General features: G+C 62.1%; 52 protein-coding genes and 3 tRNA genes (1 of these 55 only partly in view). 25 read left to right on the forward strand and 30 right to left on the reverse strand.

The window, feature by feature from the left end; genetic code table 11:
* The first annotated feature begins 151 nt into the window (after positions 1-151).
* A complete protein-coding gene (locus tag BSG09_RS11360; RefSeq protein WP_092933186.1) occupies positions 152-487 on the forward strand; it encodes a hypothetical protein in 336 nt (111 codons plus the stop codon).
* 33 nt (positions 488-520) lie between these two features.
* On the opposite strand, the gene BSG09_RS11365 is transcribed toward BSG09_RS11360, so the two are convergent.
* From BSG09_RS11365 to BSG09_RS11385, 5 genes are all read right to left on the reverse strand, one after another.
* Positions 521-2,251 carry an aldehyde ferredoxin oxidoreductase family protein gene (locus BSG09_RS11365; RefSeq protein WP_092933188.1) on the reverse strand — a complete coding sequence of 577 codons (1,731 nt, stop codon included), beginning with the start codon at positions 2,249-2,251 and terminating at the stop codon, positions 521-523.
* Positions 2,252-2,406: 155 nt separating this feature from the next.
* Entirely contained in the window at positions 2,407-4,290 is a 1,884-nt protein-coding gene (locus BSG09_RS11370; protein ID WP_092933190.1) for a cation:proton antiporter domain-containing protein, read from the reverse strand.
* A 170-nt stretch (positions 4,291-4,460) separates the two neighbouring features.
* Entirely contained in the window at positions 4,461-6,509 is a 2,049-nt protein-coding gene (locus BSG09_RS11375; RefSeq protein ID WP_092933192.1) for an AMP-dependent synthetase/ligase, read from the reverse strand.
* 142 nt (positions 6,510-6,651) lie between these two features.
* Positions 6,652-7,572 (reverse strand): MBL fold metallo-hydrolase, encoded by a 921-nt coding sequence (locus tag BSG09_RS11380; protein ID WP_092933194.1) that lies wholly within the window; start codon positions 7,570-7,572, stop codon positions 6,652-6,654.
* A gap of 83 nt (positions 7,573-7,655) precedes the next feature.
* Positions 7,656-8,570 (reverse strand): cation diffusion facilitator family transporter, encoded by a 915-nt coding sequence (locus BSG09_RS11385; RefSeq protein ID WP_092933196.1) that lies wholly within the window; start codon positions 8,568-8,570, stop codon positions 7,656-7,658.
* Positions 8,571-8,807: 237 nt separating this feature from the next.
* Between BSG09_RS11385 and BSG09_RS11390 the strand changes: the two genes are divergently transcribed.
* From BSG09_RS11390 to BSG09_RS11405, 4 genes are all read left to right on the forward strand, one after another.
* Positions 8,808-9,215 carry a CrcB family protein gene (locus BSG09_RS11390; protein ID WP_092933198.1) on the forward strand — a complete coding sequence of 136 codons (408 nt, stop codon included), beginning with the start codon at positions 8,808-8,810 and terminating at the stop codon, positions 9,213-9,215.
* Positions 9,212-9,634, forward strand: coding sequence for a fluoride efflux transporter CrcB (gene crcB / locus BSG09_RS11395; RefSeq protein ID WP_092933200.1), 423 nt, complete (start codon positions 9,212-9,214; stop codon positions 9,632-9,634). The genes BSG09_RS11390 and crcB overlap by 4 nt, the downstream gene beginning before the upstream one ends.
* A gap of 134 nt (positions 9,635-9,768) precedes the next feature.
* On the forward strand, positions 9,769-10,344 hold the full coding sequence (locus BSG09_RS11400) for a magnesium transporter (protein ID WP_092933202.1): 576 nt from the start codon (positions 9,769-9,771) through the stop codon (positions 10,342-10,344).
* Entirely contained in the window at positions 10,344-10,925 is a 582-nt protein-coding gene (locus BSG09_RS11405) for a magnesium transporter (RefSeq protein ID WP_092933204.1), read from the forward strand. The genes BSG09_RS11400 and BSG09_RS11405 overlap by 1 nt, the downstream gene beginning before the upstream one ends.
* A gap of 163 nt (positions 10,926-11,088) precedes the next feature.
* Here the strand turns inward: BSG09_RS11405 and BSG09_RS11410 are convergent, their stop codons facing one another.
* On the reverse strand, positions 11,089-12,297 hold the full coding sequence (locus BSG09_RS11410) for a potassium channel family protein (RefSeq protein WP_092933206.1): 1,209 nt from the start codon (positions 12,295-12,297) through the stop codon (positions 11,089-11,091).
* A 118-nt stretch (positions 12,298-12,415) separates the two neighbouring features.
* On the opposite strand from BSG09_RS11410, the gene serS reads away from it, so the two are divergent.
* A complete protein-coding gene (gene serS, locus BSG09_RS11415) occupies positions 12,416-13,795 on the forward strand; it encodes a serine--tRNA ligase (protein WP_092933208.1) in 1,380 nt (459 codons plus the stop codon).
* Between the two features lie 267 nt (positions 13,796-14,062).
* Here the strand turns inward: serS and BSG09_RS11420 are convergent, their stop codons facing one another.
* Positions 14,063-16,249, reverse strand: a complete 2,187-nt coding sequence (locus BSG09_RS11420; RefSeq protein ID WP_092933210.1) for an elongation factor EF-2 — start codon at positions 16,247-16,249, stop codon at positions 14,063-14,065.
* 265 nt (positions 16,250-16,514) lie between these two features.
* Between BSG09_RS11420 and BSG09_RS11425 the strand changes: the two genes are divergently transcribed.
* Positions 16,515-17,270 carry a DUF5781 family protein gene (locus BSG09_RS11425; RefSeq protein ID WP_092933212.1) on the forward strand — a complete coding sequence of 252 codons (756 nt, stop codon included), beginning with the start codon at positions 16,515-16,517 and terminating at the stop codon, positions 17,268-17,270.
* A 239-nt stretch (positions 17,271-17,509) separates the two neighbouring features.
* On the opposite strand, the gene BSG09_RS11430 is transcribed toward BSG09_RS11425, so the two are convergent.
* The 3 genes from BSG09_RS11430 to BSG09_RS11440 form a co-directional block, all read right to left on the reverse strand.
* Positions 17,510-18,118, reverse strand: coding sequence for a 30S ribosomal protein S7 (locus tag BSG09_RS11430; protein WP_092933214.1), 609 nt, complete (start codon positions 18,116-18,118; stop codon positions 17,510-17,512).
* A gap of 3 nt (positions 18,119-18,121) precedes the next feature.
* Positions 18,122-18,550 carry a 30S ribosomal protein S12 gene (locus tag BSG09_RS11435; RefSeq protein WP_004267302.1) on the reverse strand — a complete coding sequence of 143 codons (429 nt, stop codon included), beginning with the start codon at positions 18,548-18,550 and terminating at the stop codon, positions 18,122-18,124.
* A gap of 135 nt (positions 18,551-18,685) precedes the next feature.
* The gene (locus BSG09_RS11440) at positions 18,686-18,871 is read right to left on the reverse strand and encodes a hypothetical protein (protein WP_092933216.1); all 186 of its coding nucleotides are present in this window, start codon (positions 18,869-18,871) and stop codon (positions 18,686-18,688) included.
* 55 nt (positions 18,872-18,926) lie between these two features.
* Between BSG09_RS11440 and BSG09_RS11445 the strand changes: the two genes are divergently transcribed.
* Positions 18,927-19,547: a Pvc16 family protein gene (locus tag BSG09_RS11445; protein WP_092933218.1), complete on the forward strand. Its 621-nt coding sequence runs from the start codon at positions 18,927-18,929 to the stop codon at positions 19,545-19,547.
* A 35-nt stretch (positions 19,548-19,582) separates the two neighbouring features.
* On the opposite strand, the gene BSG09_RS11450 is transcribed toward BSG09_RS11445, so the two are convergent.
* Genes BSG09_RS11450 through BSG09_RS11475 form a run of 6 tightly spaced genes read right to left on the reverse strand, consistent with a single transcriptional unit; the run spans position 19,583 to position 27,773 of the window.
* Positions 19,583-20,008, reverse strand: a complete 426-nt coding sequence (locus BSG09_RS11450; protein WP_092933220.1) for a NusA-like transcription termination signal-binding factor — start codon at positions 20,006-20,008, stop codon at positions 19,583-19,585.
* A 3-nt stretch (positions 20,009-20,011) separates the two neighbouring features.
* A complete protein-coding gene (gene rpoA2 / locus BSG09_RS11455) occupies positions 20,012-21,208 on the reverse strand; it encodes a DNA-directed RNA polymerase subunit A'' (RefSeq protein WP_092933222.1) in 1,197 nt (398 codons plus the stop codon).
* Entirely contained in the window at positions 21,201-24,128 is a 2,928-nt protein-coding gene (locus BSG09_RS11460) for a DNA-directed RNA polymerase subunit A' (protein ID WP_092933224.1), read from the reverse strand. Before BSG09_RS11460 ends, rpoA2 begins: the two co-directional genes overlap by 8 nt.
* Before the next feature lie 3 nt (positions 24,129-24,131).
* Positions 24,132-25,961, reverse strand: a complete 1,830-nt coding sequence (gene rpoB, locus BSG09_RS11465; RefSeq protein ID WP_092933226.1) for a DNA-directed RNA polymerase subunit B — start codon at positions 25,959-25,961, stop codon at positions 24,132-24,134.
* Between the two features lie 3 nt (positions 25,962-25,964).
* Positions 25,965-27,545 carry a DNA-directed RNA polymerase subunit B'' gene (locus BSG09_RS11470; RefSeq protein ID WP_092933228.1) on the reverse strand — a complete coding sequence of 527 codons (1,581 nt, stop codon included), beginning with the start codon at positions 27,543-27,545 and terminating at the stop codon, positions 25,965-25,967.
* Complete coding sequence (locus BSG09_RS11475; protein WP_008008677.1) at positions 27,546-27,773, reverse strand: DNA-directed RNA polymerase subunit H; 228 nt, start codon at positions 27,771-27,773, stop codon at positions 27,546-27,548.
* A gap of 314 nt (positions 27,774-28,087) precedes the next feature.
* On the opposite strand from BSG09_RS11475, the gene BSG09_RS11480 reads away from it, so the two are divergent.
* Both BSG09_RS11480 and BSG09_RS11485 read left to right on the forward strand, forming a co-directional pair.
* A tRNA-Asp gene (locus BSG09_RS11480) sits at positions 28,088-28,160 on the forward strand.
* A 369-nt stretch (positions 28,161-28,529) separates the two neighbouring features.
* A tRNA-Asp gene (locus BSG09_RS11485) sits at positions 28,530-28,602 on the forward strand.
* A gap of 278 nt (positions 28,603-28,880) precedes the next feature.
* On the opposite strand, the gene BSG09_RS11490 is transcribed toward BSG09_RS11485, so the two are convergent.
* The 3 genes from BSG09_RS11490 to BSG09_RS11500 all read right to left on the reverse strand — a co-directional run bounded on the left by BSG09_RS11490 (position 28,881) and on the right by BSG09_RS11500 (position 31,686).
* Positions 28,881-29,651, reverse strand: a complete 771-nt coding sequence (locus tag BSG09_RS11490; protein WP_092933230.1) for a protein-L-isoaspartate O-methyltransferase family protein — start codon at positions 29,649-29,651, stop codon at positions 28,881-28,883.
* A gap of 271 nt (positions 29,652-29,922) precedes the next feature.
* On the reverse strand, positions 29,923-30,576 hold the full coding sequence (locus tag BSG09_RS11495; protein WP_092933232.1) for an HVO_0476 family zinc finger protein: 654 nt from the start codon (positions 30,574-30,576) through the stop codon (positions 29,923-29,925).
* 153 nt (positions 30,577-30,729) lie between these two features.
* Complete coding sequence (locus tag BSG09_RS11500; protein ID WP_092933234.1) at positions 30,730-31,686, reverse strand: aminopeptidase; 957 nt, start codon at positions 31,684-31,686, stop codon at positions 30,730-30,732.
* Positions 31,687-31,946: 260 nt separating this feature from the next.
* On the opposite strand from BSG09_RS11500, the gene BSG09_RS11505 reads away from it, so the two are divergent.
* A complete protein-coding gene (locus BSG09_RS11505; RefSeq protein WP_092933236.1) occupies positions 31,947-32,960 on the forward strand; it encodes a type II glyceraldehyde-3-phosphate dehydrogenase in 1,014 nt (337 codons plus the stop codon).
* Positions 32,961-33,040: 80 nt separating this feature from the next.
* Positions 33,041-33,442, forward strand: coding sequence for an Hsp20/alpha crystallin family protein (locus tag BSG09_RS11510; RefSeq protein WP_092933238.1), 402 nt, complete (start codon positions 33,041-33,043; stop codon positions 33,440-33,442).
* A 41-nt stretch (positions 33,443-33,483) separates the two neighbouring features.
* On the opposite strand, the gene BSG09_RS11515 is transcribed toward BSG09_RS11510, so the two are convergent.
* Positions 33,484-34,356, reverse strand: coding sequence for an ATP-grasp domain-containing protein (locus BSG09_RS11515; RefSeq protein ID WP_092933240.1), 873 nt, complete (start codon positions 34,354-34,356; stop codon positions 33,484-33,486).
* A 65-nt stretch (positions 34,357-34,421) separates the two neighbouring features.
* Between BSG09_RS11515 and BSG09_RS20830 the strand changes: the two genes are divergently transcribed.
* Entirely contained in the window at positions 34,422-34,565 is a 144-nt protein-coding gene (locus BSG09_RS20830; RefSeq protein ID WP_175542193.1) for a hypothetical protein, read from the forward strand.
* 154 nt (positions 34,566-34,719) lie between these two features.
* On the opposite strand, the gene BSG09_RS11520 is transcribed toward BSG09_RS20830, so the two are convergent.
* Together BSG09_RS11520 and BSG09_RS11530 are read right to left on the reverse strand one after the other, a co-directional pair.
* Positions 34,720-35,250: a 50S ribosomal protein L16 gene (locus tag BSG09_RS11520; protein WP_092933242.1), complete on the reverse strand. Its 531-nt coding sequence runs from the start codon at positions 35,248-35,250 to the stop codon at positions 34,720-34,722.
* A 342-nt stretch (positions 35,251-35,592) separates the two neighbouring features.
* Positions 35,593-35,841 (reverse strand): helix-turn-helix domain-containing protein, encoded by a 249-nt coding sequence (locus tag BSG09_RS11530; protein ID WP_394328121.1) that lies wholly within the window; start codon positions 35,839-35,841, stop codon positions 35,593-35,595.
* A gap of 247 nt (positions 35,842-36,088) precedes the next feature.
* Between BSG09_RS11530 and BSG09_RS11535 the strand changes: the two genes are divergently transcribed.
* The 8 genes from BSG09_RS11535 to BSG09_RS11565 all read left to right on the forward strand — a co-directional run bounded on the left by BSG09_RS11535 (position 36,089) and on the right by BSG09_RS11565 (position 41,809).
* Positions 36,089-37,264 (forward strand): CBS domain-containing protein, encoded by a 1,176-nt coding sequence (locus tag BSG09_RS11535; RefSeq protein WP_092933248.1) that lies wholly within the window; start codon positions 36,089-36,091, stop codon positions 37,262-37,264.
* A gap of 113 nt (positions 37,265-37,377) precedes the next feature.
* Positions 37,378-38,397, forward strand: coding sequence for an ABC transporter ATP-binding protein (locus tag BSG09_RS11540; protein ID WP_092933250.1), 1,020 nt, complete (start codon positions 37,378-37,380; stop codon positions 38,395-38,397).
* A 142-nt stretch (positions 38,398-38,539) separates the two neighbouring features.
* Positions 38,540-39,307, forward strand: coding sequence for an ABC transporter permease (locus BSG09_RS11545; RefSeq protein ID WP_092933252.1), 768 nt, complete (start codon positions 38,540-38,542; stop codon positions 39,305-39,307).
* A 412-nt stretch (positions 39,308-39,719) separates the two neighbouring features.
* Positions 39,720-40,421: a carbonic anhydrase gene (locus tag BSG09_RS11550; RefSeq protein ID WP_092933254.1), complete on the forward strand. Its 702-nt coding sequence runs from the start codon at positions 39,720-39,722 to the stop codon at positions 40,419-40,421.
* A 93-nt stretch (positions 40,422-40,514) separates the two neighbouring features.
* Positions 40,515-40,733 carry a hypothetical protein gene (locus BSG09_RS11555; RefSeq protein WP_092933256.1) on the forward strand — a complete coding sequence of 73 codons (219 nt, stop codon included), beginning with the start codon at positions 40,515-40,517 and terminating at the stop codon, positions 40,731-40,733.
* Positions 40,734-40,925: 192 nt separating this feature from the next.
* A complete protein-coding gene (locus BSG09_RS11560) occupies positions 40,926-41,120 on the forward strand; it encodes a cold-shock protein (RefSeq protein WP_005554588.1) in 195 nt (64 codons plus the stop codon).
* Positions 41,121-41,266: 146 nt separating this feature from the next.
* Complete coding sequence (locus BSG09_RS21585; RefSeq protein WP_262488519.1) at positions 41,267-41,392, forward strand: hypothetical protein; 126 nt, start codon at positions 41,267-41,269, stop codon at positions 41,390-41,392.
* Positions 41,393-41,443: 51 nt separating this feature from the next.
* Positions 41,444-41,809, forward strand: a complete 366-nt coding sequence (locus tag BSG09_RS11565; RefSeq protein ID WP_092933258.1) for a cupin domain-containing protein — start codon at positions 41,444-41,446, stop codon at positions 41,807-41,809.
* Positions 41,810-42,003: 194 nt separating this feature from the next.
* Here the strand turns inward: BSG09_RS11565 and BSG09_RS11570 are convergent, their stop codons facing one another.
* Positions 42,004-44,412, reverse strand: a complete 2,409-nt coding sequence (locus BSG09_RS11570) for a methyl-accepting chemotaxis protein (protein ID WP_092933260.1) — start codon at positions 44,410-44,412, stop codon at positions 42,004-42,006.
* Positions 44,413-44,650: 238 nt separating this feature from the next.
* Here BSG09_RS11570 and BSG09_RS11575 point away from each other — a divergent pair, with 238 nt between their 5' ends.
* A complete protein-coding gene (locus BSG09_RS11575; RefSeq protein WP_092933379.1) occupies positions 44,651-46,717 on the forward strand; it encodes a DEAD/DEAH box helicase in 2,067 nt (688 codons plus the stop codon).
* A 223-nt stretch (positions 46,718-46,940) separates the two neighbouring features.
* Here BSG09_RS11575 and BSG09_RS11580 read toward each other — a convergent pair whose 3' ends face one another.
* Positions 46,941-47,195, reverse strand: coding sequence for a pro-sigmaK processing inhibitor BofA family protein (locus tag BSG09_RS11580; RefSeq protein ID WP_092933262.1), 255 nt, complete (start codon positions 47,193-47,195; stop codon positions 46,941-46,943).
* 246 nt (positions 47,196-47,441) lie between these two features.
* On the opposite strand from BSG09_RS11580, the gene BSG09_RS11585 reads away from it, so the two are divergent.
* Both BSG09_RS11585 and BSG09_RS11590 read left to right on the forward strand, forming a co-directional pair.
* Positions 47,442-47,514 (forward strand) — tRNA-Pro (locus BSG09_RS11585).
* Positions 47,515-48,072: 558 nt separating this feature from the next.
* On the forward strand, positions 48,073-51,591 hold the full coding sequence (locus BSG09_RS11590; protein WP_092933264.1) for an LAGLIDADG family homing endonuclease: 3,519 nt from the start codon (positions 48,073-48,075) through the stop codon (positions 51,589-51,591).
* A 36-nt stretch (positions 51,592-51,627) separates the two neighbouring features.
* Here BSG09_RS11590 and BSG09_RS11595 read toward each other — a convergent pair whose 3' ends face one another.
* The 5 genes from BSG09_RS11595 to BSG09_RS11615 form a co-directional block, all read right to left on the reverse strand.
* Positions 51,628-52,521: a transcription initiation factor IIB gene (locus tag BSG09_RS11595; protein WP_092933266.1), complete on the reverse strand. Its 894-nt coding sequence runs from the start codon at positions 52,519-52,521 to the stop codon at positions 51,628-51,630.
* A gap of 96 nt (positions 52,522-52,617) precedes the next feature.
* Entirely contained in the window at positions 52,618-52,953 is a 336-nt protein-coding gene (locus BSG09_RS11600) for a hypothetical protein (RefSeq protein ID WP_092933268.1), read from the reverse strand.
* Between the two features lie 126 nt (positions 52,954-53,079).
* On the reverse strand, positions 53,080-54,354 hold the full coding sequence (gene thrC / locus BSG09_RS11605) for a threonine synthase (RefSeq protein ID WP_092933270.1): 1,275 nt from the start codon (positions 54,352-54,354) through the stop codon (positions 53,080-53,082).
* Between the two features lie 57 nt (positions 54,355-54,411).
* Positions 54,412-54,795 (reverse strand): helix-turn-helix domain-containing protein, encoded by a 384-nt coding sequence (locus BSG09_RS11610; RefSeq protein WP_092933272.1) that lies wholly within the window; start codon positions 54,793-54,795, stop codon positions 54,412-54,414.
* Between the two features lie 69 nt (positions 54,796-54,864).
* Positions 54,865-55,113, reverse strand: coding sequence for a hypothetical protein (locus BSG09_RS11615; protein ID WP_092933274.1), 249 nt, complete (start codon positions 55,111-55,113; stop codon positions 54,865-54,867).
* A 184-nt stretch (positions 55,114-55,297) separates the two neighbouring features.
* On the opposite strand from BSG09_RS11615, the gene BSG09_RS11620 reads away from it, so the two are divergent.
* Positions 55,298-55,765, forward strand: coding sequence for a histidine kinase (locus BSG09_RS11620; RefSeq protein WP_092933276.1), 468 nt, complete (start codon positions 55,298-55,300; stop codon positions 55,763-55,765).
* Positions 55,766-55,930: 165 nt separating this feature from the next.
* Here BSG09_RS11620 and argF read toward each other — a convergent pair whose 3' ends face one another.
* Positions 55,931-56,751: the 3' portion of an ornithine carbamoyltransferase gene (gene argF / locus BSG09_RS11625; protein ID WP_092933278.1), read on the reverse strand. 109 nt of this gene lie beyond the right edge of the window; the window shows 821 of its 930 coding nt (coding positions 110-930); its start codon lies beyond the right edge, outside the window; it ends in the stop codon at positions 55,931-55,933.

Consider the following 56,751-nt stretch of genomic DNA (forward strand, 5'->3'; position numbering starts at 1 on the left):
GAATTTTGGTCCAGATTTTGCGAGTGAGGAACGGAGTGACGAGCGAGACAAAAGGTGGTTGCGACAGGGTGCGGCGATCGAGTTCGAGGTCAACTGAGATGCGCGATCGGGCAACCGGCGATTTAGGTAGCTCGAGCGCATCAGCACGCGTATGCAACGGCTGTTGCTGGCGATACTCGTGGGGATCCCGCTCGTCTGGCATCTGGGCCTGACCGCCGTCGCCTACTACGACGCCGGGCGGGTTGGCCTCGAGCCACCGAAGAAGTGGGCGGCACTGACCTTTTTCATCCCGGTGATCGGCTTTTTCATCTACATCTTCGAGCGCAGTGAGTTGTCCTACGATCCCGAGAGCGATCCCTACCGGGACAACAATTTCAACATCCACCCCTCGCGGGCCGACGACACCTCGCTGCCGTCTCGCGGTGACAACCGGCTCACGGCAGACGACCTCGAGGACGACAGCGACGACTCCCAAATCGACAGGTGAACCGGGTACCCCAAACGCGCGAACGCGGCGGGATCAGTCGTCGGCCACCACGCCGTGACTCCCCTCGAGTACCGCGTCGGGGACCGTCCCGTCGTCGTTCCAGCCGCGTTCGTCGTAGTACTCCTCGAGGCCCTGCTCGAAGTCCGGAATCTCGTAAGGCACCGTGTCGTCCTCGCGGTCGAAGCCGCGCTGGTTGTTGAAGTGGCGCTCGAGCGAGACGATCTCGCCGCCGATCGCGAGCAACTCGTCGTAGTCGACATCGAGTAACGTCTCGAGGCGGGCCTCGGTGATGAAATTCCGCGAGAACTTACAGAGAACGGCGCTGTCTTTGATCACGTTCAGGTTCTCGAGTTCGACGATTTTCGGCGGTTTGCCCTCGAGTCCGGCTTTGTCGAAGGCGTCGTCGGCGTCGACCAGCGGGTACTCGTAGGGGTAGAACTCGGCGTACATGTGGTCAGCACCGCGATTCGAGGTCGCGAAGGCCAGCCCCTGCCCGTTCAGGGTGCGGCCGTCGTGGGCGGGGAACTCCATGCCCTTGGCGGTCCAGTTCTCGACGCCTAACTCGTCGTGAACCCGATCGATACCCTCCGCGAGCAGGTCGCCGACGCCCTCGCGGTAGGCGATTTTCTCGACGAGGTCGTGGATCAACGCGGCGTTGCCGAACTCGTCAACGCTGTCGAGGTAGGCTGCGACGGTGTCGCCCGCGGAAATCGTGTCGAGCCCGAGTTCGTCACACAGCTTGTTCGATTGCATCACGTCGACGATGTCGTCGACGCCCGAGTTCGGGCCGAAGGCCATCAGCGTCTCGTACTCGGGGCCCTCGGTCTCGAGACCCGACTCCTCGTCTCTGGTCGGCAGTTTGCAGGCAAAGGCACACGACGAGCAGGTGCCTTTCTTGTACTTTTTTTCCTCGACGCGGTCGCCGCTGACGCCCTCGATTCCCTCGAAGGAACGCTCCGAAAAGTATCGGGTCGGCAGGGCTTCGACCATGTTCGCGTACTCCGTGACCGAGGTAGTTCCCTGGGCTTTCATCGGGTTCTCGGACTGGGCGGCCTCGCCGTGGATCTCCATCTGCAGCGGCGGAAGCTCGACCTCGCGGGTCGAGTCGCCGTCGAACGTGATCGCCTTGACGCCTTTCGCGCCCAGCACCGCGCCGAGCCCACCGCGCCCGAACGCGCGCTCTTCGGAGGTCATGATCGAGGCGAACCGCACCTTGTTCTCGCCGGCTGGCCCGATGACGACGGTGTGCTCCGAGCCGAGGCCGTGTTCGTCTTCGATGTACGCACAGGTTTCGGGGACGGTCGCCTCGGCGAGCTCGGGGACCGGTTCGAACTCGACACGCGGGCGAGACGCCGTCTCACTGCCCGACGAGTGTGACTCGTCGACCTCGTCTCTGACGTGGACGATCACGAGCTCATCGCTCGCGCCGGTAATCTCGACGGCGCTGTAGCCCGTCCCGGTGAAGTTCCGCGAGAGGAAGCCACCGGCGTTCGACGAGAGCAGCCCGTCGGTCAGCGGCGAGACGCCGGTCGCCGACATCCGGCCGGTAAAGCTCATCGTCGAGTGCTGGAGTGGCCCCGTTGCGAAGTAGAGCCGATTGTCCGGCCCCAGTGGATCGGCATCGAACGGGATCCGGTCGTGGGCGAGTCGCGTCCCGAGTGCCCGGCCGCCGATCGATGACTCGAGGATGTCGTCGATCGGGACGGACTCAGCCGTGCGTTCGCCCACGTCGATCGAACACAATGGGCCCCGTGAGTGGTTCATACTACCACACTGGTGGATACGGGTGCAAAACGGTGTCGGTTATGCAGGTCGTCAGACTGACTCCGTCGGTGAATACCGACACACCCCCCGTCTGCGAGTGCATCGGGGGCCAGTGACAGCAGCCTGATCACCCCTTCGTTCGCCCTCGAGTGCGATTAGACGGGTTTGCCACACTGCTCGATGGCCTCACGGACCGCGTCGGTCCGGCCGATGAGCGTGATGTGATCGCCTTTCTGCAGTTCGACGTCGGCTGACGGAACCTCGTTGGTCCCGTTCCGGCTCACAAGTGCGATGAGGACGCCGCTGGGGAGTTGGTCCCCGACATCGACGACCCGTTTTCCGACGAGGTTCTCGTCGGTGACTTCGATCTCCTGAACGTCGCCCGACCGACCGAGTTCGGACATCCAGTTCGAGAGCGCGGGACGTTCGATCACGTTGTCGATCGCCCACGCAGTCGACTCGGCAGCCGAGATCGTCTCGACGTCGAGTTCTTCGAAGGCGTCGACGTTCGAGGGGTTGTTCGCCCGGGCGATAACCGTCTCGACGTCGAATTTCGACCGGGCGAGCTGTGCCACGAGGAGGTTGACGTCGTCGTTGCCGGTCGCTGCAATGACGGTGCGTGCGTTCTCCGCACCTGCCCCCTGCAACACGTCGATGTCGGTCCCGTCGCCCTCGCGAGCAGTAAAGCCGTCGTTGCGAAGTTCTTTGAGGGTCGACCGATCGTCTTCGATCAGGACCACGTTTTCACCGCGCGCTTCGAGTCGTTCTGCCAGCGAGCGACCGACACGGCCGCCGCCGATGATGAGTACACGCATTGGTATCACGTCGAGTTGTTCTGCGATCTGTCTGGCAAACCCACCCTCCAAGACGACCGTCACGAGGATGACAAGAAAGACCGTCCCGACGAGCAGATCCGCACCGGCCGGGTTCGTCGGGGCTTCGGGGGTCTGCAGTCGGATCGCAAACAGCGTCGCGACCGAGGCGGGAATGATCCCGCGTGGTCCGACGAAGCTCATAAAGAGCGTCTCACGGAACGTAAACCGATCTCCTCGAGTCGAGAGGAAAACCAGTAGCGGCCGCAGGACGAACATCACGGCGACGACGACAGCCACACCGCCGAGTCCGAGCGCGAACAGCTGCTCGAACTCGAGCAACGCAGCGAGCGTAATAAAGACGAACGAAAGGACGAGGAGGGTGATGTCGCCTTTGAACGCCTCGATGTCCTCCTCGTAGGGGAGGTTGGCGTTGCCGAGCATGAGCCCGGCCGTCGCCGCGGCCGCAACGCCCGCCTCGGAGAAGACGTAGTCAGCCGCACCGAAGGCGACGATCGCCCCCGCGAGCGTGAGCAACCGCGCGTTCTGTGGCGCGTTATCGGGAGAGAGATCGACGTACTGCAGCAGTGCCCAGACGATCGTCGCGATCACGACGCCGACGAGCAGGCCCGTTCCCAATCGCTCGGCGAACAACTGGAGATAGATATCGGGAGTGAGCTCCCGGACGGTCATCGCCTTGAACAGCACAACCGCCAGGATCGCCGCCGTCACGTCGTTGACGATCCCCTCTGTCTCGAGGGTCGCTGCGACCCGATCGCGGACGGGAACGACTTTCAGGATCGGCGTGACGACCGTCGGCCCGGTCGCGACCAGCAGTGCGCCGATCAGCAGTGCGATATCCCACTGGGCCTCGAGGAAAAAGCGAACCGAGGCGGCGGTCCCCACAAGCGCGATCGCCGCGCCGATCGTCGTCAGTCGTAACACGGCTGCTGGTGCTTTCCTGATCTTGCTGATCTTGAGGTGGAACGCACCCTCGAAAACGATGATCGCGACGCTCAGTCCGACGATCGTCGAGAGCCCGCTGCCCCCGCCGAACGACTCGACCGACAGGACGCCGAGCCCCTCTGGACCGATGGCGACGCCAGCGACGATAAGAAAGAGGACACTCGGCACTCGAAACTTCGCTGAGAGGAGCTGTGAAACGACGCCGAGTCCGACGATAACGGCGACGAGAACGAGCAGGTTACCGCCACCAGCCGCACTCATGGCTCTTGTTGCCGGGCCGCGGCCAGTCGGGAGACCGATACGTCAGCGCTATCCATTCGTTTCAACGAAGACACTCGAATAGGATAACTCCTGTGAGACACGGTGGAACACAGATACGGCGAGCCAGTCGCCGAGTGCCGGACGGCAGCCGATCGCGCGACGGCAGCCGGTCACGCACTCGCGTACAGTCGGTCGATTCGGTCCTCGAACCGGTCCATGATGACCCGGCGTTTCTTTTTCATCGTCGGCGTGAGCATATCGTTTTCCTCGGTGAACTCCCGGGGGACGAGTTCGAATTGCTTGATCGTCTCGTGTGCCTGAAAATCCTCGTTGATCCGATCGACCTCCCGTTGGACGTATGCGCGAACGCGCTCGTCGTCACACATCGCCTGAGAATCTGTCGGCAGTTCGATCCCCTCCCGCTCGGCCCACGACCGAATGTGTGCCTCGTTCGGCACCAGTAACGCCCCGACGAACTTCTCGCCGTCGCCGACGACCATCGCCTGGTCGACGACCTCACTGGCGGCGAAGGCGTCCTCGAGCGGCCCAGGAGCGACGTTTTTCCCCGTCGAGAGGACGATGAGCTGTTTGAGTCGATCGCGAAACTCGAGGTAGCCGTCTGGGCGGATGTGGATTACGTCACCGGTTCGGAACCACCGACCGGTGGACGCGTCGGCTGGCTTTCCGGCAGCGTCGTCGTCCCGAGAGGGCTGTCCGCTCGAGCGGTTCGTTGACTCGAGTGCTGTGCCCCGCTCGGGAGCGTCATCGGTAAACGCACGCCGTGTCGCGGCAGGGTCGTTCCAGTAGCCCTGCGTGACGTTTGGCCCGCACACGAGGAGTTCGCCGACTGTGCCGGGATCGTCCGCAAACGCCGCCTGATCGACGACGGTCTCGTCGACGCGCACTTCGACGTTCGACAGCGGCGATCCGATCGTCCCGATTTGTACGGCTTCCGGTGGGTTCGTCGAGACGACCGGCGCGGTCTCGGTCAATCCGTAGCCCTCGTAGATGGGCAGTCCCATCGCGTGATAGAGCCGACAGAGCTCCGCCGAGAGGCTGCCGCCGCCGCTGATCAGCAACTCGAGGTTGCCACCGAGTGCGTCCCGAACCGACGAGAAGACCAGTTTGTCGGCGATCGTCTGTTTGGCACTCAGAAGCGGTCCCGGTGAGTCGGCCTGTTGGTGTGCAACGCCGATGTCGGTCGCCCACTCGAACAGGCGCGCTTTGGCGCTCGAGTCGCTCGCCTCATCGCGAATGGCGTCGTAGATCGTCTCGTAGACGCGGGGAACGCTCGTCGCCATCGACGGTTCGACGGCGCTGAAATCCTCCTGGAGCGTGTCCGGACGCTCCGCGTAGGCGACACAGGCACCGCTTGCAAACGGCACGAAGTGGCCGGCAGTTCGCTCGAAGACGTGTGCCAGCGGGAGGTACGACACGGCTACCGACTCCTCGTCGAGCGTCGGCACGTCGTCGGCTTTGTCCGGTCGTGGCCCGAAGCGTTTCCGAACTCCGTTGACGTTCGCCCGGAAGTTCCCGTGGGTGAGCTGGACGCCTTTGGGCTGGCCCGTCGTCCCGCTGGTGTAGATCAGACTCGCCAGGTCATCGAGGCTTGTCTCCGCGAGCCGTGTCTCGTAGGCCTCGCGGTCGAAGGTCTCCTCGCCGCGGTCGTAGACCTCTCCGAGCGTCAGGATGTCGTCGCGGTCGTCGTAGCCCTCGAGGGCGTCGATCGAGACGAGAAACTCGAGGTCGAGATCGTCCTCGACGGCGAGAACTCGCTCGAGCAGAGTTTCGTTCTCGACGACGACGCCGTCGGCGTCGGGGTCATCGAGCAGGTAGCGAACCTGATCGGACGAGGACCCCGTGTAGACGGTCGTGACGACTGCGCCAGCCGACAGCAGGGCGAAATCCGACTGTGCCCACTCCATGCGCGTTGCCGAGAAGATGGCGATCCGATCGTCGCGCTCGACGCCAAGCGTGCGAAAGCCGGCCGAGAGCCGGCGGACGATCGTACGCATCTCGGCATACGAGATCGGGCGGAACTCGCCGGGTGTCGCAGCGGGCAATGCAGAGCCAGTCAGCGATCGTTCGTAGACACCGCCTTTGTACTGCTGTGCCGGCCGATTCGCGTTGCGCGCGGCGGCGTCTTCGAACAGCTGCCCGAGCGGGGTGTCTCCGATGACCGCGTCCACGTACTCTCGTTCGGCGTCCCGCCAGCCCATACCGCGTGGGAATATCACCCATGGTGATAAAACGTGATGAAACTGGTGACAGGTGTTGACACGTTTATTCACTAACCGGCAGGAATCGATTCGACAGCGTCACTCGAGACGGTGCAACCCACCCCGCCCACTGCGGCGACGATTACTCCCGGTGCTCGAGATAGCCCAGAACACCACGGGTGTTCAGTTTGGCCTCCTCGCTGGCTTTCTCTTCGCCCCAGACATCGGCCATGTCGGTCGTCGCGGCGAAATGCTCGATGACCGCCTCGTCGTCCGCGAGTTCGTCTCGTTTCTGTGCGACCGCGTCGACCCACTCCTCGAGGACGGTCGCGTACTCCTCGAGAGCCGCCTCGACGTCGTCGCCGACGAATCGGGGGCCAAAGTGGGGATAGCAGAGCACGTCGGGATCGAGCGCCTCGAGCGTCTCGAGGTCCGCGAGACACTGCTCGAAGTCGAAGTTCGAGGGTGGCGATGTCACCCGGATTTCCTCGAGTTCGGGCACCCAGATCCCGGCGGCGTCGGCGACGAAGACCGCGTCGTTGTCGGGGTCCTCGAAGACCACCTGATGTGGCGCGTGGCCCGGTGCCGCGTGAACGCGCAGTTCGTGGGTGCCGAGGTCGATGACGTCACCGTCTTCGATTTCGACGATCCGCTCGTCCGGAATGGGTTCTGGTTCGACGTAGTATTGCCACTGCTCGCCGACGGCTGCTTTCGTCCCCGCGACCAGTCGCGAGGGGTCGGCCATATGATCGGTCCCGATGGGGTGGACGTAGACGTCGGCGTTCGGATAGTCGGCGGCGAGAAAGCCCGCGCCACCGGCATGGTCGAGGTGGATGTGGGTGAGTGCGATGACCTCGAGGTCGTCCTGACCGATGCCGACCTCGGCAAGTGCCTCACGGACCAGCTCGTAGTTGGTGCCGATGCCGGTGTCGACGACGGCGGGACGGTCGTCGTCGATGATGTAGACGGCACCGTACTCGTTCGTGTCGTACATCCCCGTATCGAGATAGTAGAGCTCCGAACAGTCTCCAGTCGTGACCTCGCGGACGTCTCCGACTTCCATACCGGGTAGCCTGTCGTCACATAGTATAAAAGCTCGCGTCGCGGCCAATCGGCGATCGACGCGGGGCTCGAGCCAACCGTGTCTCAGTCGTCGTCGATCGACTCCTTCCACTCGCCGATCCCGGAGGGATCGAGGTGAACGTGTGCATCACCGACATCGTCGATCCTGCGCAGCCGGGTGACAAGCTCCGATTCGACATCGTGAGCCTCCCGGAACGGTATGTCGCCGTCGACCTCGGCGTGGACTTCGACCTCGAGGACGGTCCCGTCGTAGAAGACGGTCAGGTCGTGGATGCCCTGGACGGCCGGGTGACACCGCAGCGCACGGGTGATCTCCGCGCGCTTTTCGGGACAGGGGGCAGCACCGATGAGGTACTCGACGTTTTCTTTGCCGATCTCGACGCCCTGATAGACAACCAGCAGACTGACCAGCCCGCCGGCGAGAGGGTCGAGCAGCGGGACACCGACCAACACGCCCAGCACGCCGATGATCGCGGCGATCGACGTATAGATGTCGTTCAGACAGTCCACCGCGAGCGCGGTGAGCGCGGTCGACTCAAGCCGCTCGTTGACCCGGACGGTGTAGCGGTAGACGAGATACATATCCACAATCGAGAGCACGAGCGCCGCGAGCAACAACGGACTGAACTCGACGCTGGTTCCGGAGATGATCCCCTCGAGCGATCGGTAGAGCAGGTTCAGCCCGAGCAGCGCGATGACGGCACCGACGAACAGCGCGGTCAGCGGTTCGATTCGATCGTGACCGTGTGGATGCGTCTCGTCGGGTTCGTCGAACGCGCTTCGTCCCCAAACGAGCACGACGACGCTGGCGACGAGATCGGCCACCGAGTGAGCCGCGTCCGCCAGCAAGGCAACGCTGCCAAAGGCATAGCCCGCCGCCCCCTCGGCGACGATCTTGGCGACGTTCCCGAGGACGTTCACCCACGACGCTCGCGCGAACCCGTTTCGCCCGCCGTCGGTGGTACCGTCTTCGGCCATAGCTCGATTTAGAGGCAGTCTAACCTTGGCCTTTTTCGTTCCGGTTTTCGAACTGGTCGGGAGCCGCCGGCTGGCTTTCGGAATCCTCATTGAGGGGCAACAAAGAGAGACGAGACAACTGGGCGATGGGGCCCGCCTGATCCAACTGCCGGGCGATACGCGCCGGTTCGTGTCTGGCGTCGCTGCCAGCACGCGCCGAGCGGCGGTCGGCTGACGGTCCCTGCCACACACCTCGCTATGGCAGCCGATCATCCCCTCGTTCGACTCGAGACGCTCGCACTGATCGCCGTCGGCGGCTTCGCCGGCTCGAACCTCCGGCTGTTCGCGATGGATCTGTTCGCGGACGTGCCGTCGATCGTCCTCGTCAACGCCGTCGGAAGTGCGGTGCTTGGCTTTCTGGTCTACGAAGCCGAGTATACGGGTCACATCGGCTCGCGGACGCGGACCGTCTTCGCGACTGGCTTTCTTTCCTCACTGACGACCTACAGCACGTTCGCACTCCAGACCGCGTTCGCGGCGGGCCCGCTCGCGATCGGCGGAATCGTCACCGCCAACTACGGGCTCGGATTCGCCGGGGTCCTCGCGGGACGCGCGCTCGCCCGGCGACTCGACACGCCGCGACCGACCGGCGGTGAGACGCCGTGAGCGGAAGTCCGACGATCGTTGCGGACGCACTCGCCGGCAGTCTCGTCACCGTCGATCTCGATCCGGCTCATATCGTCGGCACCGGTGGGGCGATCGGTGCGCTGCTTCGCTACTGGGTCGGCCAGCAGGTCTCGAGTCGCGTCCCGAGCAGCCAGTTCCCGCTGTCGACGTTCGCCGTCAACGTCATCGGCAGTTTCGCCCTCGGACTCGTGGTGCTCGCGGGCGCAGGCGAGTCGACACTGCAACTGGTCGGCACCGGAATCTGTGGCTCGTTTACGACCTTTTCGTCGTTTTCGGTCGAAACCGTCCGACTGTACGAACGCGGTGACCGTGCCCGCGCGATCGCCAACGCCGTCGCCAATCTAGCGTGTTCGCTCGCGGCGATCGGGCTTGCGTGGGCGTTCGTCGCTGTGATGTGAGGACGCGTCGCCGCTCGCTCGCGTCAAAACACATTCGCGTTCGTTCAGGACTGCTAGCAATCCACACGGACTCGAGCGGTTCGCTCACGTTCGACCCGCGGTAGGTTTATGTTCGGACTACGTCATTCGCCGCTATGGAGGGTCGCCAATCCGCGTGGCGCATCTACCGCGAGTCGCTGCCGATCCTCGTGGTCAGTCTTGCTGGCGGCATCTTCGCGGGATCGGTGCTCGGTTCCGAGGGGATGACGGAGGGGTTCGAGCGCTTTCCCGGCATGCTGTTGTTGCTACCCGCGTTCCTCGCGACCCGCGGGAACGTCTACGGCGCACTCGGTGCGCGGATTTCGAGTGGCCTCCATCAGGGGATGATCGACCCCGAATTCTCGTGGGATCGACGGCTGGTCAACGCCGTCGCCGCCTCCTTTATTAACGGAATCGGCGTTTCGGTATTCATTGCCGTCCTTTCATGGGGGATCTTGCAAGTATTGGGGCGAGAATCGGCACGACTCATCGAACTCATTTCGATCATGGTCGTTTCGGGCGTGTTCACGTCGACAACACTGATTTTCGGCTTGCTGACGCTAGTGTTTGCAAGCTACGAGTACGGCCTCGATCCGGACAACCTGATCGGCCCGATCGTCACCACGCTCGGTGATTTCTTCGGCGTGGTCTTTCTCTTTATCGCACTCACGGTCGCCGAGGTGATCTTCTGATGGCGGCCGCCGACGCTGATGACGCGCTCGATACCTGGACGATCAGCCACATCGTCGGGACGATGTTTCCCATTCTGATCGGCCTCTCGATGCTCGAGATGGGATCGGGTTACGTCCTCGAAAAGCTGCAGGCGACCTACCTCGGGAACCCGACCCTGCTGGTGCTCGTCCCCGTGATGATCGGGATGGGCGGGAATCTCGGCGCGATCCTCTCCTCGCGGCTCTCGACGCGGCTTCACCTTGGCGTCCTCGAGTTCGACGTTCGCGACGAGGTGCTGTGGACGAACGTGCTGGCGATTCTGGGGCTGGCGGCGACTGTCTTTTCGGCACTTGGCGTCGCCGCCTGGGTAGTCGGCCAGCTCATCGCCGAGCCGATGGCGCTCAGCGAGTTGCTGCTCATCTCGATCAGCAGTGGCATGTCCCTGGCGGTGATCGCGATCGGGCTGAGCCTCGCTGCGACCTACGTCTCCTACACGCGGGGCCTCGATCCGGACGACACCACGATCCCAGTGGTTACGAACCTCTGTGACATCCTCGGCGTAGTCGTCCTCTCGGGGGTCGCGATCGTCGTCCTGAACTGAATCGTAAATAGCCGAGCGATCACAGCCACGCTCGAGTGTCGAGACCGCAGCGAAGACGGCTGCTGTGCTAAGGAGTGAGAATACGCGAGAACGGACGACCTCCCGTCATAGCTCTACCTTGTGACCAGAGGCACTTAAATGACGAGCGGAACCCGAATCAACGTTACGCGGTCGCGAGTTCGCGGAAGTCGGCTGCGGCCGTTCGGGTCCCCTTCGAGATCAGCACGTCGCCGCCGCGTAACTCGGCGTCGGCGTCGGCGACCAGCAGCCACCCCTCGCCAGGTCGGCGGATGGCGATCACTGACATCATCGAGTCGGCATCGGGCACGCCGGCGGTTACTGCGGTGTCGTCGAGGTCGCTGTCCGGATCGACCACAACGCGGGTGATGATCTCGTCGCTCTCCTGAACGGCCAACTGCACGACTGGGTGGACGTCGATATCGCGCAGGACGCCCTCGCTGATCTCGATCGCGCTATCGCTGATCCGCTCCGTCGAGTTGCCAAGCTGAATCAGCCCCCGCAAGACGACCGGATCGCTCGCGTCGGCGGCCGCCCGAAGCGTCCAGGCCTCGAACCGCGACTGCATCGCGTCGACCTCGACCTCGAGATTGCGGACCTCCTCGGCGAGTTCCTCGCTGTCGAACAGCACGCTGCTGTACGCCAGGTCGACTGCCAGCTCGGAGAAATCTTTCATGTGGATGATCGTATCGACGGCCCGCTCGAGATCGTCGATATCAGGTGCCTCGACGGTCGGTGCCTCGTAGCTCTCGCCGGTCAACGTCTCGTAAACGTCGCCGATCGACGAGTCAGGGCCGCGCAACAACGCCACGTCGTCGGCCTCGACGCGCGTGTTCGGCCCAGGATTGAGCAGCCAGTCCGTGCCACGCCGAAGCGCGATCGCGCGGACGCCCGTCTCGGACTCGAGGTCGATGTCCTTGAGCGTCCGGCCCGTATACGGCGAGTTCGGGTCAACGACGCCCCGAACCAGCGTGCCCGCTGCCTCCGGCAGCGCCGCCCGCATCGCCTCGGGTAGTCCCATGTCCTCGAGGACGATTTTGGCAATATCGCCAGCAGCGTCGCTGATCCCATCGGCCGCGCCAACGATCCCCAACACGGGAGCGAGCTGTTCGGCATCGGCCGGCTTCCGTGCAGCCATCAGGAGACTCATCCGCGCGCGTAGCTCGAGGACGTCCATGCGCTCTTCGAGCCGGAGGACCTCGGTGGCGAGTTCCTCGCTCCGGTGGAGGACCGCCGAGTACGAGAGATCGATCAACAGCTCGGCAGTGTCTTTCATCTCCACGAGTACGTCTTTGACGCTGACGGGCTCGTACTCGACCGACGCTGACGTCGTCTCGCCCTCGAGCGGGTCCATGTCTCGAGAGTCGGCCCGCCGACGAAAAAAACGTTTCCCGCTCCCGTCGCAGGCGCTCGGAAGACGCAGCCTTCCGACACGGTTTTGCCCGGGCACAAAGAACGCACTGGCAAGACCAATGCTCGACCGGACCTATCTACGCGAGAACACGGACGAGGTGCGCGACGCCCTCGAGAACCGCGGGGCCGATGTCGATCTCGACGAGTTCCTCGAACTCGACGAACGCTGGCGCGAGCTGAAAGCACGCGGTGACGACCTGCGCCACGAGCGCAACCAGATCACCAAGAAAATCGGCAAGCTCGTCGCCGACGGCAAAGAGGAAGAGCGCGAGGAAGCCATCAAGCGCTCGCGGGAACTCAAAGCCGAGATCGAAGAGGTCGAGGAAGAAGGCGTCGAACTCGAGGACGAACTCCGAGAACGCATCCTCGAGATTCCACAGGTCCCCGACGAGAGCGTCCCGCTGGGACTTGACGAGCGCCACAACGTCGAGGACCGGCGCTGGGGCTTCGACGACCTGCGTGAGCTGCCCGACGAGATCACCCCCCACTACGACCTCGGCGAAGACCTGGACATCATCGACGAGGAACGCGCCGCCAAGACGACCGGCTCGGGCTTTTATTTCCTCAAAGGCGAGGGCGCGCAACTGGAACACGCCCTGATCCAGTTTATGATGGACATCCACCGCGAGCAGGGCTACGTCGACGTCTTCCCGCCAGTTCCGGTCAAGAGCACCTCGATGCGTGGCACCGGCCAACTGCCGAAGTTCGCCGACGACGCCTACCGACTGGGCGGCAGCAACGAGGAAGAATACGACGACGAGGATCTCTGGCTCTGTCCCACCGCGGAGGTGCCAGTCACCAACATGTACGCCAACGAGATCCTCCTGGACGACGATCTCCCGCTGAAACACCAGGCGTACACGCCCAACTTCCGGCGCGAAGCCGGCGAACACGGTACCGAAACCCGCGGCATCGTCCGCGTCCACCAGTTCAACAAGGTCGAACTCGTCAACTTCGTCGAACCCGAGGACAGCTACGACCGCCTCGAGGAACTGCTCGGCGAGGCCGAAGAAGTCCTCAAGCGCCTCGGGCTTCCCTACCGCATTCTCGAGCTCTGTACCGGCGACCTGACCTTTGCCTCCGCGAAAACCTACGACATCGAGGTCTGGGCCCCCGGCGACGACATGGACGACGGTCCCGAACAGGGCGGGCGCTGGCTCGAGGTCTCCTCGGCGTCGAACTTCGAGGACTTCCAGGCACGGCGCGCCGGCCTGCGCTACCGGCCCGAGCGCCACGAATCGGCCGACTACCTCCACACCCTGAACGCCTCCGGACTCGCGATCCCCCGAGTGATGGTCGCGATCCTCGAGTACTACCAGAACGAGGACGGCACGGTAACCATCCCCGAGCCCCTGCAGCCGTACATGGGCGGGAAGGAAGTCATTGAGGGCCACGAGAAGGTCGGCGAGTCGGCACTCGGTGCAGGCGAACGGGAGTAGACGGGGTTCAAAACCGTCGGTAACTCGTTTCCGAGCGCTTCTCGAGCGAGTTTCAATCATTCCGCTGCGCTTTACGCTTCTTCAGTTTCACCCGCGGCAGAATTGCCTCGAGTGTACCGCGAGCGTCGAAGACGCAAGTGGCTTCCTCGTGAACGCAGTGAACGAGGGCTTGGAAGAGCGTAGCTCTTCCAGTGTTTTTTGGTCGAGATTTTTGGCCGGGTTCGAGCGCGGCCGCAGGCCGTTCGAGGACCCGGTTAAAAAAGGTCGTTAGATGTAGTCGATGCTTGGCGGCAGTTCGAGCTTCATGCCCTTGCGCTCTCGGATCTCCATGATCTTCTCACGCTGGAGGGAGTCAGACATGAACTCGAAGCCGGCGTTTTCGGTGTTCCAGGAGGCACGACCCTCGGTCGCAGAGCGGATGTCGCTCGCGAAGCCGATCATCTCGTCGACAGGTGCGATACCCTCGACGACCATGAGGTCACCTTCCTGGTACATGTCGTCGACGCGGCCACGGCGACCCTGAATCTCGCCGGAGGCAGCGCCCATGTGGTCGTTTGGCACGTCGATACGAACGTCCTGCATCGGCTCCATCATCTTGATCTGGCCGTCGATCAGCGACTTGTGGACAGCCTCGCGGGTTGCGGGGATGACCTGTGCCGGGCCACGGTGGATGGTGTCCTCGTGGAGCTTGGCGTCGTGCAGACGGATGAGCGTCCCCTGGACCGGCTCGTTGGCGAGCGGACCGTTGTCGAGGGCTTCCTCGAGTCCCTCGATGAACAGCTCCATCGTCTCGTTCAGGTGCTGGATACCTTTCGTCTGGTCGAGCAGGATGTTCGTGCCGTGGATGTGCTCGACGACTTGGGAGTCTTCTTTGTCCATGCCGGCTTCCTGAAGCGATTCACGGCGCTCGAGTTCGGGCATGTTCATCGACGCCTCTCCCATCCGGATCGTCTCGACGATCTCCTCGCTGAGCGGCTCGACGGAGATGTAGAAGCGGTTGTGACGGTTTGGCGAGATGCCTTCAACCTCGTCGCTTGCACGGTCGATGGCCTCGCGGTAGACGACGATTGGCTCACCGGTGTTGACCGGGATGCCCTGGTTCTTTTCGATACGCTGGGTGATGACCTCGAGGTGGAGTTCACCCTGTCCGGAGATCAGGTGCTCGCCAGTGTCCTCGTTGATCGTAATCTGGATCGTTGGGTCCTCTTTCGAGACCTGTCGGAGCGTCTCGATGAGTTTGGGGAGGTCGTCCATCGTCTGGGCCTCCACGCTCTTCGTAATGACCGGCTCCGAGATGTGTTCGATCGACTCGAAGGGCGTCATCTCGACGCTCGAGACGGTCGAACCGGCGATCGCGTCACGCAGGCCGGTGACGGCCGCGATGTTCCCTGCAGGAACGTGATCGACTTCCTCGCGTTCGCCACCCATGTAGATACCGACGCTCTGGACGCGGTTCTTGCCCGCGGTGCCCGAGACATACAACTCCTGGCCCTTCTCGAGGGAGCCCGAGAAGACACGACCGGAGGCGACTTCGCCGGCGTGTGGGTCCATCGCGATGTCGGTGACCATGAAGACGACGTCGCCGTTCTCGTCGACAAGGCGCATCTCCTCGGCGAGGTCGGATTCGTCGTCACCACGCCAGATGCGTGGGATACGGCGGGGCTGAGCGTCGACAGGGTTCGGGAAGTGCTCACAGACCATGTCGAGGACGACGTCCGACAGGGGCGTGCGCTCGTGGAGTTCCTGGCGCTTGTCGTTGCGCTCGAGGTCCATGATGTCGCCGAAGTCCATGCCGGTGCGCTGCATCGAGGGCATCGAGACACCCCACTTGTACAGTGCGGAGCCGAAGCCGACGGTGCCGTCTTCGACGGAGACAGTCCAGTCGTCGATGTCGTCCATGTCCTCGGTCATCCCACGGATGAGTTCGTTGACGTCCTGGATGACGGCGAGGAGTCGCTTCTGCATCTCTTCGGGACCTTCCTGCAGCTCGGAGATGAGGCGGTCGACCTTGTTGATGAACAGGGTCGGCTTGACACCCTCACGAAGCGCCTGACGGAGCACCGTCTCGGTCTGGGGCATTGCCCCTTCGACGGCGTCAACAACGACGAGCGCACCGTCGACGGCACGCATCGCACGCGTCACGTCGCCACCGAAGTCAACGTGGCCCGGCGTGTCGATGAGGTTGATGAGGTGGTTCGTGCCCTCATACTCGTGGGTCATCGAAACGTTTGCTGCGTCGATGGTGATCCCACGTTCCTGTTCGTCTTCTTCCGTGTCCATCGCGAGCTGTTCGCCGGCAGTCTCGTCGGAGATCATACCGGCACCAGCGAGGAGGTTGTCAGAAAGGGTCGTTTTACCGTGGTCGACGTGAGCGGCGATGGCGATGTTCCGGATGTTCTCCGGTTCGTCCATCAGCCGTTCACACTCTTGGACGATCTTTTTGCGTCGGCCCATATACACCCTGTTACCGCCAGCGGGGTCAAAAGGGTAGTGTTTCGTCGCCGCCGAAATCCGTCGTATTTCACGGTTCGAGCGCCGGAATGTCCAATTTGCGTGAGTGAATGCCACGCAGTTTGAGGATGAACGGCGGTCGGGCGTACTGGAGTGGACACCACACCCGTCGCGGTTGCTCGTTTATTTCGTGGCCCAAGTTACCCCCGTTCGAAACGTGACGGGAGCCGTCACTGTAATAGCGCTGGATCCCTTGGTACGTACAAGCATGGATGTACGTGTCCAGGGGGCTGGTCCGACCGCGCCGTTTCTCAGTGCCCAAGACCTCTTCGAGACCGAACACGACCTCTCGCTGCCGGTCTACGTTCACCTCCGGGACGATCCCGACGAACGGACCTGGGCTGCCCACTACGACGACCGCCACGTGCTCAACATCTCACAACAGGCTGCCTCGTCGGCGATGGCCCGCGAACTCGCCCTCCACGAGTTCGCCCACATGGTCCGCCACGAACAGCAACATCCATCTCACACCCAGTCAACCGAAGAAGTCCTCTATCTTGCACTGGCCGGCAAACGCGTCGAACGGCGCAAACTCTCTCACTGTTACCAGATCGCAAACCACATGAAAGACATCTACGCCGACGACATCACGCTCTCGGTCGGCCCCGGCGAAAAACTGCTTTCCTTTCTCGAGTCGAGTCTCGCCGCGGCGGTCATCGACCGACCCGAGACGCCACCACGGCCCGGTCTCGAGCGACTTTCACCGAGTGCCGATCCCGAGATTACAGCGGTCAACGCAGCCTTCGCACTCGCACTCGCGGAACGACACGACCTCGTCAACGGTGAACACCGACTCTACGATCTCGCGCATGTGGCCGCGATGGACGCACCAGAAATCGATTTCCAGGAGTTCAAACGTCGCTTTCGGGAACTCGCGCGAGAGCCAGACACGAGTACCTACCGACAGGTGCTCGTCGACGCGACACGATCGTACACCAGCAGCGAGCGTCTCGCCGCGGACTGAGACGGTCTACTGTCAGACGGACTCCTGTCAGTCAGCGCTGGTGGGACCGCAAGACGGTCACGTGTATACTGGCACCTAGTGACTGGAAACCGATGGGGCCGCGCATCGACCGGGTGGGGCAGCAACGATGGCGCTGATAGCTCGGGGTGGCGCTCGAAACCCCGGGAGTAACAGCGACAAGATCACGTCGAGAGACAGCAAAACGAGAACACCGTCGAAAACGGACTCGACGGATCGCGTTAGCGTGCGGCTGCCGCGACGCGCTCTTTTTCTTCTTTCTGGCTAACCGCGTAGGTCTGGACGTCGTAGTTGGCCGCGCCGATAAGCTGGCTAGCGATGGCCTCTTCGACGGGCGTCGCCGTCTTGAACGAGTCGTTGTAGACTCCCTCGGAGAGGAACTTCAGGGCCTGGTCGACACGACGCTGGGGGGCGACGTCAACGGCCTTCGGGACCGAGATCCCACCGTATTTCAGGCGGACAGTCTCCTCTCGTGGGGCCGCATTCTCGACGGCCGTCACGAGCACCTGAATCGGGTTGTCTTCGGTGCGCTCGTGAATGAGGTCGAACGCATCACGGACGTAGTTGAGCGTCTGCTGTTTCTTGCCCGTGTTCTCCTCGGTCTGCATCAAGCGGTTGATGAAGCGCTCGACGATCGAGATTTCGGACTTCTTGAACTGCTTGCTGGCGTGGCGACCCGCGGTGTGAGCGACGGGCGAAACCGTGATGTAGCGCTCTGTCGAGGGGTCGGCGTATTCGATTTCGCCGATTTCCCACTCACCGAAAAGCTGTGCCGAGACGTCTGCACCGCCTGCCGGCGCGTCCGGGTCCGGTTGATCTTCTGCAGCCATGGTTTATCGCACCGGTTTCTCCGCGTTCCCGCGAACGAGTTCCTTCAGCGCGACACCGTTGACCTTGTCAACTTTGTAGTTGACACCCGAAAGGTCACCCATCGCACGACCCTTTGCCCCACCGATACCGGCGATGGTGACTTCGTCGTGTTCGTCGATGAAGCTGATTGCACCGTCACCGGGACAGAACGCGGTGACCTGCTTGCCGTTTTTGATTAGCTGGACTCGGACGCACTTTCGGATCGCCGAGTTAGGCTGCTTTGCCTCAATACCGACCTTTTCGAGTACGATACCGCGAGCCTGGGGCGCTCCCTCGAGGGGGTCGGACTTCTCGCGAAGTCCACGGGCGCGGCGCGCGTAGTCAGAGTCGGACCACCGCTGGTTCTGGCGGTCCTTCTTGAGCTTGCGCGCGGCATATTTGCCGTTTGCCATAGTACCCGTCGCTATCCGTTGAAGCCACTTAAGCGACCCGTTTCGAATCAGCGAGACGGCTCGAGATCGCTTTAGATACATCGCTCGCCGAATCTGCGGCCGTTTCGACGACTCGAGTTACGGACGGAGCACGGGTTAGCGACGCTCGGCAGGCGAGAGGTTTCCGAACGCCGAGTGCTCGATCGACGGTTCGATCCGTGTCATGAGCATCTGCGGGAGCCAACCGACCGAGAAGTGAAAGAGCGGCTCGACCAGAAGCACCGCGCTGGATACGAACGGGAACGGCCGATCGCCGAGTTGCTTTGCTTTGCGTATCGACACAAAAATTAGGGTTGTGGTTAATAGATATAAGTGCTGACTCAATACCCATTATCTAATGACATATAGCGCCATTGCCGACGTCAGCAACGTGTTACTCGAGCTCCTGAAGGCAAACGCTGGCGAGCGGAGCCCCATCGATTCGAATCGGATCGAAGTGGCCTCCCCTGCCGATGTCGACTCCCTCTCGAGCGTCGATATCACGCTGTATCCGTATCAGATCGAAACGGACACGGCGATGGGATCGGGCAGCCGAACGATCTCCGGGACGGCGCGACAGGACCGGCCGCTGGCGCTTTCAGTACGCTATCTCGTGACCGCATACGCTGTCGGCGACGGGAGTGACGACGGCGAGAAGCAGACGAACCCCTTCAAACGCCAACAGCGTCTCGGCGCAGCCCTCCAGCTGTTTCACGACAATAGTCGGATCGAGCCGGCCGACGCTCCCGCCCCGCTCGGCCAGGAGCAACCGCTTTCGATTTCGATCGTCGACGAACCAGTCGAGGAGCTACTGTCACTGTGGTCACAGCTTTCCGACGTGAGCCACCAGCCGTCGGCGACGATCGAGGTGAGTCCAGTGGTGATCCAGTCGCTGAACGAATCGGAGTTTACCCGCGTTGAAGAACACGAGACGACGGTTGGCCGGCGGTCGGAGACGTCCGATCAACACGCAAAATGAGTGGACTCTGTGGGCCGACGGACCCGGGCGCGTGCCTACAATAACTGCACGTCGTCGATGTCGAAGTGGCGCTTCGCGAGGGTGCGGGCGGCCTCGATCGTCCGCCCGTTGGTTCCGATCGCGACCCCGTGGTCGGCTTCGGCGACTTCAACGTAGGCGACGGTGTCGTTGTTCTCGCTGATCGTGACGTTGTAGACGGCTGCCGGCGCGAGCGCGTTCGCGACGAACGTCTCGGGATCGGCCGCGTCTTCGACGAGGCGAACCTGCGCGTCGACCCGATCCTCGAACCGCTGGATCGTTCGGCCGTCAGGGCCGATCGCCTCGCCCATGCCACCGCGTTCGACGACGATCAGGAGACGGTCGCCGCCGTCAGTGACGAGACAGTCGCGGCCGGCGACACCGGTGACGTCCTCGAAGGCAGCGAGATACTGCCGGGCGTCGTCGGCGAGCGTAACCCCCATCGATCAGTCGGCCTGACTGCTCCCGGAGGTAGTCGACCCCATCCGGAGGTCGACGTCGCCGGTTCCGAGTTTGATCGGCTTCCCAACGATGACGTTCTCCGTCACGCCGTCTAACTCGTCGATCTCGCCGTGGATCGCAGCGTTGAGCAGGTGGTTGACCGTCACCTCGAACGCCGCACGAGCGAGCACCGAATCCTTCGATCCCGAGATGCCGTGGCGACCGATCGACTCGATCTCACCGCGGTTGGTCATCATGTCCGCGACGAGCATCAGGTGGCGGACGTTGACGTCGTCAAGCCCCTGCTCTGCCAGCGTGTTGTTCGTCTCCTCGATGATCGCTTCGCGGGCCGCCTCGATACCGAGGTTGCGCCGGATCTCGTGGATGTTGTTACACGTCGTCCGCGAGGCGTCGACGCCTTCGATCTCCAAGACGTCGCCGAAGGCCGACCCCTCGGTGTAGAGGACGAATTCTTCGCTGCCGTCGTCCATCTCCTCACGTCGGATGACGACCCGGGAGATGTCCTCGATGCCCTTAAACGTGATATCGCGCAGCTCCTCGACGAGCTGGAGGAGATCCCGATACGAGGGTTCTTCCGGCCCGAACTCGATCTGGGTTCCTTGCTGGATCGTCTTGACACCCAGCGAATCCTCGATGATCTCCGCGACTTCCTCGGGCGTAATCAGCCGCTCTTTCAAGGTGTCTTCGTTGAGCGAGATCTGGACGCGCATGTCCGCGACGTTCGTCGAGACGTCACCCAGCGCGAGGATCTTGGTGGCTTCGATCTTCCAGACGACCTCGTGGGCGCGTTCGCGCTCGGTAGCGTAGTCGCCCTCGAGGTAGGCGGTCATCATCGGCGTGTCCGGCGTCTTCCGGGCGTCGACGAGCTCGATGAGGCGGGGTAGCCCCTGGGTCACGTCGATCTCTGCAACCCCCGCGTAGTGGAACGTGTTCATCGTCAGCTGAGTCCCGGGTTCGCCGATCGACTGGGCGCTCACAGTACCGACGGGGTCGAGCGGATCGACGCGGGTGTCGAGATAGCGGGTCTCGACGGCCTTCGCGAGTTCGTCGGCGTCTTCGACCGTCGCGTCCTCGCGGGCCTCGAGCGTCTCGTAGACCTCGTCTTTGAGTCGCCGTGGCAGATCGGTGTCCTCGACGACCGCGATAGTGTCGTCGTCAACGTCGTAGTCGACTTCAGTCATCGGAGGTCACCTCCGTGCCCTCGGCAAGGCGATCGTCTGCGTGTTCCGAGAGGTTGGTCGGCCGCGGCCGCGAGCCGAGGAATTCCTGTTTTTCGGCTTCGGACTCGAACTCGGAGTCGAGCACGCGGCTGGCGATCTGGTCGACGTCGATGTTGTTCTCCTCGCCAGAGGAGACCTTGACGGGCGAGGTGCCGTCCTCACCGAACTCGAACTGGACGATCGTGTCCGAGGTGTCCCGGACGGTGCCGTCGTATTGGGTCTCGAGCTCGGAGAGGGCGTTGATCAGCCGCCGCTGCAGGTACCCGGACTTGGAGGTTCGGACTGCAGTGTCGACCAGCCCCTCGCGGCCACCCATCGCGTGGAAGAAGAACTCCCGTGGGGTCAGGCCGCTGGTGTAGGAGTTCTCGACGAAGCCGTGAGCCTCCGCCGAGAGGTCGTTGGGTTCGTAGTGGCTGAGGGTTCGGTCCTCGTAGCCACGGTTGATCCGCTCGCCGCGAACTGCCTGCTGGCCGACCGCACCGGCCATCTGGGTCAGGTTGAGCATCGACCCACGTGCACCGGAATTGGCCATGACAACCGCCGGGTTGTCGTCTTCGAAGTGGTCGTCGGCGATGTTCCCGGCGTTGTCACGCGCACGGGAGAGCGTCTGCATGATCTTCATCTCGAGGGTCTCGTCGATCGTCCGACCGGGGAGGCTCTCGAGTTCGTTGCGCTCGTAGGCCTCGATCAGTTCTTCGACGCGGTCGTTGGCGTCCTCGAGGGTCTCGTCGATGCGTTCCTGGGCTTCCCCGGGGATGGTCTCGTCGTCGATCCCGATCGAGAACCCGAAGTGCATGATCGCCCGCATCGCCAGCGTCGAGACCTCGTTGACGAAGATGCGGGCACGCGTGTTGCCGTAGACCTTCGTAATCGTGTCGACGATCTCGCCGCCGAACTCGCCGACCTCGTCCTCGGCGATGGTTCCCTGGAGCAACTGGCCGTCCTCGATGACGACCTCGTCGCCGACGGTGCCGGTGAACTCGAGGTTCAGGTCGTCGGGCAGGAGTTCGGAGAAGACGTCGTAGCCAGTCCAGAACGGTTTGCCTTCGTCGTCGACGCCGCTGGGGTCGGGCAGTTCGTCGATCCGAGTGGCACGCAGCAAGTCGAGTGCCTGCGTCTCGTTGAACCGCGGGTTGTCGTGGGTCAGCAGGTACATCCCGCTGATGTGGTCCTGGATGGCTCCGATGATGTTCTCACCGAATCGCGGCGAGAGCATCTGTTCCTGCACTCGCATGAGCACGCGTGCCTCGGCGCGGGCCTCCTCGTTTTGGAGCGCGTGCATGTTCATCTCGTCGCCGTCGAAGTCGGCGTTGTACGGCGGACAGACAACGGTGTTCAGCCGGAACGTCTTGTACGGCATGACCACGACCTCGTGGGCCATGATCGACATCCGGTGGAGCGACGGCTGGCGGTTGAAGATGACGATGTCGCCGTCGATCATGTGTCGGTTGACTTCCCACCCAGCCTCGACCTTCTCGGCGAGTTGCTCGCAGTTCTTCTCGGTCACCTTCAGCCGGCGGCCGTCCGGTCGGCGAACGTAGTTCGCGCCGGGGTGGGCCTCGGGACCGTTCGAGACGAACCGACGGGCATCCTCGAGATTTCGCTCGGTGACGTTCATCGTCTGGGTCATCTCCTTGGCCACACGGTCGGGGACACCGACCTCGTTGAGCGAGAGGGTCGGGTCCGGCGAGATCACAGTACGTGCAGAGAAGTTCACACGCTTGCCGGACAGCGAGCCACGGAAGCGTCCCTCTTTCCCCTTCAGACGCTGGGAGAGGGTCTTGAGCGGCCGGCCGGAGCGGTGTCGTGCCGGCGGCGTGCCCGAGATTTCGTTGTCCATGAACGTCGTGACGTGGTACTGCAGGAGTTCCCAGAGGTCCTCGATGATCAGCTGTGGCGCACCGGCCTCACGGTTCTCCATGAACCGCTGGTTGATGCGAATGATGTCGACCAGCTTGTGGGTCAGGTCGTCCTCGGAGCGCTGGCCGTTGTCGAGCGTGATCGACGGCCGTGCAGTGACCGGCGGGACAGGGAGAACGGTGAGGATCATCCACTCTGGGCGGGAGCGCTCGGGGTTGATGCCGAGTACTTCGATGTCCTCGTCCGGAATGTTCTCGAACCAGTCCCGGATGTCGCTGGGCATCAGCTTGTTCGTGTCCTCCTCGGTGAGGTCGATGTCGAGAGCCTTCTCGATGGCCTTGCGCTGACTCTCACGTGGGCGGAACGAACCCGAGAGGATCTCGTTGACCCGGGTGAGTTCGATCTCGGTCTTTTCGGCGAGTTCGTCCGGCGTCGTTCGCTCGACGCCAGCTTCCTCGTCGCCCTGCATCGCGCCAGCGATGCGCTGGGAGTACTCGCTTGTAAGAACCTGCTGGACCTCATAGTAGGTGGTCGGCTTCTCGTGGTCGATATCGTACTGGATCTCGCCACAGAACGGACAGCGATCCTTCTTGCGTGCCTGCCGGATCGCGGCCTTGGTCACGTCGTTTAAGTCGCGACTCAGCTTTCGGGATTCATCGAGCTGGTCGCGGAACTCGTCGCGCTCGTCTTCGGTCAACAGCAGCCGGGAACACTCCCGACAGGTTCCCCGCAGCAGTCGCCGAATGAGCTTCGTGAAGCCGACGTGGATGACCGGCGCGGCCAGTTCGATGTGGCCGAAGTGGCCGTTACACGAACCCGAGTGTTTGCCGCAGGTCTTACACTCGAGGCCGGGGTCGATGACGCCCAGCCGCGGGTCCATCAGCCCCATGTCGATGGGGAACCCGTCGTCGTCGTAGGTGTCGGCCGTGATGATCTTCGTCGCGCTCATCTCCCGATACTCCTCGGGCTCCATGAGCCCGAAGGAGAGTTGCCCGATGTCTTTGGGTGTCGTATCTTGCATGGTTTAGACGGCGTCCTCCAGTTCGAGTCGCGGTGCGATACCCAGCGCTTTCATCTCGTCTAAGAGGAGCTTGAACGCGTAGCTCATCTCGATCTCGTGGATATCGGTCTCCTCGTCGCAGTTCGGACAGTAGACACGCCGTTGTTCGACGTTTTCGACCGCGCTCATGCCACAGTTTGCACAGATGTGGATGAACTCGCGGTCGGACTCGTCTAAGAGTCGTTCCTTCAGCGTCATGGCCGCCCCGTGGCCGATGAACACGTCGCGTTCCATCTCCCCGATTCGGAGGCCACCCTCGCGGGCACGACCCTCCGTCGGCTGGCGAGTCAGCACCTGCACCGGCCCGCGAGAGCGGGCGTGCAGTTTGTTCGAGACCATGTGGTAGAGCTTCTGGTAGAAAATGACGCCGACGAAGATCTCGGCCTCGATCTTCTCGCCAGTGACGCCGGAGTACATGGTCTCCTTGCCGGCCGAATCGAAGCCGGCATCCTCGAGTCCCTCACGAAGCTCGTCTTTGTCCTCGCCGAGGAACGGCGTCCCGTCGACGCGACGGCCCTCCATCGCGCCGAGTTTGCCGCCGATCATCTCGAGAATGTGACCGACGGTCATCCGCGATGGCAGCGCGTGGGGGTTGACGACGAGGTCCGGCACCACGCCTTCCTCGGTAAAGGGCATGTCCTCCTGGGGTGCGAGGTGGCCGACGACCCCCTTCTGGCCGTGTCGTGACGCGAACTTGTCCCCGAGTTCGGGGATCCGCTCGTCGCGGACAGAGACCTTCGAGAGCTTCGAGCCGTCCTCGCCCTCCATGAGCGTGACGGTGTCGACGATTCCCGATTCACCGGAGCGCATGGTGACGGAGGTCTCACGCCGTTTCTGGGGTGAGAGACCGCCCATGTCGTCGGGCTCCTCGAGGAATCGCGGCGGCGAGGTCTTCCCGAGCAGCACGGAGTTCTCGTCGACTTTCGTCTCGGGGTTGACGAGGCCGTCCTCGTCGAGATGGGCGTAGGCTTCCTCGCCACGGGCACCGCGGACGTCCTGGCTCGGAATTTCGAAGCGGTCTTCCTGGCCGCCAGGGTAGCGGCGTTCCTCGCCCTCATACGTGCGGAAGAAGTGTGAGCGTGCGAGCGCACGCTCGACGCTGGCTTTGTTCATGACCAGCGCGTCCTCGATGTTGAACCCTTCATAGCTCATCACGGCGACGACGAAGTTCTGTGCGGCCGGCCGCTCGTCGTAGCCGATCTGCTCGGTCGTCTGGGTCTTGACCATCGAGAGCTGCGGGTAGTGCAGCAGGTGCTGGCGCGTGTCCGGCCGGATCCGGTAGTTCGCGCTGGGCAGACCGAGCGACTGCTTGATCATCCCTGCCCCCATCGTAATACGCGGCGAGGCGTTATGTTCGGGATAGGGGATCATCCCGGCACCGATCGAGAAGATCAGCGACGGGTCGATCTCGAGGTGGGTGTGTTTCTCGGTGAGATCGTCCTCGTCGACGGCAACGAGGATGTCCTCTTCTTCCTCGGCGTCGATGAACTCGATGTAGCCGTGATCGACGAGGTCCTCGAACTCGAGGTCGCCGTCTTTGAGCGCCTCGATCTCCTGTTCGGAGATGCGGGGTTCGCCGTCCTCAACGACCAGCAGCGGCCGGCGTGCGCGGCCGGCGTCGGCGTTGACGATCACTTCGCGAGTGCGCTCTTTGACCGAGACGTTGACCATCTCGGAGACGTCGCCGATGCGTCGCGCTTCGCGGATCTGTTCTGCGAGTTCGTGTGGATCTGGGTGGGTCCCCACCAGCGACCCGTTGACGTAGACTTTCGCCTCTCGTTGTTGGCTGCTCATGATTTAATCGTCCCCTGCTGCAGTCGTCCGTTCGATACCCTCGAGGCCGGGAATACCCTCGACCCCCATCGATGCTAGTTCGCGTTTGAGCTCCTGTTCGTCCTCGACGTTCTGGGAGAGCTCCATCGACTGTGCGAAGTTCTTTACTAGCCCACAGTTCGGTCCCTCCGGCGTCTCGGAGGGGCCAATGCGACCCCACTGGGTCGCGTGCAGGTCCCGCGCTTCGAAGTGTGGCTGCGAGCGCGACAGCGGGCTGCGAAGTCGGCGCAGGTGCGAAAGCACACCCATGAAGTCGGTTCGGTCGACCAGCTGAGAGACGCCGGAGCGGCCGCCGACCCAGTTGCCCGTCGCGATCGGGTGCTCGAGTCGCTCGGTCAGCACGTCCGATCGGACGACCGTGTTCACCGAGAGTTGGCGGTTGCGCATGTTGGCGCGCTCGAGCTGGTACTTGACGTCCCGGGCCAGCTTGTTCAGCGCGGTCCGGAACAGGTCTTTCATCAGGTCGCCGGAGACCTTCAGACGCTTGTTCGCGTAGTGGTCCTTGTCGTCGGATTCGCGGCGACCGAGTGCGAGTTCGAAACAGGCCTCGGCCATCCTACAGAGGTAGTGAGCCTTGTTGATGCGGACGTCTTCTTCCTCGACGCCATCCTCGTGAAGATGGGGGAGGAGATACCGGTCGATGACGTAGTTCGCGCGCTTGAGCTGGTAGTTTTTGCCCTGCCCGGAGGCAACGCGTTTGCCCAGTGCCTCGATGGCTTCTTCCTCGGTCTGGACCTCCGCTTCCTCCAGATTCTCGAGCATGTACTTGACGACCTCGGGGTCGTTCGAGACCTTGTGGACGATCTCCTCGTCCGACTCGAGACCAAGTGCACGCACGAGCGTCACGAAGTTGATCGAGCCCGACACCGAGGGGAACGAGACCTCGAGCAGGCCGTCACGCGTCCGCTCACACAGGACCAGCGCGCGGTAGCCACGGCGCTGTGAGAACGTTTTCGCGACCTGGATCTCGTCGCCGTACTTCGTGTCGTACTCGGCGAGGATCTTGTTCGGGGCGAGGTCCTCGCTGGTCATCAGCACCCGCTCGGAGCCGTTGACGATGAAGTAGCCACCGGGGTCGGCGGGGTCCTCGCCGATCTCGATGAGTTCCTCGTCGGAGAAGCCGGCGATGTTACACTTCTCGGAGCCGACCATGATCGGCATCCGACCGATCTTCGTCTCCGTCGAGTCGACGACCCGCTGGTCGCCCTCCTCGCCTTTGACGATGGACATCTCCATGAACACCGGCGCGGAGTAGGTGATGTTGCGAAGGCGGGCCTCCTGTGGGTAGAGCAGTTCTTCGGACCCGTCGGCCTCGCGAACTCGTGGCGTGACGACGCGGACGTCGCCCAGTTCGACGTGGACCGGCTCCTCGCCTTCCTTGTCGCCGATGTCCGTGTCGATCGTTGCCTTCTCGTCGACGACCTCCTGCATGCCCCGGTTGAGGAAGGCGTTAAACGAGCGGTAGTGGTGTTCGGCGATCCGTTCCTTCGAGAAGTATTCGCGCGAGATCTCTCGACGTTCGTCGCGATCTAGTTCCATTGCCATTTATTCTACCACAAGTCGGTATACCACTGCCTGATCGGTTGTTCGTGAGTCTCGGACGATTTTGATCACGTCGCCGACCTCGGCCTCGTCCGGAAGGGCAGGGTCGTTGCGCTTGATCTTCGGTAAGTCTGTACGATCGATGTTGTATTCGGAGAGCACCTCCTCGAGCGTGTCCTCCTCGAGGACGGTGTGCTCCGGAACCAGTTCGTGTTGGCTTACGTCTACCATGTGTGGGTGTGCGTGTGCGTGTCGGCTATCTGGAGAGAAGCGGCTGTCACGAGATACTACAGGCAAGTAGCGGCGGGAGGCATTTAACCGTTACTAACTCGGGGCACAAGCAGGGCTACCCGGCCAGACGAACCAGACCGGAATCGTCGATCACACTCGAATGTATCCGGTTCTCAGTTATATTCCTTATGGGTCGTGTGAGTTCATGACATGACTGTGTGTCGGAGTGGCCGATATCATGGCTCGGCGGGACGTACCATACGGCATTCGATTGAAAAGCCTTAATACTATCACCGGGAAAGAAAGCATTGCAAGCCCGGGTGGTGTAGTGGCCTATCATACGACCCTGTCACGGTCGTGACGCGGGTTCAAATCCCGCCTCGGGCGCTTTCTCGAAATTCAACGTCACGAGCAGTTGGCTTGCTACGTTGCGAGTATTCGGCTTCGAGAAATCCAGACCCTTGAGCAACTGGGTTTGTTGTCTTCCAACCAGTCGTACTCGAGCAGTATCCGGAGTGGCAATCGTTCGAGAGAAGCATGACGCGAGCTCGTTTGTGATCAGAATGTATTGCCCATCGCAGTTATGTTCAGTCACCAATAATTGCTGGGAGACATTGTGGCGTGTATACTCTCAGCATAGTTGAACAATGGTCAGTGGTCGAACTCGAGGCGGGGCATGAATTTATGTTAATAGAATAGAAAAACGAGTCGAGAACACAACTCTTAATACTATCACCGGGAAAGAAAGCATTGCAAGCCCGGGTGGTGTAGTGGCCCATCATACGACCCTGTCACGGTCGTGACGCGGGTTCAAATCCCGCCTCGGGCGCTTCTTCGATTTCTATTCCGTGAGCGACCAGCTTTGCTGTGTCGTAAACATCCGAAATCGAAGAGCGGCGAATCTGGATTCGAATCCTGCCAGTCGCGCACAGCGAACAGAGTGAGCGAGCACGTCTGGCTCTGGTTCAAATCCCGCCTCGGGCGCTTTCTCAAAATTCAACGTCGCGAGCGATAAGCTTGCTGCGTTGTGAGCATTCTGGTGTCGAAAAATCCGGCTACCACCGCTAATTAGGAAGTCGTCTTACTCACGACTGGTCTTTAGCCATGCTATCGAGTTCGAGGTTGCCGTGACTGCGTCCCGAGCGTCTCGTCCCACTCGATCCAGTCTTGTTCCCAGCCGCGACGTGATTCGGCGCGTCGCTGCGCTCGTTCGCGGTCCTCGCGGGTCATCCGGTTTCGTTCGACTGCCCCCGACTGCTCACCCTCGACGAGCAGCGGCTCGAGAGTGATGGGATCGAGTTGCTCGAGCTCACCAGCGGCCGAGATGACTGCAAGTCGCTGTCGCTGCGTGCCACGCGGGAAGACCAGCCGTCCGCCCTCGGCGAGTTGCTCGCGGAGCGCACGTGGTGGGTCGACGACGGCCGCCTCGAGGAGAATTCGGTCGAACGGCGCATACTCGGGGAGACCGTTCGCGCCGTCGCGGCAGTCGACGAGAACGCCATCGTAGCCGGCCGCCGCAAGGTTTCGGCGCGCTTCGGCAACCAGCGGGCGGGAGATGTCGACGGCGTGGACGTTGGTCTCGCCGACGATTTCGGCTGCGACGGCGGCCGTGTAGCCGACGCCGACGCCGACGATCAGCACCGTCTCGTCGCCCTCGAGTGCCAGTGCTTGCAGCAAGCGAGCGGCCGTGCTGGGCGCGAGAACACGGGTCCCAAGCGCTTCGTGCTCGCGGTCCGCGTAGGCCGTCCGTTCATCGTCGAGAAACGCGTGGCGAGAAACGTCACGCATCGCGACAGAGACGGTTTCATCCGTGAGAACGTTCTTTGGCGCGGCCTCGAGGCCGTCGACCATGTCCTCTCGCAGTACCGCGAGCTCCATACACTAGCTATCGGATCGGCGGTAATCAATGGCGCGCTTGTGCAGTCTCGGGGATCGCTTACAGTTCAACGAACCGAACATACTGTGATCGATTCGCTCACATGAGCCACCCACTCATCGCATCGACGGGCGGGATAACGGGCTTGGTACCCCGCTCGTGGCGGCTCTCGTCACTGTCGAAGACGAAACGGGATCAAAAAGCTGCTCGAGAACCGTCTTGTACCAACGGTAAATATCGCGTTCAGGGGCTCGTGGGCCCGTCGATCTGTTCTTACCAGGCCGACCAGGCGCTGCTCTGCTCGTCGTAGGCGTAGACGCGCTTGATGTCCTTCGCGAAGGCGGTATCGCCCGACTCCTCGAAGCGGTCCCGTCGGTAGCCCGACGCGTCGTCGCGGACGACGAAAGCGTCGATCTCGAACTCGTCGTCGCCGAAGCTCTCGACGTCGCCGACCTCGAACGCGTAGTCGCCGGGGACGTGGACCGTGATACTGCGACTGTCGTCTCGCGAGCCGTCCTGTGGGTGGACGGTGACGTTGACCGCCACGTTGTCGACCTCGCGGGTCCAGACGGTCTCGATCTCGTCGACGGGTGCCTCCTCGACACGTTTCTGGCCGTCGAGTTCGACGCTCGTCACGCGAACCGTCGAGAGCACTTCCTCGGTCTCGAGAATGAACTCGTCGCCGACTTCGACGGTCTCGTCTTCGGGGGCGGTGACGTTCGCGGTGAACGACTCGCCGCCCTGAGAGACGACCACGTCGAGGGTGACCTCGCGTTCGGTGTCGGGTTGGATCTTGTGGACGTGACCACACTCGCTGCAACGAACGGTCAAGGTGCCGCCGCCCGTCGTAAGTACCTCGTGGACCGTCTCGAGGTCCGGCGAGCAGGAAGGACAGGGGGTCGGAACCCGATCCGGTGTATCGCTCATAACCCAGTCTAGATGCTACGCACTGAAAAGGCGATTGAACCCGTCGTCGCCGCTGTGTCACTAGTTGTCCTGAGACGGACTCCTGTCAGTCAGTGTCGGTGGGACCGCGATCCACACTGCGGTTGCATCGGGAACTCGGTACAGCAAACCGTCTCAGGCGTCGTCCGCAACCGGCAGATCGACAGGCTCGCCGTCGACGAGGACCGTCGGCTCGCGGATGATGCCGTCGAGGTGGATCGGCGCGTCCGTCTCACCGCCGATGCCCGCATCGTCGCCAATCGCGATATGAACCGTACCGCCAGCTTTCTCGTCTAGCAGGACCGAGCCGACGAGTTCTGTGACAGCGACGTTAGTTCCGATACCCAGTTCCGCGAGGTTGTAGGCGGCGTCGCCGACCTCGTCTGCCGCGTTCGCGACCGTCTCGCGGATCTCGTCGTCCGAGATGTGGGTGACGAGGCCGTCCTCGACCTCGAAGGTGAGCCGGTTGCCCTCCTCGAGCAACCCGTGGGGACGCATCGTCCCGTCGACGACGAACGTGCCATCCGCGGTCGTGGGACTGATGAACACCTCGCCGGCCGGCAGGTTCGACATCTCACCGGGCTCGTGGACGATTCCGGTGTCGGCCAGCCATTCGCGGTCACCGACGCCGAAGGTGATGTCAGTGCCGGCGTCGGTCGTAACACGGATCTCGTCGGCCCCGGCGACTTGCTTGCGGACCGCCTCGCAGTGAGCGGCGATCGAATCGTAATCGGCGTCGAGCCCGGTCGTGAAAACGTCCTCGGTGATGCCGGGCAGCGTCGCGACCCGCGCCCCGGCCTCGTTGGCGTCCGTTCGAGCGCGGGTGTGGCTCAGGCTCTTGGTCGTCGGCGCGAGCACGACGTCGGCACCGGCCATCGCTTCCGCCACCGGTTTGGGGGGCTCACTGCCGTGTGTTTCACCGGGCGGATACCGGACGATCACGGTGTCGTCGGTGATCTCACTCGCGACCTCGTAGAGCGCTTCCCCGATCGGAACCCGTTCGTCGTCAGTGATGATCGCACACGACTCTCCCGCTTCGAGTCCCAGACACTGGCGGACGGCCGTCTCCGCCGCGGCGCGAAGTGCTGTCATAGAGGAGTGTGTGGCGAGCGGGCCGATATGTCTTGTCCTCATACGGGCTGCTGTCCCGCTGTCTTGGAGGGACGGCAGCGCGGTCGTGGCCAGCCGGTACTGACTGACGATCGCCCGTCTCAATCGCGCTCGCGGCGTCTCGAGCAGTGTGAACGGCTCCCGAGATCGGCCTCGAGAGGGATTGAGAACTTCGATTCGAGTAAGAATCGACCGCGAGTCCTCGAAACGATTATCCCGCTCGGTGGTCCACTCCCGGATACATGCTACAGGTCGCCATCAACGGCTACGGTACGATCGGCAAACGCGTCGCGGACGCCGTCCGCCAGCAACCCGACATGGAGGTACTCGGCGTCGCGAAGACGCGTCCGAACTTCGAGGCCGAAACAGCGATCGACAAGGGATTCTCGCTCTATGCAGCCGTCGAGGAGCGCGAACACCTGTTTGACGAGGCTGGCCTCGAGATCGCAGGGCCAGTCGAGGACCTCGTCGACGAGGCCGACGTCGTCGTCGACGCGACGCCGTCGGGAATCGGGGCCCAGAACAAGGAACTGTACGAAGAATACGACACCCCAGCACTCTATCAGGGTGGCGAGGACGCTGACCTCGTCGACGTGAGTTTCAACGCACGCTCGAACTTCGCCGAGGCCGCCGACGCCGATCACGTCCGCGTCGTCTCCTGTAACACGACCGGGCTCTCGCGGGTCATCGCGCCGCTGCGGGAGGCCTACGGCGTCGAGAAGGTCCGCGCAACGCTGGTCCGGCGTGGCGGCGACCCCGGCCAGACCGACCGCGGCCCGATCAACGACATCCTGCCGAACCCGGTCACGATCCCCTCCCACCACGGCCCCGACGTCGAGACCATCTTCGACGACCTCGATATCGACACGCTCGGGATGAAGGTACCCGCGACGCAGATGCACATGCACAGCTTAAACATCTCGCTCGAGGAGGAGGTCGACGCCGACGACGTCCGCGAGCTGTTCGCCGACGAATCGCGGCTGTTCCTGATCCCCGAACGGATGAACATCGACGGCAGCGGCAAACTCAAGGAATACGCACTCGACGCCGGTCGGCCCCGCGGCGACCTCTGGGAGAACTGCATCTGGGAAGAGTCGATCTCGACCGTCGGGAACGACCTGTATCTCTTCCAGGGCATCCACCAGGAAAGCGACGTCGTCCCCGAGAACGTCGACGCGATCCGTGCCGTTACCGGCAGCGCCGACGCCGAAGAGAGCATCGAGAAGACCAACGAGACGCTCGGCGTCGGACTATAGACGCCGTTTGCTCTCGAATCAACGGACAGAGTTATAGTAACGACAGAAAGTTTTTGCCATCCGATACCCTAGGCAACCCCATGCGCCGAGACGACCGCGACGAACCCTTCGACGACCTGTTTCGCGAGATCGAACGAATGATGAACGAAATGATGAACAGCACGAACGCCAACATGGATTTCGACTCCACGCGAGACCCTGACAGCGGCTTCGGCATGGACACCCACGTCGACATCCACGAGACCGACGAAGAAATCCGCGTCGTCGCCGACCTGCCAGGCGTCGAAAAAGACAACATCGACCTCGAGTGTGACGGCAAGACCCTGACCATCTCCGCCGAAAGCGAACACCGCCAGTACGACGAACGCGTCTCCCTGCCGACCCGCGTCAACGAACACACCGCTGCCGCGACCTACAACAACGGCGTCCTCGAGGTCGTCTTCGATCGCGCGGAGAGCTCCTCGGATATCAGCCTCGAGTAACCGGGCCGTCGCGGTCGCCACCTTCGATTTGAGTTTCGGTTTCAGTCGCGAGCAGTGGCGTTGCGAATCGCGGCCGCGAGCCGGTCGTAAAACCCCGCGCCGTACTTCGTTTCCTCGTCGATCGTCGGCCGGGCGTTCGTCTCGTTGACAACCAGCCGATCGTCCGTCTCGAGCAGATCGACGCCCAGAAACGGAATCTCGAGTTCGGCAGCAACTGATTCGGCGAGCTCGCGCCAGGACTCGGGGAGCTCGACACCGGTCGCGGTCGCCCCGCGGTGAACGTTGTGTTTCCACTGCCCCTCACTTACTGCCTCGTCGGGCAGCCGGCGCTCGACTGCGCCGACGTACTCACCCTCGAGGACCATCACGCGATAGTCAGTCGCGTCGGGCAGATATTCCTGAACCAGAAACGACCGATCGCCGGTCGCCCGATAATCGTGGACCAGCGAGAGGTAATCACAGATCCCCAGAAAGGAATCGAGGTCGTGGGCCTTCGCGACGCCGACACCTCGCGTCGTCGAGTTCGGCTTGACCACGACCGGTGGCTCGAAGCGCTCGAAGACCTCGATCAGTTCGGTCTCCGGGACGTCGTTCGAGACGTAAACGGAGTCAGGAACGGGGAGACCGACTCGCTCGAGTCGGGCCAGCACCTCGGCTTTGTTCCGCGAGGTCATCACCGTCTCGTGATCGTTGAGCCACGGGATCTCGAGCAACGCGTCGGCGACCCCGCCTTCCATGAGGCGACCGGGATAGACGAAGCCGACGTCGTAGTCGTCGGGGTCCCACGGCGGGTCGCCGATCGCAACCGTACGCTCGCGCACGGGCACGTGGTGAACATGTATCCCCCGGTCGGCCAGCGGCTCACGCATCCGCCCGAACGTCTCCTGGTCGTTGGCGACCGCGAGATCGATCATAGACAGTAGTCAGGAACAAACGGGTAAAAAGGTGCCCGAGACCGGGATTCCGAACATGAGATGCGGTGGCCGGGAGTGCGGCTCGAGCACCGCGAGAGACGCACGACGCGGGGGAGGGCAGGCGGTTCACCGATACTGACCGCGAGCGAACGAAAGCGCGGCGCTACGCGCCGCGGAAAGACGAACGGCCGACGGCCGTGAGTCAGTGAGCGAGCGGGCCGACGACTGATGTGACCGAGTGACCATCGGGAGCGAGGGAACGGAAGGAGGAGTGCTTTTGGTCCAGCTTTTACCGAGTGACAGCGCGTCGTGCAGCAGCAACGCTGCTGTCGACGCGAAACGAACGCAGTGTAAAAGGTGGTTTTACGCGATCAGCTTCTCTTCGCCCTTCTCGACGACGACACGGCACGGCGGCGAGATCTTGTTGTAGGCACGCCGGAGCGCGTCCTTGGCGAAGTCGGCGTCGTCGACGTCACACCAGATCGTGAAGATGCGCTCGCCAGCGTCGATGCGGGCTGCGGTGCCGACGATCTTCCCGAATGCCTGGCGCATCCCGTCGGAAACACGGTCTGCACCCGCACCCGTCGCCTGCTTGTTCTCCCGGATGACGTGGTGGGGGAACTTGCGAAGGATCATCGTGTAGTTGCCCTCGCCGGCGTTTTTGAGCATATGACGGTTCGCGGAGAGGCGCGACGCCTCGAGGCTCCCGTGGCGGAGCTGGACCTCTTCTTCGGTGACGAGGCTGATCTGGACAGGGTAGTCGTCGGCGTCCGCCGAGGTGTCGCCCATCTTGTGCTGTGCGATCTTCGAGCCCGGGATGCCAGTGATGTATTCGCGGCGCGTATAGGCCGGCTTACTGATCTCCCGGTACATGGAGGCAGGCTTGTCTGACATGGTTGTGGTTACTTGTGAAAACGGACGCCCACCGCGCGGATAAAGGCTTCGAAGCGCCGCGTCGGCCGTTCCGGGAGACTGTCCGCGCGTCATACGCCCGGACAGAACGATGTGAAGATCGGTCGCTCTACCGTGGCCGTCACCGGTGGAGCCGGCCGCGAATTCACGACCGGCTTCGTCTTGACTGTTGTCCGGCAGTATCAGGCCCTACTCCCTGCTGACTGCCGGCGATCCCCCAAACCATGTCGCTGGGGAGGTCAGCAGCCAGCGGAAGAACGAGGCGATGGAGTCGCGGCCACCGGGCGCATGCCAGCCCTGCGATCGGTGTAAACCGGTTCCGGCTCAGTTGTTCCGGCGAGCCAAGTCGGTCGCGACGTAGGTGGCGTCGGTCTGTTCGACGAGTCCCTGACTCGCAAGCGACTTGAGGACGCTCAGAATCGCCAGTTTCGGCAGCCCCAGCGACTGGTGGAGATCGGCCGCGGTCGCACCGTCGGTCGTCTCGAGATAGAAGTAGACGAGTTTCGCCTGCGCGGAGTCGAGTTCGGACGGGAGGCCAGCCGGGTGAGCGGTGTCGTGGGTCAGTTCCATCATCGTACCAACATAATCCACGAACTCCTGTATAAGTCTATGGGGCAGAGAGTATATAGTGGTTAGTAGATACTAGGAGGATTATATCTATCAAAGGTTCGTGGTCACTAGTGTCGTGGGTTGTTGTGTCACAGTAGGTGATTCAATTCGACTCGAGTGAATCCTGATCGTGCGAGCACCGCGCTGCAGACAGCGGCTGTGTTGTCGGTTCGACGGCGTGTTTAAGGGTTCGCCGCCGCAAGGGGACTGTATGAGAAGCTTCCGGATCGGGTCCTTATTCGGCATTCCGATCAAGCTAGATCTGACGTTCCTGCTGGTGCTCCCGCTGTTTGCGTACCTCATCGGGTCACAGATCGAGGAGGTTGCGGGATTGCTCAACGACGGGCTCACCGCAGGAATCAATATCGGAGCGATTAGCGCCGGTTTGATGCCATGGGTCCTCGGGCTGACTGCGGCGGTCGGCCTATTCATCGGCGTCATCCTCCACGAGCTCGGACACTCGTTGACCGCCAAGCGGTTCGGCTTTCCGATCGACTCGATCACGCTCTGGTTATTCGGCGGCATCGCCGCCTTCTCGGAGATGCCCGAGAACTGGCGTCAGGAACTGACAATCGCCATCGCTGGCCCGATCGTCAGCGTCCTGCTCGGCGTCGGCTCCTATGCACTCTTCTCCGTGATCCCTGCAAGTCTCAGCGGTGCACGATTCGTCTTCGGGTATCTGGCTATCCTCAACATCGCACTCGCGATCTTCAACATGTTGCCCGCGTTCCCGATGGATGGCGGCCGAGTGCTGCGAGCACTGCTTGCCCGTAACCAACCATACGCACGGGCAACCCAGCAAGCCGCCAGCGTCGGCAAACTGTTTGCCATCGTGATGGGTCTGTTCGGCCTCTTCTCGCTCAACATCATCCTCATCGGCGTCGCCTTCTTCGTGTTCATCGCCGCCTCGAGTGAGGCCCAACAGGTGACGATGAAAGCCGCCTTTCAGGATATTACCGTCAGCGACATCATGACACCGGTGAGTGACCTCCACACAGTCGATCCCGAGACGACTGTCGCGGAGTTACTCCAGCGGATGTTCACCGAGCGCCATACGGGGTACCCGGTCGTCGAGAACGAAGCGCTCGAGGGCGAACGGCTCGTCGGCCTCGTGACGCTGGGTGACGCCCGCGAGGTTGTGCCAGTCGAGCGCGATGCATACACTGTCAAGGACGTGATGACGACGGATTTAGAGACGATCACGCCCGATTCGGACGCGATGACGGCCATCGAGCGGATGCAAAAACACGATATCGGCCGCCTGCTCGTCGTCGAAGACGACGATCTCGTTGGACTGATCTCGCGAACCGACGTGATGACCGCGCTCGATATTGCCCAGCAAAGCGGTGCGTCCGCCCTCTCTGGTCGGCCGCGAACGGCGAACTGAGACCGTCGGGCGAACCGATTCGCCACCGATCGTGAGAGGCGGGAACACACCTGTTGCAGTGGGGAACGCTGCGAACAAACGGTTTAACCGTAACCGGGGCTGACCCTGTATCGATGCCACCGGCCATCGAGACTGTCGATCTCGTTAAAGAGTACGGAGAGCTACGCGCCCTCCAGGAACTGTCGCTGACCGTCGAGGAAGGCGAGTTCTTCGGCCTGCTCGGTCCGAACGGTGCAGGGAAAACGACGTTTATCAACACGCTGGTCGGACTGGTTCGCAAGACCGGCGGCGAGGCACGCGTTTTCGGCTACGACGTCGAAGACGACTACCAGCAAGCCCGCGACGCGATCGGGGTTGCCCCACAGGAGTTCAACGTCGACCGGTTTTTTCCGATCCGCGAAGTCTTAGAGCACAAAGCCGGCTATCACGGCGTTCCCGCAGACGAGGCCGCCGAACGGGCCGACGAAGTGCTCAAACGCGTCGGGATCTACGACAAGCGAAACGAGCGCTTCGACTGGCTCTCTGGCGGGATGAAACGACGCCTGTTGCTCGCTCGAGCCCTCGTTACCGACCCCGATCTGCTGATTCTCGACGAGCCGACTGCTGGCGTCGACGTCCAGCTTCGCCACGACCTCTGGGAGCTCGTGACCGAACTCAACGAGGAGGGGACGACGATTCTCCTGACCACCCACTACATCGAGGAGGCTGAACGCCTCTGCGATCGCGTCGCGATCATGAACGAGGGGCGGAAAGTGACCGTCGCGACCCCGGACGAACTGAAAGGACGCGGAACCGACACGATCGCCGTCGGCCTCGAGTCCACGCCAGCCAGTGCACCCGAACTCGGCCCCTACGCACACGAGACGACGCTTTCCGGGGACCGACTCGAGGTCCGTGTCGACGACGGCGGCTCGATCGCCCCGCGCTTGCTCAACGACCTCGAAGCACGAGGCTACGAGATCGCCGACCTCGAGATCAGCCGGACCTCGCTCGAGGAGATCTTCGTCGACCTGACCGAGCGCGAGGACCGCTCTGTGACCCGCTCGACGGCCGAGAGTGCGAGCGACGGTGACGAGTCCGAAACGAGCGAGACGGATACCCCGCCGAAGCGAGAACAGGAGGGAGTCGCCTGATGTCCGCGATCGGCTTCCGCGTGCCCTTCCGACGCGAGGTGTTCGAACGACCTCGAGAACGCTGTGTTCTCGATCTGCCACGGTCGCTGGAACAGTGTGTTAGAAAACAAAACAGTCAAGGTTTCTTCAACGGTGAGCAAGCATGAGCGTTGCCAGTAGACAGCTACAGTCGTTAATCAGACGCGAAGTACTCCGATTCGTTAGACGTCCGTACAACACGTTCCTCCCCCCATTGATAACAAACGTGCTCTACTTCTCCGTCTTTGGGGTGATCCTCGGAAGTAGAATCGGGACGATCAGTGATGTGACCTATATCCAGTTCGTTTTGCCCGGTCTGGTCGTACTGGGTGCTATATCGAATGCCTTCGAGAACGCGTCGTTCAGCATTTTCCACGGGCGGTGGAACGAGTACATCCACGAAGTCATAACATCACCCCTGTCACACAGCTATACCGTTGCCGGATACGTGCTAGCGAGCGCACTTCGCGGCTTCATCATTGGTGGTCTGATAATCGGTGTTGGCTTCCTCTTTACGTCAATTCCGTTCGCTCACCCGCTCTACCTGGTTAGTTTCGGTGTCATAACGACGACCCTCTTTGCCGGGCTTGGCGTTATCGGTGGGCTGATCGCAGAAGACTTTGACCATCTGACGGTCATGAACCAATTCCTGCTCCGGCCGCTGGTGTTCTTTGGAGGAGTGTTCTATTCATTAGACCAGCTCGACGGGCTGGCCTACACCGCCTCACTGCTCAACCCAATGGTCTACATGGTCAACGGAGTCCGATACGGAATGCTGGGAATGAGTGAGATAAACCCGAATACGTCTCTCGTCGTGCTTACAGCTGCGACTATCGTCGTCCTTTTTGTCAATCTAGTACTATTCAAGCGAGGGTTTGGAATTACTGATTAGCAAAATCGTCTCCGCTGCGGCCGTGATACGTAGACAACACCCGCTTTGAATGTCCACACAGTCACGGCGATCTCCGTCGAGCAGCCACGGTCTCTACTCGTCACGCTGGTCTTCTTCGGCGCGGTGTTTTACTGCCTCGAGACGCTGCTAGGGAACTGATAGCAGAGTTTACTGTTGAACCCCCTGGTGTTGATCGTCGCAGCGTCCGAGATGGCTTCCTCGACGACTCGGATCTAGTTCGGGTCCTGCCGGCGAGCGATGAGAGGGTCGTCCCGTTGTTGTCGCTCGCCGCGCTCACCGTCGTCGTGGGAATCGACATCTAGCTGTTCAGGACCGACCACAGATTGAAAAGTTGACAGCTGGTGCGGAATGGAACGTAACCATTTTGACTGCCATTGCGCCTGTGTCTCATATGGGCACGGATCAAGACGTCCTCGAAGACTTGCTCGCCGGCAACCAGCGCCACGTCGCCGGCCTCGCCGACGACCACTTCGCCGACGTACAGGACGGGCAACAGCCTGCCGTCGTCTCGATTTGCTGTTCGGACTCACGTGTCCCACAGGTCGATATGTGGGACGCTGACGAGCCCGGGACAGTCTTTACACCCAGCAACATCGGCAATCAGGTCTGGGACGAGGTCGACGGCGACCAGATCGTCAACGGCGGGCTGCTGTACCCGATCGCACACGCCGGCACCGAGGTCGCAGCCGTCGTCGGCCACACCGGCTGTGGGGCCGTCACCGCCGCCTACAACGTTGCGACCGGTGGCGACATGCCCGGCCCGCAGGGGGTCGACAAATGGGTCGACCTGCTCGTGCCGGTCGTCGAGGAGGCCATCGAGAGCGGGCAGGTCGACACCGATGCGGACGACGAGACGGTCATCAACCAACTCGTCGAGTACAACGTCGACACACAGGTCCAGTTCCTGCGCGAGGCCGCGGACGTCCCCGACGACGTCGCCGTCTACGGCTTCGTCTACGACTTCCAGGGAATCTACGGCGACGAAGGCGGCCGCACGTATCTCGTCAACTACGACGGCGAGACCGAGACGGACGCGATCGCCGAGCAGATCCCCGACGAGTACGCCGACGCGGTTCGTCGGCTGCTCGCGTAAGCAGGCATCACAGCGGGCGACGACACCACACTTCGGCGTCCTCCTGAACCGAGCGTCGGTACCGTTTTGCTGATCGCGTCGAAATGACACCACATGCGACAGTATCTCGAGTCCGATCTCGGCTTCTACTACGCCGTTGGTATCTTCGTCATCGCAGTATTCGTCTTAGGAATGGCGGCGGTTGCCATTATCGACCCCGACGGCGTGGGTACTGTCGAACTCATTGGGCTCGCGGGCGGGTTTTTCGTGTTTATGCTGGTGTATTTCATCTCAGTCTCAGTACAGCGACTCGAGGACGGCGAGAACGTCTGAGACAGCCTCCTGTCACAGGGTCCCTGACACACCAGAACGGTAAATCGCAGGCCCATCAGCACTGACCGACAGCAGTCGGTATCAACGGTTGAAAATCGGCGAAACTCGACCAAGTGGCCCTGCAACAACCAATTTCGAGAAGTGATCCGATTCGGTGGGTTTATCAGTCCCCGGGCGTTCTCTTTAGAAGCAATGGCGAAAGGAACCGTTGATTTCTTCAACGACACTGGCGGCTACGGATTCATCGAGACTGAGGACGCGGACGACGACGTTTTCTTCCACATGGAAGACATCGGCGGCCCGGACCTGGAAGAAGGTCAGGAACTCGAGTTCGACATCGAGCAGGCCCCTAAGGGCCCGCGCGCGACGAACGTCGAGCGCCTGTAAGGCGGAATTCGTACGGTATCGACTCTTGACTGCAGTATTTTACACCGCTGAGCGACAGCGCCGTCGTCGGTGACGACATACCACGAATGACCCATAGCAGTTAGTGTATCGACATGATAATGTGAGAGACCAACAAACAGTCGTCTATGACGATCCTGACGACGATGGGTCCCACCGAGTACGCCATCCTGCTGTTCAACCTCGTCTTCCTGTGTGGAATCATCGGGGGCCTGTGGTATCTCCTCTCGCGGCTTCGACAGCTGGTGTCGTAAAACGCGGCCAGCGACCCGGACGATTTTGTGGCTCCGGCACCGACTCGCAGTATGACCGAGCCAGTCCTGCGACGGAGCGACGAGATTGAGTACGACCCGGTCGATGCCGCCGACGGCCTCGAGAAAGGCGTCCTGATCAACGATGACCACGGCGCGCCTCACTTCGCGATCCGGCGGTTCGTCCTCGAGGCTGGCGGGGAGGTCCCAAAGCACACCAACGAGGTCGAACACGAACAGTACGTTCTCGCGGGCGCGTACACGGTGGGTATCGGCGACGAAACCTACGAGGTCGAAGCCGGCGACTCGTTGCTCATCCCCGCTGGGACGGTCCACTGGTACCGCAACGACGGCGACGAGCCGGGCGCGTTCATCTGTGCAGTTCCGCACGGCGACGACGAGATCGAGTTGCTCGAGTAACGCTGATCGTCCGCAGTCGCCAGTTCTGCTGCCGACGACGGGAATCACTGTCGCTGCCGGGTTCATGCAGGCACATTCCGGACGTATCCCACCAGCCGGAAATCAGTAAGACGGTAGTCGAGAAGGCACGCAATCTCCGCAGCCGATGGCTGCGCTCGAAATCGGAGTCGAGAGATAACGACGCTTCGACGCGGCTATTGTGGGCTGGTCCAGTCGAATTCTCGAGACGGAGACGCCGGTTCATCCTCGTCGGCAGCGGTTGTGTCTCCATAGTCGTCGGTCGACGCGTCGTCCGGGACGGTCGAGTCGACCACGTAGTCGTCAGCAGCCGGGAGTTCGGCGTTTGGAGCCAGCGTTTCTGACTCGATCGCTTCGGGACCGGCCAGTTCGGCGTTTACCTCGAACGCCGACAGCGCGTCGGACAGTTCCCGTGCCTGCTCGGACAGCGACGTGGCGGTGTGTGAGACCGCGACGAGCGACGAGGTCTGTTCTTCGGCAGCCGCGGCGACCGTCTCCGCTTCGGCGCTGGTTTCCTCGCTGATCGCCGTGACGTCATCGGTCATCGTCACGATCCCCTGGGTCGCGCCGGCCTGCTGTTGGGTCGCCGCCGAAATCTCCTGAACCCCCTCGTTGGTCTCCTCGGCGAACGTCGAAATCTCCTCGAGCGAGGCGACCGTGGTTTCGACTGCGCTGCGGTGGTCGGCGATCCGCTCGTCGGTCTGTCGGACGACGGCTGCGACCTGGGCGGTCTGCTCGCTGACCTGCTCGAGGCGCGCTTCGATGTCGGTTGCGGCCTCCTGGGTGTCCGCGGCGAGGGACTTGACCTGTTCGGCGACCGCGGTAAACTGGGCGTCGTCCGAACTCGAGCGGGCGGCCTCGATGCTGGCGTTGAGCGCGAGCATGTTCGTCTCCCGGGTAACGTCGGCGATGAACTCGAGGAGGTCGTCGATCGCCGCGATCTCCTCTTCGAGGCGGGCGACTTCCGCGACGGCGTCGCTGGCCTCCTCCTCGATGGCGTTCATACCGGCGATCGCCCGCCGGGCCGACTCGCGAGCGTCGGCACTCGTCGTCGCGGTCTGCTCGGCCAGCGTCGCAACCTGCGAGGAGGTCGCCGCGATCTGCTGGGTGGTCGTCGAGAGTTCGTCGACTTCGTCGCTGATCGTCTCGAGGTGGTCGCTCTGGCGTTCGGCACCGTCGGCGATCTGCTGGACCGAGGTCGTCACCTGTTCGGAGGCCGACCGGACCTCCACGACGCCGTCGGCCGTCGAGTCGGCGGCCTCGTCGACCGCGTCGGCGAATGCCCGCGTCGCAGCCACCGTTGCCTCGAGATCGTCCATCATGTCGTTGAACGCCGCCGCGACCGTCGCCATCGCCTCGCTGTCGGCGTCGAGATCGAGACGTCGCGTCAGGTCGCCGTCGGCACAGGCACGCATCGTCGTCCCGTACTCGTCGGCCGTTTGCTCGAGTTGCCGGGAGAAGCGCTCGGATTCCGAGCGTTCCCGTTCGGCCTCTGCTCGGGCGGCTTCGGCCTCCTCGAGCCGGTCGCGCAGCGACTGGCGCATCTGATCGATCGATCGATGCAACTCGCCGAGTTCGTCCGAGCGGGGTGACTCGAGCGGGTCGTCGAGGTTCCCGTCCTCGATGGCCGCGGCCCGTTCTGAGAGGTCGCGCAGCGAGCGAGCCGTGTTCCGGCCGACCGTCGCACCGAGTACGAGCATGCCTCCGAAGGTAACCGCGAGCATCGCAAGGAGCCAGTTGGAGATCGTCGACTGGAGCGCGTAGGCATCGGCCGCTGGGACGCGGGTCGTCAGCGTCCACCCGTCGTGCTCGAGCGGGGCGTAGCCGACGACGGTCTCGCTGTCTGCTGATCCGGCATCGATCGACGTCGTCCCCGTGCCGTTCGCGACGGTTTCGGGCTCGAGTGCGTCGTCTTGCAACAGCAGCGATCGTTCCTCGGCGAGGACGATCGTCCCCGAGCGGTCGACGACGACCACGTCGTCGTGGTCGTCGGCCCCGATCATATACCGGGACAGCGACTCGAGGTCGACGACCCCGACGACGACGTGGTCGGACTCGCCGGGGACGTCGCTGACGGCGAGCATCGCCGGCCGGCCAGCCTCGGTTTCGAACGCCTCGGAGAAGACGACCTGGGAGTCGTCTTTCAGCACGGTCGAAAGCTGGGCGTCGACCGCTTCGGTGACGCGGCCGTCGTCGGTGATGACCGCGTTCGTGCCTGCGTTCGCGTGGATGGCACCCGTCTCGGCATCGACGTAGTACGCGCCTTCGAACGCGGTGCGATCGTTCATCCGGTGTAACGAGTCGCTGATCGCCACCCGGTCATCGCTGCGAAACGCCGACGAGCGGGGCAGCGAACTCAGATAGCGCTCGGTCGATCGAAACCAGATGTCGATTCGGTCGGCATCCGTTTCGGCGCTGGTGACGAGTTGTGACTCGACGTCCGACTCGAGTTCGTCACCAGTCTGTGCATATATAGTGCCGCCGAACGCACCCACGATGAGGAGGATAACTGCGAGGGCAGCGAGAAAACGAAGCGCATAGCGGCGGCGAACAACCGGGATGTGCTCCCACGGATTCAAACCCATATGATGATGGGACTCGACGCACCCGGTATGTAACTCGCTAAGAGTTATATGTAGTGCTATAGATCACTCGTGGGTCATATACAGTAGCCGTCGTCGGAGTTCGAGATTGGAAAGCGATTTCCGCCGGCCGACAACCGAGACGGACCCGGGCTCGCCACTCGGCGAGGCCGACAGTATCGCACCGGCCCGCTCGAGTCAGTCCGAACCGCTGAAATACCGCCACGCCCTACTCGTGGCCGTGTCGAAGCAGGTCCAGCAGGTCGATACGATCTTCTGTCACGAAACCGGCGACGACTACCTGATCGTCGTCGAACGTGACGGCAAACGGCTGTTCAGAGCGAAACTCGGACTCTCGGAAACCTCAGCCGGTCCCCGCCCCGCGAAGTTCCGGCTCAAAGACGGCTCGAGCGAAGAGCCCCGCCAGCCCGACGAGTTCGTCGAACTCGCTCGTCGAGCGACGCGTATCCGCATCTCCGAGCAAACGTCACCCGAGGGACGGCGTGAACTCACCGAGATGCTCGCGGGCTACCAGCTCGAAGACAAAGCCAAGACCGTCCGGACCTGCCGCTACTGTGCCTCGGCTGGCCGGTATTCGCCGATCACGACCGAGACGGCCATCAAAGACGACAACGACTGGATCTGTCGGGACTGTGCCCGCCAGGAACTCGAGCGCCAGCTCTCCTTTTCGGGCAGCGGCGCGGTCACCGGCGCGGCAAAAGAGCGTCTCGAGGAACTCATGCTCGAGGTGCAGGACTTAGAGCGGATCGTCAACCTGCTCAAGGGACGGCTCGATCCCGATCTGACGAAGTTCGATACCATCTCGGCGACGACCGACGAGGTCGACCCTGTCCGAGTCGATTCGCTGAACCTGCATCCCGGCTTGCAGGGCTTGCTCGAGGACCGGTTCGAGACCCTGCTGCCGGTCCAGAGCCTCGCGGTCGAAAACGGCCTCTTCGACGGCGACGACCAGATGGTCGTCTCGGCGACGGCGACCGGGAAAACGCTGGTCGGAGAGATGGCCGGCATCAACCGCGTCCTCAATGGGAAGGGAACGATGCTCTTTCTCGTGCCGCTGGTGGCGCTGGCCAATCAGAAGTACGAGGACTTTCAGGACGAATACGGCCACCTGGTCGATGTCTCCATTCGCGTGGGCGCGAGCCGAATCGCCGACAACGGCAACCAGTTCGATCCCAACGCCGACGTCATCGTCGGCACCTACGAGGGGATCGACCACGCCCTACGAACAGGCAAGGACATGGGCGACATCGGGACCGTCGTCATCGACGAGGTCCACACCCTCAAAGAAGAGGAGCGAGGCCACCGGCTGGACGGCCTCATCTCGCGACTCAAGTATACTTGTGAGCAGCGAGCCGAGCGCCGCGACGAGTATCAGGGTGCACAGTGGATCTACCTCTCGGCGACCGTCGGCAACCCAGAACAGCTCGCGGGCGCGCTCGAGTCGACACTCATCGAGTTCGAGGAGCGACCGGTGCCGATCGAACGCCACGTCACCTTCGCGGACGGCCAAGAGAAAGTCCGGGTCGAGAACAAACTCGTCAAACGCGCGTTCGACACCGAATCCTCGAAGGGGTATCGCGGGCAGACGATCATCTTTACCAACTCGAGGCGACGCTGTCACGAAATTTCGCGCAAGCTCGAGTACTCAGCCGCGCCCTATCACGCCGGCTTAGATTACAAGCGCCGCAAGGAGGTCGAACGCAAGTTCGGCGAGCAAGAACTCGCCGCGGTCGTGACGACTGCCGCACTCGCTGCAGGTGTCGACTTCCCGGCCTCGCAGGTGATCTTCGATTCGCTGGCGATGGGTATCGAGTGGCTCTCGGTACAAGAATTCCACCAGATGCTCGGCCGCGCAGGTCGACCTGACTATCACGATGAAGGGACCGTGTACGTCCTCGTCGAACCCGACTGTGCATACCACAACTCGATGGAGATGTCCGAGGACGAAGTCGCCTTCAAACTCCTCAAAGGCGAGATGGAATCGGTGATGACCCACTACGACGAGGCCGCCGCGGTCGAGGAGACGCTGGCGAACGTCACCGTCGGCGGCAAGGCCGCGAAGGCGCTCAACGACCGCATGCTCGGCGACGTGCCGACGAAACACGCTATCGGCAAACTCTTAGAATACGAGTTCATCGACGGCTTCGAACCCACGCCACTCGGGCGCGTCGTCACGGAACACTTCTTAGAGCCCGGCGAGGCGTTCACGCTCATCGATGGCATTCGGAAGGACGCCCACCCCTACGAACTCGTCGCGGACATCGAACTGCGCGACGAGGATCGCTGATCGCGCCAGTCGCGGTCGGTACGCACCAGGCCCGGCCACGATCGTTTCTACGCCCCTTTGGCGGCCACAACGATAAGCGAGACGAGCGCACGATCGACAGCCAGCACGGGGCTACCCCGACGCTGTCACCATGGACCCGACGGATTACTGTCAGTCAGTACCGGCCGCGACCCGTCTGCGGGGACACCGGTCACTCGGGACAGCAGACCGGATGACTCGTCGGTCACGGAACGAACGCGATTCCGAACAGCGACAGCGCAAGCACGAGCACCGAGCCCGGCACACCACCGACTGCGACGATCACAACCGTCAGCGGCGACACCGCCACTGTGACGCCGAAGCCGACCTGGGCGAGGTACAACACGACGAGCCCACCCACCGCGTTGATAATGAAGGGCCTGGCAACCGCAACGAGCTGTCCCGCCCCGAGAACGAGCACCAGGACGAGAATCAAAAGCAGCAACTCGAGTCCGGTCATAGGAGCAGTATCACGGCATCGGGCAAAACCGTTCGTTCAGTCGTCGATGACTGTCCGTCAGGGATCGAGACATCGTCTCGAGTGCGCTGGGTCATACTGTCTATGAGTTTCCGGTGGGACCGCGACCGTCCGTCAGGTGCACTGGTAACTGGTGACAGTAAACCGCCTGCCGGGAGTCCGTCTCACACGGCGGCGGCCACGGAAGAACGAAACGCTTTATGCAATGGGGGCGATATCGATATGTACGGGATCGTGGGTTAGCTTGGTATACTTCGGGCCTTGGGTGCCCGTGACCCCGGTTCAAATCCGGGCGATCCCATCTTTCTGCTGTGAGCAATACCGCCAGCGGTTACTCTGGGATATTCAGACAGCGTTTTCACAGCACAACGCCGTGAGTGTCGGCTACTGCGACCGGTGTGATGAGCAGTAGTACTGACCAACGAGCGGTATCGAAACTGAAGGCAGAGAACGAAACTATGAGTTCGGGGGGTGAGGTGTTCTGTGGAAACAGTCAACAGGATCCACACGGAGTACGATTAGACTGACCACAGTGAGGATCGAGTTGTGTACGGATCATCTCGCTATTCGTTGGGATCACCTCGATTCTATGTAGTGGGGAACAACCAATGAAGCCTTCCGTGGGAGCAATAGTACAGTCCTGTCGGACAACGACGGCCAATGACGGCAATAAACTCGTTTTATCAGCAGTGCTTCAGTCGCGGGTGCCAAGCGCCGAACGCATCGTCGTGTGCTCTCTTGAGCCCGTCTGCGTGCGATAGTGGCTCGCTGACCGCTCACAGCGGTCGACGCCTCGAGCCGTTCAGTTTCGGCCCGGTTTACAACCATTTATACCCGATGGCAGCCCTAGAACGGTGCAATGGCGCAAGCGGGCAACTCAGAACTCGTCGACTCCTTCGAGCAGTTCTTCCGCAACTACTACGACAACGAGATCAAACAGCTTGCGCAGCGCTATCCCAACGAGCAGCGGTCGCTGCACGTCGACTGGCAGGATCTCTACCGGTTCGATCCCGACCTCGCGGACGACTTCATCGCCCAACCCGAACAGCTCCAGCGCTACGCCGAGGAAGCGCTGCGACTGTACGACCTCCCGATCGACGTCAGCCTCGGGCAGGCCCATGTCCGGATCCGCAACCTCCCCGAGACGGAGTCGCCCGAGATCAGAGAGATCCGCGCGCCGGATATGAACTCCCTCGTGCAGGTCCACGGAATCGTCCGCAAAGCCACCGATGTTCGCCCCAAAATCGAGGAAGCCGCCTTCGAGTGCCAGCTCTGTGGCACCCTCACACGCGTCCCGCAATCCAGCGGCGACTTCCAGGAACCCCACGAATGTCAGGGCTGTGAACGACAGGGCCCCTTCCGCATCAACTTCGACCAGTCCGAGTTCGTCGACTCCCAAAAACTGCGCATCCAAGAAAGTCCCGAGGGCCTGCGCGGCGGCGAAACCCCACAGGCGCTCGACGTCCACATCGAAGACGACATCACCGGCGAGGTTACCCCCGGCGACCACGTCTCCGCGACCGGCGTCCTCCGCCTCGAGCAACAGGGCGACAACCAGGACAAATCGCCCGTCTTCGACTTCTACATGGAGGGCATGTCCGTCGATATCGATGAAGAGCAGTTCGAGGACATGGACATCACCGACGAGGACAAAGCCGAGATCGTCCGGCTCTCCTCGAGCGAGGACATCTACGACAAGATGATCGCCTCCATCGCGCCCTCGATCTACGGCTACAATCAGGAGAAACTCGCGATGATCCTCCAGCTGTTTTCGGGCGTGACCAAGCAGTTGCCCGAGGGCTCGCGGATTCGAGGCGACCTGCACATGCTGCTGATCGGTGATCCGGGGACTGGGAAGTGTGTCCGCGGGGATACGAAAGTTACACTCGCAGATGGCCGTGACATCCCGATTCGTGAACTCGTCGAGTCAAATCTGGAAGATCCGAAGCCGATCGACGACGGCTGGTACGACGAGATCGATCTCGAGGTGCCGTCACTCCAGAACGACGGCTCGATCGCCCCACAGCGAGCGACAAAAGTCTGGAAGCGAGAAGCCCCCGATCGAATGTACCGGATCCGGACCTCGAGTGGACAGGAACTCGAGGTGACGCCGTCGCATCCGCTGTTCGTACAGAATAACGGTCAGTTCAAACCAGTAGTTGCAGATGAGCTTACTGAAGGACAATTCATCGCTGCACCCAAAACGCTGGCAGTAGATGGTGACGACAAACTCGACGTTGATTTTCGAGAGTCACAATCACGAAATGCAGTTCAACTCGACTTGCCAAGTGAGTGGACACCGTCATTAGCCCGATTGATCGGTTACATCATCGCAGAAGGATACGTTGAACAACGAGACAACAATACGGGATTCATTTCGATTACGAACAACGATCGGGAAGTCTTGGATGATGCAGCGAAAGCACTCGGGGAATTAGGCCTCAATACGACGGAACGAGAGCCGCATGAATCAAAGGATGCGTATGAATTGCTCTGTTCGGCAAGCGAGTTCGTAAGCTTCCTCAAAACGCTCGAGCCATGCATTCTTCAGCCGTCCGAAAACCAGCGTGTTCCCGATCCAATTTTCACGGCTTCGGCAGAAACTAGAGCAGAATTCCTCAAAGCGTTCATTGAAGGAGAGGGACACGTTTCGAAGTCTCAAAGAGAGATAGCAGTCGCGTCGATGAGCCGTCGTCTGCTCGAAAACGTGCGAACGTTACTGCTCTCAGTTGGGATCCGGTCACAACTTCACGAGCGACGTAACGGCAGTTTCCGACTTAGAATCAGCGGAGCCGGAGTTGAGAAATACGTCTCCAAAGTAGGATTCATAACTCGACGAAAGCAGCAAGCGGCGGAACAATACGCCGATACAGAGGGGAACACCAATCGCGATATCATTCCCGATATCGGTTCAGAACTGCGGCAAATTCGAGAATCGTTATCGCTTACACAGGCCGATTGCGGCCTCCCACGATCCACATATCAGCATTATGAACGCGGATCGAGAAACCCAAGCCGAGAAAGTCTTCAGAAGGTCGTTGCAGCATTCGACGACGCGCTACCAGCAGAAACTAGGCAATATGAAGGAGGTGTCGTAGCTGATGGGGGTTGTATAAAGACGAGCATCGCTGCTCTCGAACAGTTTGTCCAAGGGGATGTCTGCTGGGAGCGCATCGAGTCGATCGACAATGTCGAACCCGACTACGACTGGGTGTATGACCTCGAGGTTGAGGGAACCCACAACTACGTTTCAAACGGCGTGATCTCGCACAATTCCCAGATGCTGGGCTATATCCAGAACATCGCACCACGCTCGGTCTACACCTCGGGCAAGGGGTCGTCCTCGGCAGGTCTCACAGCCGCCGCCGTCCGCGACGACTTCGGCGACGGCCAGCAGTGGACCCTCGAGGCCGGCGCGCTCGTCCTCGCCGATCAGGGAATCGCAGCGGTCGACGAGCTCGATAAAATGCGGTCGGAAGATCGGAGTGCCATGCACGAGGCATTAGAGCAGCAGAAAATCTCGGTCTCGAAAGCCGGCATCAACGCAACGCTCAAATCTCGCTGTTCGCTGCTCGGTGCGGCAAACCCCAAGTACGGTCGTTTCGACCAGTACGAACCCATCGGCGAGCAGATCGACCTCGAGCCGGCGCTCATCTCGCGGTTCGATCTGATTTTTACGGTCACCGACCAACCCGACGAGGAGAAAGACCGGAATCTCGCGGAACACATCTTGACGACCAATTATGCAGGGGAGTTGACCACACAACAAGAAGAGATGACTTCCCTCGAGGTCAGCGACGACGAGATTGATGAAGTGACCGAACAGGTCGATCCCGAGATCGACGCCGAACTCCTGCGCAAATACATCGCCTACGCAAAGCAGAACTGTCATCCGCGGATGACCGACGAGGCTCAGGAAACGATTCGAGACTTCTACGTCGACCTGCGGTCGAAGGGGACCGACGAGGACGCTGCCGTCCCCGTCACGGCGCGGAAACTCGAGGCACTGGTTCGACTTGCGGAGGCAAGCGCCCGTGTTCGCCTCTCGGACACGGTCGAGCAGCGCGATGCCGAACAGTCCGTCGAAATCGTTCGCTCCTGTCTCCAGGACATCGGTGTCGATCCCGAAACTGGCGAGTTCGACGCGGACATCGTCGAGGCCGGCACCTCGAAGTCCCAACGCGACCGGATCAAGAACCTCAAAGGACTCATCAGCGACATCGAAGAGGAGTACGACGACGGCGCGCCGGTCGATATCGTCCTCGAACGCGCCGAAGAGGTCGGCATGGACCAGTCGAAAGCCGAACACGAGATCGACAAGCTCAAACAGAAAGGCGAGGTCTACGAGCCGAGTACGGATACGCTTCGGACGACGTAACCGGCGTCGTCCCGCGACGTTTTGAGCGAACCGCCGTCAGAGCTCGTCGATATTTGTAACGGTCGCCCGAATCGTCACTGCTGCGACGTCGGCGACCTCGGCAGCGGCCGCCTGTGTGATCGACGGCCATGCCTCGCGTTCTCCGGCCGCCTTGTAGAGACAGGCCGCAGCGACGCCGCCGGGATTGCGACCGCCGATCAGGCCCGCCTCGAGTAGGGCTTCGACGTGTTCTCGCGCGCGACGCTCGACGGCGGTTCCAAGCTCGAGTTCAGAAGCGAAGCGCGGCAGATACTGTGCGGGGTCGATCGGCCCCGTCCGTAGCCCCAGCTCGCGGTTCATCGCATCGTAGGCAGCCGAGAGTTCGGCATCGTCGGCGCGTGCGACAGCAGTGATTTCGTCGGTCGTGCGGGCGATCGAACGCGTCCGACAGGTGGCGTAGATCGCAGCGGCGGCAAATCCTTCGAGTGAACGCCCCTGAAAGAGCCCCTCGGACTGGGCGGATTCGAACAGCGCACAAGATTGCTCTCTGACGGACTCCGGCAGCGAGAGCAAGGCAGTGAGCCGTCTGATTTCCGCAAAGCCGTACACCTGATTTCGCTCGGCTTTCGACGAGATCCGTGCGCGGTTGTGTTCGCGGCGAAGACGAGCGATCTGTCGCCGTTTCCGGCCGGTCAGACGAGAACTGGTGCCTGCGTGCGAGCCGTATCCGATCTCCGTCGAAAGCCCACGGTCGTGGCGCGACCGCGTGAGTGGCGCCCCGGTTCGTCTCGGATCGGAGTCGTCGTCCTCGAACGACCGCCACTCCGGGCCGCGATCGATCTCGTCTTCCGCTGAGACGAGTCCACACTCCTCACAGACGATTTCCGTGCCCTGCTTCCGTAATCTGCCGTCACATTCGGGGCAGTCCGGTGCTGTATCGGCATCTGCCATTGGTTATTTCCCCTTTTATTAGGTTGATACTTAATAGTATTTAAACTATTGGAGATGGGAACGAACGAGGGAAGTGAAACGACAGTCGGCGGAGAGCTACCGATCGAAGAGCCACGTCAGTACGGACTGTGACTGCGATGGAGAGTCGCAGGGAGAGGAGTCCGTCGTATCCATCTGCTCGGCCAACAGTCGTTCGTACTGGTCGACGATCGCCTGTCGGCGTCGCTCGCTCGCCTCGAGTGCCCGCTCGAGTGCGGCGATGCGAGCGGAGAGCCGTATCCGCTCGATCCGAGCGGAACGCAACGCCGGGTGGTATGTCGAATCGGTGATCGACCGGTCACATTGGGAAGTCGATTCGATCGCGTCGTCGACGATGAGCGGTTGGTATCGGTCGTCAGCGGGGGAGACGGAGTTGTCCTGCTCGGCAGACATGGCTCGATCGTACGTCCACAGGGAGCGAGAAAAAGATCAGTCAGTCGGGTGTCAGACACGTCCGACACGGGTCATGCGCCCGACGGACGGTACTCCGAGAGGTGCTCGAGCACGCCGTCGGATCGACTACTCCGACGAACTCTCGCTCGCGATGCTCGCGAGAACACCTGCAGTATCGGCCGGCACGGGCTCAGGCTCGCTGCCGGCGGCAGCCGCGGCGTCGGGGTCTTTGAGCAGGTGGCCCGTCGTCAGGCAGGCGACGCGCTCGTCATCGTCGACAACGCCCTCGGCGCGGAGCTTGCGCAGGCCGGCGATCGATGCGGCAGAGGCGGGTTCGACGCCGATCCCCTCGCTTGCGATGTCGCGCTGGGCCTCGGTGATCTCCTCGTCGGAGACCGCCACGGCGGTGCCACCGGTTTCGCGGATACCGGGGAGGGCCTTGGGTGCGTTAACTGGGTTGCCGATCCGGATCGCGGTTGCGCGCGTCTCGACATCGTCCCAGCGTCGGACCTCGTCGGCATCGTTTTCGATCGCTTCGACCATTGGCGCGGCTCCCTCGGCCTGCACGCCGGTCAGCTTGGGCACGTCGTCCTCGTCGAGTTCGCCGGCCTGGACGAGTTCGCGGAAGGCCTTGTACAGTGCTGAGGTGTTGCCCGCGTTACCGACTGGAAGCACGATCCGGTCTGGAACGGCGTCGTAATCGGCGAGGAAGGCCTCGAGAATCTCGAGGCCGATCGTCTTCTGGCCCTCGAGCCGGAAGGGGTTCAGCGAATTCAGCAGGTAGGCCTCGCCCTGTGCTGCGAGTTCCTGGACGATGTCGAGACAGGCGTCGAAGTTGCCGTCGACCTCGAGAATGCGTGCGCCGTGGAGACTCGCCTGGGCGATCTTGCCGGCGGCGACCTTGCCGGCGGGCAGGAGGACGAGCGTCTCCATGCCGCCGCGGGAGCCGTAGGCGGCCAGCGCAGCGCTGGTGTTTCCGGTCGAGGCACAGGCCAGCCGACCGACGCCGAGTTCCTTCGCGACGCGGACGCCGACAGTCATCCCGCGGTCTTTGAACGAGCCCGTCGGGTTCATGCCTTCGTGTTTGATCCGCAGCGCCTCGACACCGATCGATTCCTCGAGTCGCGGAACCTCATACAGCGGCGTCGCACCCTCCTGAATCGAGACGCCTTCTGCGAACGGCAGCGCGTCGGCATACCGCCAGACGCCGTGGCCCTCGAAATCGTCGAGCGTCGGCAGCTCGGCGTAGCGAACCTCGAGCAGTCCGTCACACTCATCACAGGTGTAGCGAACGTCGTCGAAGGGAGCGAACGTCTCGCCACACTCGATGCACTCGAGCCAGACACCATTGTCGGCGTCGGCGGGTTCGTCAGGCTGCTCGGCCGAGAGACTGAGACTCATTATCGGGTGTGAGGGATGCAACAGGGAAAAAGTGAGTGGATTCGGCGATGACGTGGGTTACTCGATCGTCTCGTCGAACTCGTCGATCACGTCATGGACCGTCGCCGTCCAGACATCCAGCGCTTCGTGAAGCATCTCTTTGACTTCCGGCAGCGCGGTCGCCGTGTACTGATAGATGTAGCCGCCGCCGTCCAGCAACCGTCGATCCCGGCGAACGAGATCGCGCTCGTGCAGCGTCGACAGCGAGCGGTTGACCGTGCTTCGGTCGCGCTCGAGTGTTGCGGCCAGCTCCTCGATCGTACTGCCGGGCTGGGAACACAGTGTCAGGTAGGTCCGAGTCTCGTGATCCTCGATTCCAAACACGCAGCTCATGACGGTTTCGAAGGCGGGGTTCGATTCTTCCATCAGTTCCCCGAGGCGGTGCTGGGGGGTGTCGGACATACGGGCCCGTACGGCCGCGAGCGTCAAAATACTCGTCACAGCCGGCCGGAGCGCGCAGACGCGCCGTCGTCACGCGTCCTCGGCTGTTGCCCCATAGCCCATGTTCCGGATACAGGTCCGCATTTCGCGTTCGGTCTCGTGGCGGTGGAGCCGCGTCGGTGTATCACAGTAGTACACCGAGCCGTCGTATCGCAGCGTCACCTCGTACTCTCCCTGCGCCGCTGTCGTCGTAATCACGACCCGTCGTCCGTCCTCGATCGCGTCCATGATAGCATCCGCCTCGAGGTCGCCAGCCGAGATCCGGAGCGGGTTCGACATCGCGTGAGAGTGGGTGCGCTGGTCCAAAGAAACTTCGTGTCATCGTGCCGACTGCTGGCCCCTCCGGTCGCTGCGGGAAATTCGAGAGCCACCCGACAGGCCAAATCGAACGCCGGGAACCGGCTGTGCACGACCAGTCCCGAACCGGGATACTGCTACACTGACTCAGGGTGTGTGATGTCTTATGGCATCAGAAACAGTAACTAAACGACCCGAACGAACTCAAACAGCACTCGAGCCCTGGCAGGCAGGGACCGTCGGCGGTATCATCGGCGCGATCGTGTTCGGCGCGATGATGGTGGTCCAGACGCCTGGTGTCCTCGAGATGGCGATCCCAGCGATGTACGGGCTCGAAGGTGGGCTCGCGGGGACGGTCGTCCACCTCTCCCACGGCGCGGTCATCGGCGTCGTCTTCGCGGCGCTGCTAGTCGCAACTGGACGTGCCGACGCGAGTCCGACGACGGCCGGACTCCTTGGACTCGGCTACGGCGTCGGAGTCTGGCTGGTCCTCGCCGTCTTCGTGATGCCGATCTGGCTCTCGGCAGTCGGGTTCGAACTGGCACCTGCCGTCCCGAACATCGCCGTCGAGAGTCTCGTCGGCCACGCCGCGTACGGACTCGTCCTCGGCGTCGTGTACGCAGTCCTCGAGTGACGAACCGAAAAAGAACAGCTACTCGAGCAGCCAGCTCAATAACGCTTTCTGGGCGTGGAGCCGATTCTACAGCCCACCTTTTTTCGCTCGGGTTCGTTCCACTCACCACTCACGAAAAAATCTGGACCAAAAACCCGATCACTCACTCCGTTCGTGATCGACTGTCTACTCGAGCAGCCAGCTCAACAGTGCCTTCTGGGCGTGAAGTCTGTTTTCAGCCTGATCGAAGACGATCGATTGGTCACCCTCGACGACGTCGTCGGTAATCTCCTCGCCGCGGTGAGCCGGCAAGCAGTGCATCACCGATGCGTCGGGGGCATGCTCGAGTAAGTCCGCAGAGACCTGGAAGCCCTCGAAGTCGTTCATGCGAACGTCGCGTTCGTCTTCCTGGCCCATCGAGATCCAGACGTCCGTGTAGATGACGTCGGCGTCGGTGGCCGCCTCGATGGGGTCGGTCGTGGTCGTCGGATCGCCGCCGAGGTCGCGAGCGCGCTCGAGCACGGCATCATCGACTTCGTATCCCTCGGGCGTTGCGATCGTCAGATCGACGCCGGTCAGCGCACAGCCGAGCGCGAACGACTGGGCGACGTTGTTCCCGTCGCCGATCCAGGCCGCCGAGACGTCCTCAAGGTCGCCCTCGTGTTCGCGGATCGTCTGGAGATCCGCGAGTGTCTGGCAGGGGTGGGCATCGTCGGTGAGGCCGTTGACGATCGGCACCGACGAGTATTCGGCGAGCACCTCGACGTTCTCGTGTTTGAAGACGCGGGCCATCACCGCGTCGACGTACCGCGAGAGCGCACGCGAGGTGTCTTTCAACGGCTCGCCCCGCCCGAGCTGGATGTCGTCTTCCCCGAGGAAGATCGCGTGTCCCCCAAGCTGGGTCATCCCCGTCTCGAAGGAGACGCGGGTTCGGGTACTCGCCTTCTGGAAGAGCATTCCCAATGTCTGTCCAGACAGGTCGGCGTGGTCCTCGCCGTTCTCGACGG

It is taken from the genome of Natrinema hispanicum (assembly GCF_900111485.1).
In the GTDB taxonomy this organism is placed as follows: Archaea; Halobacteriota; Halobacteria; order Halobacteriales; family Natrialbaceae; genus Natrinema; species Natrinema hispanicum_A.

Excerpts from the sequence above, each read along its gene's own strand:
- BSG09_RS11360 (WP_092933186.1), top strand. The coding sequence starts at position 152 with ATGCAACGGCTGTTGCTGGCGATACTCGTGGGGATCCCGCTCGTCTGG.
- BSG09_RS11365 (WP_092933188.1), bottom strand. The coding sequence starts at position 2,251 with ATGAACCACTCACGGGGCCCATTGTGTTCGATCGACGTGGGCGAACGC.
- BSG09_RS11370 (WP_092933190.1), bottom strand. The coding sequence starts at position 4,290 with ATGAGTGCGGCTGGTGGCGGTAACCTGCTCGTTCTCGTCGCCGTTATC.
- BSG09_RS11375 (WP_092933192.1), bottom strand. The coding sequence starts at position 6,509 with ATGGGCTGGCGGGACGCCGAACGAGAGTACGTGGACGCGGTCATCGGA.
- BSG09_RS11380 (WP_092933194.1), bottom strand. The coding sequence starts at position 7,572 with ATGGAAGTCGGAGACGTCCGCGAGGTCACGACTGGAGACTGTTCGGAG.
- BSG09_RS11385 (WP_092933196.1), bottom strand. The coding sequence starts at position 8,570 with ATGGCCGAAGACGGTACCACCGACGGCGGGCGAAACGGGTTCGCGCGA.
- BSG09_RS11390 (WP_092933198.1), top strand. The coding sequence starts at position 8,808 with ATGGCAGCCGATCATCCCCTCGTTCGACTCGAGACGCTCGCACTGATC.
- BSG09_RS11400 (WP_092933202.1), top strand. The coding sequence starts at position 9,769 with ATGGAGGGTCGCCAATCCGCGTGGCGCATCTACCGCGAGTCGCTGCCG.
- BSG09_RS11405 (WP_092933204.1), top strand. The coding sequence starts at position 10,344 with ATGGCGGCCGCCGACGCTGATGACGCGCTCGATACCTGGACGATCAGC.
- BSG09_RS11410 (WP_092933206.1), bottom strand. The coding sequence starts at position 12,297 with ATGGACCCGCTCGAGGGCGAGACGACGTCAGCGTCGGTCGAGTACGAG.
- serS (WP_092933208.1), top strand. The coding sequence starts at position 12,416 with ATGCTCGACCGGACCTATCTACGCGAGAACACGGACGAGGTGCGCGAC.
- BSG09_RS11420 (WP_092933210.1), bottom strand. The coding sequence starts at position 16,249 with ATGGGCCGACGCAAAAAGATCGTCCAAGAGTGTGAACGGCTGATGGAC.
- BSG09_RS11425 (WP_092933212.1), top strand. The coding sequence starts at position 16,515 with ATGGATGTACGTGTCCAGGGGGCTGGTCCGACCGCGCCGTTTCTCAGT.
- BSG09_RS11430 (WP_092933214.1), bottom strand. The coding sequence starts at position 18,118 with ATGGCTGCAGAAGATCAACCGGACCCGGACGCGCCGGCAGGCGGTGCA.
- BSG09_RS11435 (WP_004267302.1), bottom strand. The coding sequence starts at position 18,550 with ATGGCAAACGGCAAATATGCCGCGCGCAAGCTCAAGAAGGACCGCCAG.
- BSG09_RS11445 (WP_092933218.1), top strand. The coding sequence starts at position 18,927 with ATGACATATAGCGCCATTGCCGACGTCAGCAACGTGTTACTCGAGCTC.
- BSG09_RS11450 (WP_092933220.1), bottom strand. The coding sequence starts at position 20,008 with ATGGGGGTTACGCTCGCCGACGACGCCCGGCAGTATCTCGCTGCCTTC.
- rpoA2 (WP_092933222.1), bottom strand. The coding sequence starts at position 21,208 with ATGACTGAAGTCGACTACGACGTTGACGACGACACTATCGCGGTCGTC.
- BSG09_RS11460 (WP_092933224.1), bottom strand. The coding sequence starts at position 24,128 with ATGCAAGATACGACACCCAAAGACATCGGGCAACTCTCCTTCGGGCTC.
- rpoB (WP_092933226.1), bottom strand. The coding sequence starts at position 25,961 with ATGAGCAGCCAACAACGAGAGGCGAAAGTCTACGTCAACGGGTCGCTG.
- BSG09_RS11470 (WP_092933228.1), bottom strand. The coding sequence starts at position 27,545 with ATGGCAATGGAACTAGATCGCGACGAACGTCGAGAGATCTCGCGCGAA.
- BSG09_RS11475 (WP_008008677.1), bottom strand. The coding sequence starts at position 27,773 with ATGGTAGACGTAAGCCAACACGAACTGGTTCCGGAGCACACCGTCCTC.
- BSG09_RS11490 (WP_092933230.1), bottom strand. The coding sequence starts at position 29,651 with ATGGAGCTCGCGGTACTGCGAGAGGACATGGTCGACGGCCTCGAGGCC.
- BSG09_RS11495 (WP_092933232.1), bottom strand. The coding sequence starts at position 30,576 with ATGAGCGATACACCGGATCGGGTTCCGACCCCCTGTCCTTCCTGCTCG.
- BSG09_RS11500 (WP_092933234.1), bottom strand. The coding sequence starts at position 31,686 with ATGACAGCACTTCGCGCCGCGGCGGAGACGGCCGTCCGCCAGTGTCTG.
- BSG09_RS11505 (WP_092933236.1), top strand. The coding sequence starts at position 31,947 with ATGCTACAGGTCGCCATCAACGGCTACGGTACGATCGGCAAACGCGTC.
- BSG09_RS11510 (WP_092933238.1), top strand. The coding sequence starts at position 33,041 with ATGCGCCGAGACGACCGCGACGAACCCTTCGACGACCTGTTTCGCGAG.
- BSG09_RS11515 (WP_092933240.1), bottom strand. The coding sequence starts at position 34,356 with ATGATCGATCTCGCGGTCGCCAACGACCAGGAGACGTTCGGGCGGATG.
- BSG09_RS11520 (WP_092933242.1), bottom strand. The coding sequence starts at position 35,250 with ATGTCAGACAAGCCTGCCTCCATGTACCGGGAGATCAGTAAGCCGGCC.
- BSG09_RS11530 (WP_394328121.1), bottom strand. The coding sequence starts at position 35,841 with ATGATGGAACTGACCCACGACACCGCTCACCCGGCTGGCCTCCCGTCC.
- BSG09_RS11535 (WP_092933248.1), top strand. The coding sequence starts at position 36,089 with ATGAGAAGCTTCCGGATCGGGTCCTTATTCGGCATTCCGATCAAGCTA.
- BSG09_RS11540 (WP_092933250.1), top strand. The coding sequence starts at position 37,378 with ATGCCACCGGCCATCGAGACTGTCGATCTCGTTAAAGAGTACGGAGAG.
- BSG09_RS11545 (WP_092933252.1), top strand. The coding sequence starts at position 38,540 with ATGAGCGTTGCCAGTAGACAGCTACAGTCGTTAATCAGACGCGAAGTA.
- BSG09_RS11550 (WP_092933254.1), top strand. The coding sequence starts at position 39,720 with ATGGGCACGGATCAAGACGTCCTCGAAGACTTGCTCGCCGGCAACCAG.
- BSG09_RS11555 (WP_092933256.1), top strand. The coding sequence starts at position 40,515 with ATGCGACAGTATCTCGAGTCCGATCTCGGCTTCTACTACGCCGTTGGT.
- BSG09_RS11560 (WP_005554588.1), top strand. The coding sequence starts at position 40,926 with ATGGCGAAAGGAACCGTTGATTTCTTCAACGACACTGGCGGCTACGGA.
- BSG09_RS21585 (WP_262488519.1), top strand. The coding sequence starts at position 41,267 with ATGACGATCCTGACGACGATGGGTCCCACCGAGTACGCCATCCTGCTG.
- BSG09_RS11565 (WP_092933258.1), top strand. The coding sequence starts at position 41,444 with ATGACCGAGCCAGTCCTGCGACGGAGCGACGAGATTGAGTACGACCCG.
- BSG09_RS11570 (WP_092933260.1), bottom strand. The coding sequence starts at position 44,412 with ATGGGTTTGAATCCGTGGGAGCACATCCCGGTTGTTCGCCGCCGCTAT.
- BSG09_RS11580 (WP_092933262.1), bottom strand. The coding sequence starts at position 47,195 with ATGACCGGACTCGAGTTGCTGCTTTTGATTCTCGTCCTGGTGCTCGTT.
- BSG09_RS11590 (WP_092933264.1), top strand. The coding sequence starts at position 48,073 with ATGGCGCAAGCGGGCAACTCAGAACTCGTCGACTCCTTCGAGCAGTTC.
- BSG09_RS11595 (WP_092933266.1), bottom strand. The coding sequence starts at position 52,521 with ATGGCAGATGCCGATACAGCACCGGACTGCCCCGAATGTGACGGCAGA.
- BSG09_RS11600 (WP_092933268.1), bottom strand. The coding sequence starts at position 52,953 with ATGTCTGCCGAGCAGGACAACTCCGTCTCCCCCGCTGACGACCGATAC.
- thrC (WP_092933270.1), bottom strand. The coding sequence starts at position 54,354 with ATGAGTCTCAGTCTCTCGGCCGAGCAGCCTGACGAACCCGCCGACGCC.
- BSG09_RS11610 (WP_092933272.1), bottom strand. The coding sequence starts at position 54,795 with ATGTCCGACACCCCCCAGCACCGCCTCGGGGAACTGATGGAAGAATCG.
- BSG09_RS11615 (WP_092933274.1), bottom strand. The coding sequence starts at position 55,113 with ATGTCGAACCCGCTCCGGATCTCGGCTGGCGACCTCGAGGCGGATGCT.
- BSG09_RS11620 (WP_092933276.1), top strand. The coding sequence starts at position 55,298 with ATGGCATCAGAAACAGTAACTAAACGACCCGAACGAACTCAAACAGCA.